The organism is Fibrobacter sp. UWCM, assembly GCF_900129735.1.
Lineage (GTDB): Bacteria > Fibrobacterota > Fibrobacteria > Fibrobacterales > Fibrobacteraceae > Fibrobacter.
The window spans coordinates 230686-288356 of record NZ_FQWR01000001.1 but is presented as its reverse complement, the minus strand read 5'-3'; the positions used below and the strand labels follow the sequence as shown (position 1 = coordinate 288356).

Annotated in this window: 43 protein-coding genes (2 of these 43 only partly in view); 30 read left to right on the top strand and 13 right to left on the bottom strand. The window is 56.1% G+C overall.

Annotated elements, in window-relative coordinates; genetic code table 11:
- The 4 genes from BUB22_RS01065 to BUB22_RS01050 form a co-directional block, all read left to right on the top strand.
- Positions 1-663 carry the final stretch of a family 43 glycosylhydrolase gene (locus tag BUB22_RS01065; protein ID WP_073113539.1) on the top strand. 1593 nt of this gene lie to the left of the window's left edge, so only the last 663 of its 2256 coding nucleotides appear in the window; the start codon falls outside the window, past its left edge; its stop codon occupies positions 661-663.
- Between the two features lie 281 nt (positions 664-944).
- Positions 945-3170: a carbohydrate-binding protein gene (locus tag BUB22_RS01060; protein WP_073113538.1), complete on the top strand. Its 2226-nt coding sequence runs from the start codon at positions 945-947 to the stop codon at positions 3168-3170.
- A 368-nt stretch (positions 3171-3538) separates the two neighbouring features.
- Positions 3539-5767 (top strand): carbohydrate-binding protein, encoded by a 2229-nt coding sequence (locus BUB22_RS01055; protein WP_254794581.1) that lies wholly within the window; start codon positions 3539-3541, stop codon positions 5765-5767.
- Positions 5768-5998: 231 nt separating this feature from the next.
- Positions 5999-8116, top strand: a complete 2118-nt coding sequence (locus BUB22_RS01050; RefSeq protein WP_073113536.1) for a carbohydrate-binding protein — start codon at positions 5999-6001, stop codon at positions 8114-8116.
- 165 nt (positions 8117-8281) lie between these two features.
- On the opposite strand, the gene BUB22_RS01045 is transcribed toward BUB22_RS01050, so the two are convergent.
- Positions 8282-9223: an aldolase catalytic domain-containing protein gene (locus BUB22_RS01045; RefSeq protein WP_073113535.1), complete on the bottom strand. Its 942-nt coding sequence runs from the start codon at positions 9221-9223 to the stop codon at positions 8282-8284.
- A 486-nt stretch (positions 9224-9709) separates the two neighbouring features.
- Between BUB22_RS01045 and BUB22_RS01040 the strand changes: the two genes are divergently transcribed.
- The gene (locus tag BUB22_RS01040; RefSeq protein WP_073113534.1) at positions 9710-11842 is read left to right on the top strand and encodes a glycoside hydrolase family 9 protein; all 2133 of its coding nucleotides are present in this window, start codon (positions 9710-9712) and stop codon (positions 11840-11842) included.
- Between the two features lie 134 nt (positions 11843-11976).
- Positions 11977-14133 carry a M6 family metalloprotease domain-containing protein gene (locus tag BUB22_RS01035; RefSeq protein WP_073113533.1) on the top strand — a complete coding sequence of 719 codons (2157 nt, stop codon included), beginning with the start codon at positions 11977-11979 and terminating at the stop codon, positions 14131-14133.
- A 53-nt stretch (positions 14134-14186) separates the two neighbouring features.
- Here the strand turns inward: BUB22_RS01035 and BUB22_RS01030 are convergent, their stop codons facing one another.
- Positions 14187-15548, bottom strand: coding sequence for an SGNH/GDSL hydrolase family protein (locus tag BUB22_RS01030; protein WP_139258647.1), 1362 nt, complete (start codon positions 15546-15548; stop codon positions 14187-14189).
- A 34-nt stretch (positions 15549-15582) separates the two neighbouring features.
- A complete protein-coding gene (locus BUB22_RS01025) occupies positions 15583-17259 on the bottom strand; it encodes a glycosyl hydrolase (RefSeq protein WP_073113532.1) in 1677 nt (558 codons plus the stop codon).
- Positions 17260-17428: 169 nt separating this feature from the next.
- Between BUB22_RS01025 and BUB22_RS01020 the strand changes: the two genes are divergently transcribed.
- Positions 17429-18277: a TIGR02147 family protein gene (locus BUB22_RS01020; protein ID WP_072809215.1), complete on the top strand. Its 849-nt coding sequence runs from the start codon at positions 17429-17431 to the stop codon at positions 18275-18277.
- Entirely contained in the window at positions 18274-19440 is a 1167-nt protein-coding gene (locus tag BUB22_RS01015) for a hypothetical protein (protein ID WP_073113531.1), read from the top strand. Before BUB22_RS01020 ends, BUB22_RS01015 begins: the two co-directional genes overlap by 4 nt.
- On the opposite strand, the gene BUB22_RS01010 is transcribed toward BUB22_RS01015, so the two are convergent.
- On the bottom strand, positions 19437-20288 hold the full coding sequence (locus BUB22_RS01010; protein WP_073113530.1) for a TIGR02147 family protein: 852 nt from the start codon (positions 20286-20288) through the stop codon (positions 19437-19439). The genes BUB22_RS01015 and BUB22_RS01010 overlap by 4 nt on opposite strands.
- Positions 20289-20472: 184 nt before the next feature.
- Here BUB22_RS01010 and BUB22_RS01005 point away from each other — a divergent pair, with 184 nt between their 5' ends.
- The 10 genes from BUB22_RS01005 (at position 20473) to BUB22_RS00960 (ending at position 33207) form a co-directional block, all read left to right on the top strand.
- A complete protein-coding gene (locus tag BUB22_RS01005; protein WP_139258646.1) occupies positions 20473-23043 on the top strand; it encodes an Ig-like domain-containing protein in 2571 nt (856 codons plus the stop codon).
- A gap of 329 nt (positions 23044-23372) precedes the next feature.
- Positions 23373-24815, top strand: coding sequence for an esterase (locus BUB22_RS01000; protein ID WP_073113528.1), 1443 nt, complete (start codon positions 23373-23375; stop codon positions 24813-24815).
- Positions 24816-24913: 98 nt separating this feature from the next.
- Entirely contained in the window at positions 24914-26338 is a 1425-nt protein-coding gene (locus tag BUB22_RS00995; protein WP_073113527.1) for an ATP-binding cassette domain-containing protein, read from the top strand.
- A 2-nt stretch (positions 26339-26340) separates the two neighbouring features.
- On the top strand, positions 26341-27465 hold the full coding sequence (locus tag BUB22_RS00990) for an Mrp/NBP35 family ATP-binding protein (RefSeq protein WP_073113526.1): 1125 nt from the start codon (positions 26341-26343) through the stop codon (positions 27463-27465).
- Positions 27462-27758 carry a DUF971 domain-containing protein gene (locus BUB22_RS00985; RefSeq protein WP_073113525.1) on the top strand — a complete coding sequence of 99 codons (297 nt, stop codon included), beginning with the start codon at positions 27462-27464 and terminating at the stop codon, positions 27756-27758. The genes BUB22_RS00990 and BUB22_RS00985 overlap by 4 nt, the downstream gene beginning before the upstream one ends.
- 54 nt (positions 27759-27812) lie before the next feature.
- Positions 27813-28661, top strand: a complete 849-nt coding sequence (locus tag BUB22_RS00980; protein WP_072809196.1) for a sigma-70 family RNA polymerase sigma factor — start codon at positions 27813-27815, stop codon at positions 28659-28661.
- Positions 28661-30376 carry a tetratricopeptide repeat protein gene (locus BUB22_RS00975; RefSeq protein WP_073113524.1) on the top strand — a complete coding sequence of 572 codons (1716 nt, stop codon included), beginning with the start codon at positions 28661-28663 and terminating at the stop codon, positions 30374-30376. The genes BUB22_RS00980 and BUB22_RS00975 overlap by 1 nt, the downstream gene beginning before the upstream one ends.
- Before the next feature lie 117 nt (positions 30377-30493).
- On the top strand, positions 30494-32413 hold the full coding sequence (locus tag BUB22_RS00970; RefSeq protein WP_073113523.1) for a tetratricopeptide repeat protein: 1920 nt from the start codon (positions 30494-30496) through the stop codon (positions 32411-32413).
- A gap of 8 nt (positions 32414-32421) precedes the next feature.
- The gene (locus BUB22_RS00965) at positions 32422-32853 is read left to right on the top strand and encodes a septal ring lytic transglycosylase RlpA family protein (RefSeq protein WP_072809189.1); all 432 of its coding nucleotides are present in this window, start codon (positions 32422-32424) and stop codon (positions 32851-32853) included.
- A 126-nt stretch (positions 32854-32979) separates the two neighbouring features.
- Entirely contained in the window at positions 32980-33207 is a 228-nt protein-coding gene (locus BUB22_RS00960; RefSeq protein ID WP_072809186.1) for a hypothetical protein, read from the top strand.
- Positions 33208-33261: 54 nt separating this feature from the next.
- On the opposite strand, the gene BUB22_RS00955 is transcribed toward BUB22_RS00960, so the two are convergent.
- Together BUB22_RS00955 and prfA are read right to left on the bottom strand one after the other, a co-directional pair.
- Entirely contained in the window at positions 33262-34248 is a 987-nt protein-coding gene (locus BUB22_RS00955) for a N5-glutamine methyltransferase family protein (RefSeq protein ID WP_175547201.1), read from the bottom strand.
- 43 nt (positions 34249-34291) lie between these two features.
- Entirely contained in the window at positions 34292-35359 is a 1068-nt protein-coding gene (gene prfA / locus BUB22_RS00950) for a peptide chain release factor 1 (protein ID WP_073113521.1), read from the bottom strand.
- A 62-nt stretch (positions 35360-35421) separates the two neighbouring features.
- Between prfA and BUB22_RS00945 the strand changes: the two genes are divergently transcribed.
- Both BUB22_RS00945 and tsaA read left to right on the top strand, forming a co-directional pair.
- Positions 35422-36129, top strand: coding sequence for a LamG domain-containing protein (locus BUB22_RS00945; protein ID WP_073113520.1), 708 nt, complete (start codon positions 35422-35424; stop codon positions 36127-36129).
- A gap of 12 nt (positions 36130-36141) precedes the next feature.
- Complete coding sequence (gene tsaA / locus BUB22_RS00940) at positions 36142-36951, top strand: tRNA (N6-threonylcarbamoyladenosine(37)-N6)-methyltransferase TrmO (RefSeq protein WP_073113519.1); 810 nt, start codon at positions 36142-36144, stop codon at positions 36949-36951.
- On the opposite strand, the gene BUB22_RS00935 is transcribed toward tsaA, so the two are convergent.
- A complete protein-coding gene (locus tag BUB22_RS00935; protein ID WP_073113518.1) occupies positions 36926-38710 on the bottom strand; it encodes an ATP-dependent nuclease in 1785 nt (594 codons plus the stop codon). The two genes, tsaA and BUB22_RS00935, sit on opposite strands and share 26 nt — an antisense overlap.
- Positions 38711-38861: 151 nt before the next feature.
- Between BUB22_RS00935 and BUB22_RS00930 the strand changes: the two genes are divergently transcribed.
- The 6 genes from BUB22_RS00930 (at position 38862) to galE (ending at position 46489) form a co-directional block, all read left to right on the top strand.
- Entirely contained in the window at positions 38862-40523 is a 1662-nt protein-coding gene (locus BUB22_RS00930; RefSeq protein ID WP_073113615.1) for a LamG-like jellyroll fold domain-containing protein, read from the top strand.
- A gap of 116 nt (positions 40524-40639) precedes the next feature.
- Positions 40640-42109: a glutamate--tRNA ligase gene (gltX, locus tag BUB22_RS00925; RefSeq protein WP_073113517.1), complete on the top strand. Its 1470-nt coding sequence runs from the start codon at positions 40640-40642 to the stop codon at positions 42107-42109.
- Positions 42110-42264: 155 nt separating this feature from the next.
- Positions 42265-43395, top strand: coding sequence for a BON domain-containing protein (locus BUB22_RS00920; RefSeq protein ID WP_139258645.1), 1131 nt, complete (start codon positions 42265-42267; stop codon positions 43393-43395).
- Between the two features lie 52 nt (positions 43396-43447).
- Positions 43448-44404, top strand: a complete 957-nt coding sequence (locus tag BUB22_RS00915) for a helix-turn-helix transcriptional regulator (protein ID WP_254794580.1) — start codon at positions 43448-43450, stop codon at positions 44402-44404.
- Between the two features lie 2 nt (positions 44405-44406).
- Positions 44407-45450, top strand: coding sequence for a tRNA preQ1(34) S-adenosylmethionine ribosyltransferase-isomerase QueA (gene queA, locus BUB22_RS00910; protein ID WP_073113516.1), 1044 nt, complete (start codon positions 44407-44409; stop codon positions 45448-45450).
- 61 nt (positions 45451-45511) lie between these two features.
- On the top strand, positions 45512-46489 hold the full coding sequence (gene galE / locus BUB22_RS00905) for a UDP-glucose 4-epimerase GalE (RefSeq protein ID WP_072809167.1): 978 nt from the start codon (positions 45512-45514) through the stop codon (positions 46487-46489).
- Between the two features lie 57 nt (positions 46490-46546).
- Here the strand turns inward: galE and BUB22_RS00900 are convergent, their stop codons facing one another.
- From BUB22_RS00900 to BUB22_RS00890, 3 genes are read right to left on the bottom strand one after another with little or no spacing between them, the layout of a single operon-like run.
- Entirely contained in the window at positions 46547-48010 is a 1464-nt protein-coding gene (locus BUB22_RS00900; protein ID WP_073113515.1) for a hypothetical protein, read from the bottom strand.
- A 1-nt stretch (position 48011) separates the two neighbouring features.
- Entirely contained in the window at positions 48012-49115 is a 1104-nt protein-coding gene (locus tag BUB22_RS00895) for a protein kinase domain-containing protein (RefSeq protein WP_254794579.1), read from the bottom strand.
- 57 nt (positions 49116-49172) lie between these two features.
- The gene (locus tag BUB22_RS00890; protein WP_073113514.1) at positions 49173-50006 is read right to left on the bottom strand and encodes an LOG family protein; all 834 of its coding nucleotides are present in this window, start codon (positions 50004-50006) and stop codon (positions 49173-49175) included.
- 111 nt (positions 50007-50117) lie between these two features.
- Here BUB22_RS00890 and BUB22_RS00885 point away from each other — a divergent pair, with 111 nt between their 5' ends.
- Positions 50118-50330, top strand: a complete 213-nt coding sequence (locus tag BUB22_RS00885; RefSeq protein ID WP_072809161.1) for a DUF6812 domain-containing protein — start codon at positions 50118-50120, stop codon at positions 50328-50330.
- A gap of 124 nt (positions 50331-50454) precedes the next feature.
- On the opposite strand, the gene BUB22_RS00880 is transcribed toward BUB22_RS00885, so the two are convergent.
- Together BUB22_RS00880 and BUB22_RS00875 are read right to left on the bottom strand one after the other, a co-directional pair.
- Positions 50455-51099 (bottom strand): hypothetical protein, encoded by a 645-nt coding sequence (locus BUB22_RS00880; RefSeq protein ID WP_073113513.1) that lies wholly within the window; start codon positions 51097-51099, stop codon positions 50455-50457.
- Positions 51100-51246: 147 nt separating this feature from the next.
- Positions 51247-53820: a TIGR03960 family B12-binding radical SAM protein gene (locus BUB22_RS00875; RefSeq protein ID WP_073113512.1), complete on the bottom strand. Its 2574-nt coding sequence runs from the start codon at positions 53818-53820 to the stop codon at positions 51247-51249.
- 99 nt (positions 53821-53919) lie between these two features.
- On the opposite strand from BUB22_RS00875, the gene BUB22_RS00870 reads away from it, so the two are divergent.
- The 3 genes from BUB22_RS00870 to truA all read left to right on the top strand — a co-directional run bounded on the left by BUB22_RS00870 (position 53920) and on the right by truA (position 57250).
- Complete coding sequence (locus BUB22_RS00870) at positions 53920-55293, top strand: GGDEF domain-containing protein (protein ID WP_072809154.1); 1374 nt, start codon at positions 53920-53922, stop codon at positions 55291-55293.
- Between the two features lie 271 nt (positions 55294-55564).
- Complete coding sequence (locus BUB22_RS00865; protein WP_072809152.1) at positions 55565-56497, top strand: hypothetical protein; 933 nt, start codon at positions 55565-55567, stop codon at positions 56495-56497.
- Complete coding sequence (gene truA / locus BUB22_RS00860; protein WP_072809150.1) at positions 56498-57250, top strand: tRNA pseudouridine(38-40) synthase TruA; 753 nt, start codon at positions 56498-56500, stop codon at positions 57248-57250.
- 57 nt (positions 57251-57307) lie between these two features.
- Here the strand turns inward: truA and BUB22_RS00855 are convergent, their stop codons facing one another.
- On the bottom strand, positions 57308-57671 hold the final stretch of the coding sequence (locus BUB22_RS00855) for a pyridoxine 5'-phosphate synthase (protein ID WP_072809148.1). Its footprint extends 368 nt past the window's final position; only the last 364 of its 732 coding nucleotides appear in the window; its start codon lies beyond the right edge, outside the window; the stop codon is at positions 57308-57310.

The following is a 57671-nucleotide window of genomic DNA, read 5'->3' as shown; positions in this document are numbered from 1 at the left end:
GACAACGATTCCGAGAACCACGGTTTCGAAAAGGCGAAGAGTGCTGCTGATTCCGCGAAGGTCAACTACCGCAAGGACGATGCTCCGTTTGTTGACCTTTACGCGAATGCGACCGGGATTATCGTGGGTTACAACCAGTCGGGTGAATGGCTCGAATACACGGTCGATGTCGCGAAGACGGGCGACTACACGTTCTTTGCCGCCGTTGCGACGGACAACCAGAATGCGGGCTTCGTGATGTCGGTCGATGGCAAGGACATTACGGATACTATCCTTGCCGCCAAGACTGATGTCGAGGGCAACTTCGATGACTATGCCAAGGTACAGAGGAACGTGACGCTCACTGCGGGTGAACATATCCTGCGTATGACGGTTACGGGCGACTGGTTCGATATCGACTACTTCACCTTCGTGGAAGGCAAGGATGCGACGGACCCGGAACCGATTGGCACCACCGCGATTTCGAATGGGATTAAGTTCCATGTGAGCAGTGCTGCTACTTACCAGGTGTTTGACCTTGCGGGTACGATGCTCGGCAAGGTGGAACTTGCCAGCGGTGCCTCTGCGGTCCAGGTACTCAAGGCTGCGGGCTACAGGCAGGGCGCCTACATGCTCAAGCAGGTGAACGGAAACAAGAAGTTTATGGCCCGCGTGACGAAATAAAACCGCTCAGTCTTTGTTAGTACAAACTCTCTCTTGTGTTTGAAAGGCTCCCGGCAGACTGCCGGGGGCCTTTTTTAAAGCACCGAAGGTGCGCACAACGAAACTATGTTTCGTGTGTTGGGAGGGTCTTAGGGAGGGCCAGTCCCATGGACGCCCTCCCTAGTCGCCTATGGACAAAACGTCAATGGTTTTTGTTAGAAAGGTTGTTAAAAATGCACGTGGGGATGGTAAATTTTATAATGGTTAGACTGCGGTGTCGCGGTTGAATATGGGATGTTAATATGAAGAAGATTTCCAAGGGAAAGCTTGGTTTGGCTCTTGCGTGCGGTCTCTTTGGTTCTGCACTTGCCGATAACCCGATTTCTACCTACCATTATCTGGCCGACCCCGGTGCCGCTGCCGACGATGAATACTTCTACATCATCACGGACTCCGATGACCCGGCTCCGTACAATTCCAATGGTTACAAGATTTACGCCCTCTATGCATTCCGCAGCAAGGATATGCAGAACTGGACTGACTACGGCATTATTTACGATGCCCGCAAGGTGAACGGCATTAACGACATTTGGGCTTCCGGCATCGCCGTGCACAATGGCACGTTCTACATCGTGTTCCCCGATGGCGGTGGCGGCGGTATCGGCTACATCAAGGCGCCTGCAATCGACGGCCCGTGGACAAATGCCGTGGGCCAGGGCAAGGATAAACTTGTCGGTGGCCGTGGCATCATCGGCTGTGACGGTGTCTCGTGGTGCTTTGACCCGGGTATCTTTATCGATGACGACGGTACGACCTACGTCACATGGGGCGGTGGCGAAAGCAACAGCCGCCCGAATACCGACAACTTTGATATTGTCAAGCTGAACGATGCGAAGGATGCTCCGGTGGGTAACGGCAGCCACGTGAAGGTAAACAACCTCCCGACCCGTAAGATGCTCGAAGCGTCCTACATCCACAAGCACAAGGGCAATTACTACTTCTCTTACAGTACCGGCTGGCAGCAGGGTGCGCCTACCATCGACTACGGTATGTCGAATAACGTCATGGGACCGTACACCTGGAAGGGAACCATTCTCGGCGACCCGAGTATGAACGGCCGCAGCATCAACGGCAACAACAACCACCACGGTATTGCCGAATTCAAGGGCCATTCTTACGTTGTCTATCATGACCGCCGTATTGCCAAGGGCCATAACGGACTTGAAATTATTCCGGCCGATGACGGTCAGCCGAAGCCGAACGAAGGTTACCACCGCAGCGTTTCTGTCGATGAAATGTTCTACAACGCCGATGGTACTATCAAGACGGTCACGGTGACGGACGAAGGCCCGAAGCAGATCGAGAACTTCGACCCGTACGACTGGTATCCGGCGCTCACGAGTTCCAAGCAGAAGGGCATCCGCAGCCGTTCCAACTTTGTGCAGGGCAAGAAGGCCGAACACGTGCTGATTCCGCTTTCCAGCAAGGAATCCTGGATCCGCGTAAGTGGCGTGGACTTCGGTACCGCGGCAACGGGCTTTACGGTCGAGGCTTCGAGTGCTGCTGACGGCAACAAGATTGAAATCCGCACGGGTTCTGCGACGGGTACGCTCGCAGGTACCTGCACGCTCAAGAATACCGGCAACAAGAATACCTATGCCGAAAACAAGTGCGAAGTCGATGGCCTCAAGGGCATCGTGAACCAGCTGTTCCTCGTGTTCAAGGGTAACCAGGATTCTACCATGTACGTGAAGGCATGGGGCTTCGAGGGCAGTGGCACCACGCCTCCGGAACCGCAGAAGCCGTTCGGTGGCAAGGCCTGGGCTATCCCCGGCAAGATCGAGATGGAAAACTTTGATGAACCGGGTACGGGCCGCGGTGCGGGAGTCGATTCCTACAACGAGAACGATGCCGAGAACCACGGTGATAGCGACTTGCGTGAAGGTACCGGTGTCGACCTGTACAAGAAGGCTACCGGCGTAATAGTGGGTTACAACCAGGCGGGCGAATGGCTCGAATACACCGTGAACGTGAAGGAAGCGGGTGATTACACCATGTTTGCTGCGGTCGCTTCTGCCAATAACACTTCCGGATTCCAGCTCTCTATCGATGGCGAGAACATTACCGATGCGATTGCCGTCCCGCAGGCAAGTTCCGGCGAAGAGAACTACGATGACTACAACAAGGTTTCTGCCAACGTGAAGCTCCCCGCGGGCGAACACATCCTCCGGTTTACCGTTACGGGCGACTGGATGGATATCGACTACATCAACTTCGTCGCGGGCAAGGATGCCGAAGATTCCGACCCGCTCGAAGGTACTACCGCGATCAAGACCGTCGCTCAGTTCAACTCGTTCGGGTCTTACACCTACCGCGTGTTCGACCTGAAGGGCAAACAGGTGGGTACGGTGAATCTCGATGGTGCACATGTGGGCGATGCGCTCCGTGCGGCCGGGTTCAGCAAGGGCATGTACATGCTCCGCTCCCTGCGCGGCGAAAAGAAGTTTATGGCCAGGGTGGCGGAATAAGCCCGAAAAAGGCCTAAAAGAGTCCCTAAACACCACACATCCAGACCGGCGCCTTTACGGCGTCATAAAAAGCACCCCAGGCGTGTCCCGGAGTGCTTTTTTTGCGTTTTTCGCGCCCGCCCTAGTCGCAAGCACCGCAGGTGCCCGTGCACTTAATCGCCGCCTCCCTAAGGCAATTACCCTGTTCTAGGCGATTATGTGCGCGTCGGGAGGGTCTTAGGGAGGGTGAGGCGTGCGAAACCCTCCCTAGTTGTTATTGATAAATAGTCAATGAGAAGTCTGCTCGTGGGGGGTAAAAATGCCGTTTTCGGAGGTAGATTATAGTCAAGAAAGGGCAATTTTGCCGTTTTAACATAGGGATGTGTAAAATGAAGAAGTCTTTTATGGGAAAATTTGGCCTCGCTGCCGTATGCGGCCTGGCTGCATCCGCTCTCGCGGACAACCCGATTTCCAGCTACCATTACCTCGCCGACCCGGGTGCCGCTGCCGATGACACCTACTTCTACGTCATTACCGACTCTGACGACCCGGCGGCAGCCAATGCCAACGGCTACAACATCAAGGCCCTCTACGGTTTCCGCACCAAGGACATGAAGAACTGGACCGACTTCGGCATTATCTACGATGCCCGCAAGGTTGACGGTATCGGCGATATCTGGGCATCCGGCATTGCAGTGAACCCCAACGATCACAGGCTTTACATCGTGTTCCCCGATGGCGGTGGTGGCGGCATTGGCCTCATCGGCGCCGACAGCATTGCCGGCCCCTGGACGAACCCTGTTTCGGGCAACAAGAAGCTCATCAACAACTGGGGTGGCGGTATTTCGGACTGCGACGGCATCGGCTGGTGCTTTGACCCGGCAATCTTCTTCGATGACGACGGTACGGGCTACTTCACGTTTGGTGGCGGCAGCAGCGATAGCCGCCCGGCAAATAACAACAACAACGACATTTTCAACATCTACAAGCTCAACAAGGACATGAAGGGCTTCGATGTGAGCTCCAAGACTCACCTGAAGATTGGTGGCCCGAAGGCGATGGAAGCTTCTTACATCCATAAGTACAAGGGCAACTATTACCTGTCTTACAGTACGGCAGACCTGCGTATTGCCTACGGCATGTCCAAGAACCCGATGGGTCCCTATGAATACAAGGGAATATTCATGGGTAACCCGAACATCAACGGGCAGAACATCAACGCGAACAACAACAACCACCATGGCATTGCCGAATTCAAGGGCCACTGGTACGTCGCCTACCATGACCGCCGCATTGCGAACGGTTACGATGGTCTGGAAAAGATTCCTGCCGATGACGGCCAGGCGAATCCGGTACCCGCATTCCACCGTAGCGTGAGCGTGGATGAGTTCTTCTACAACAACGACGGCACCATGAAGGAACTGACCTTCACGAAGGAAGGCCCGAAACAGATCGAGAACTTTGACCCGTACGATTGGTACCCGGCACTCACGAGTTCCAAGCAAAAGGGCATTCGCAGCCGTTCCAACTGGACTCCGGGCAAGGTTGCCGAACACCTGTTGCTCCCGCTTTCCACGAAGGAATCCTGGATTCGCGTGAGTGGCGTTGACTTCGGTACTGCCGCGACCGGTTTCGTGGTGCAGGCCGCAAGCACGGCTGATGGCGACAAGGTTGAAATCCATACGGGTTCTGCGACGGGTACGCTCGCCGGAACCTGCACGCTCAAGAATACCGGTAACAAGAATACCTTTGCCGAGAATTCCTGCGAAGTCACTGGCCTCAAGGGAATCGTGGAACAGGTGTTCCTCGTATTCAAGGGCAGCAGGGATTCTACCATGGCTATCAAGGCATGGGGCTTCGAAGGCAGCGGCACGACTCCGCCGGAACCGCAGAAGCCGTTCGGTGGCAAGGCCTGGGCGGTACCGGGCAAGATCGAGGCCGAAAACTTCGATGAACCGGGTACGGGTCGCGGTGGCGACATTGATTCCTACAACGAATCCGATTCCGAGAACCACGGCGATAGCGACCTCCGCGAAGGCACCGGTGTTGACCTCTACAAGAAGGCGACGGGTGTCATCGTGGGCTACAATACCGAAGGCGAATGGCTTGAATACACCATCAATGTGGCGAAGGAAGGCGACTACACGCTCTATGCCGCAGTTGCCGCTGCCGGTAGCACCTCGAGCTTCAAGTTCTCTCTCGACGGGACGGACATTACCGAAGAAATCACCGTGCCCGCGGCCACCGAAGGCGAAGAAAACTACGACGATTACAACAAGGTCAAGGCGAACATCAAGCTCCCCGCGGGCGAACATGTCCTGAGGCTCACGGTTGTCGGTTCCTGGTTCGATATCGACTACTTCAATATCCTCGAAGGCAAGGATGCTGAAGATACGGAACCGATTAGCACGGATGCCATCGAGACTTGTGTTGCGTTCAAGGCCGTACCGTACGAAACCTACCGCGTGTTTGATCTGAAGGGCGCTATGGTCGGTAAGATCCGTCTGGACGGTGCGACTGCTGGCGAGGCCCTCCGTGCGGCAGGCTTCAACCAGGGCGTGTACATGCTCCGTTCCCTGACCGGCAACAAGAAATTCATGGTGAATACGGCAAAGTAATACCATAAAAGAGTCCCTAAACACCACACATCCAGATTGATGCTTCTCAAGAGCGTCATGAAGTGCCCCGGAGCCCCGCTCCGGAGCTCTTTTCTTGTGTTTTTTTGTGAGATTCTATTGCCAAAACGTCAATGGAAAAAATGGCGCGATGTGCGTTTTTTTGAGCTTTTTCATCTAATTTTAGGTTATGGGACCGCAATCCTGCGGGTTTCTGTTTGGCAAAGGGATGTTATGAAAAGTTTGAATCAAAACAGCGTTGTTAAGGGGGCGTGGAAGACTGCGCTCGCGCTGGGTTGCGGTGCGTTGGTTTCGACCGCATTCGCATCGACGGTCAATGTCGATGTGACCGAAGAACACCAGGTCATTCGTGGCTTTGGCGGCATGGTGCATAACCAGTGGCAGGGCGGTGGCGGACTTTCCGAGGCCGATGCCAAGCTCGCATTCGGTACGGGCGATGGCCAGATTGGCCTCAATACGCTGCGTATTCCTGTGTATGCGAACTCCAGCGACTTCAACAAGGAAGTTCAGGCTGCCAAGTACGCCAAGAAGTATGCCGGCGATGACTTTATCTTGTATGCAACGCCGTGGACTTCTCCTTATGCGGGTGCAAACCAGCACATGTCTTCTTCGAACTACCAGAAGTACGTAGATCACCTGAACAACTTTAACGATTACATGAAGAACCAGGGTGTTCCCCTGTACGCCATCTCCATCAGTAACGAACCGGACTGGTGCGGTGAGTGGGCCTGCTGGAGCGCCGACGAAATCTACAACTTCACCAAGGGCTATGCCGACAAGATGCGCAAGAACGGTGCCAAGGTGATTTCGACAGAATCCTTCCGCTACGACAAGAACCTCTACAACAAGGTGCTGAACGACGCCAACGCCCTCAAGAACTGGGATATTCTCGGAGCGCACTTCTATGCAAGCGACAGAAACACCGGGGACAATTTCTTCCAGTATTCTTTGGCTGACCAGAAAGGCGTGGAACGCTGGATGACAGAACACTACACCGAAAGCCAGGGTAGCGGTAACTACTGGCGCACAATCACGAATACGGGTGACCAGGCAAACCAGAACAAGCGCGATACCGTGAACGCCATGGACGTGGCTTACGAAATCCATCGCGCGATGGTCGTGGGCAACTTCAATCAGTACACCTGGTGGTATATCCGCCGTTGCTACGGCCTCATCATGGAGAAGGACTTCGGCAACAAACTCCAGATTCCGAGCAACGAAATCGGCAAGGTCTCGAAGCGCGGCTACGTGATGAGCCAGTTCGCCCGCTTTATCCGTCCGGGTGCAATCCGCGTGGGTGCGACTGACAAGCCCGAATCGAACCTGTTTGCCAGTGCCTACAAGAGTTCCGAAGGCGACTCCGTCATCGTGGTGCTCGTGAACCGCGATTACAAGAATTCCAAGACCGTGACGGTTAACGTGAAGGGTGCCGATGTGGAATCCTTCCACGTGTACACGACGAGCCAGGCAAAGAATGCAAAGTATGAAGGCGAAGTTGAAGTGAAGAACGGCTCCGTGACTATCACCATGGATGCGGGTAGCTCGGAATTCAAGGACTGCATCGTGACGCTCGTGGGCGTGGGCACTCCTGCTGACCCCGTACCTCGTGAACCGTTTGGCGGCAAGGCGATTGATTTGCCGGGCAAGATTGAGGCCGAAAACTTCGACATCCCGGGGACCGGCAAGGAAAACAAGACCTACAACGAAAATGACTCCGAAGACCACGGCGAGACCAACTACCGCGAAGGCACGGGTGTCGATATCTACAAGAAGGCGACCGGCTACATCGTGGGTTACAACCAGGCTGGCGAATGGCTCGAATACACGGTGAACGTGAAGGAAGCGGGTGACTACACCTTCTTTGCTGCGGTTGCCTCTGCCAATGCGACCTCCGGTTTCAACATGACTCTCGATGGCAATGAACTCACGGGCGATATCTCTGTCCCGAAGAACGATGGCGAAGAGAACTACGACGACTACAACAAGGTGCAGAAGAACGTGACGCTCCCTGCGGGTGAACATATCCTCCGCTTTACGGTGGTCGGTGACTGGATGGACGTGGACTACTTCACCTTCGTGAAGGGCAAGGACGCTACAGACCCCGAACCGATTGGTGGCGATACCAGCACGACGTTTGTGAATGCGAAGTTCCAGATGTCGAACGAATCCATGGAATACCGCATCTTCGACATGGGCGGTAGCTACCTCGGAACGGTGCGTGCTGCCGGAATGCAGGAACTGCGTGCGGGCGCTGCGGACCTCGCCAAGCGTGGAGGCATGTTCATCGCGAAGTCCGCTGCCGGTGCTCTCCGCATCCGCGTGACTCAGTAAAGTATCTCAGTGAACACTGGGTTGGTTGAAAACAAAAGGACCTCGGCAATCGCCGAGGCCCTTTTTCTAATGGATAGAGCCTAGTCGTGGGACTTGCTTCGCAAGTCCACAACTCGTCGGCTCACCTATACGAAAGTGCGAGCACTTTCGTGCAGGATTCGCCTCCTAGTCGTTCATCATGTGGTTGTAGAACTTGGTGTAGTTGTCCTTGTCTTCGGTCTTGCGGATAGCGATGGCATCCTGCGGGTGGCGGTTGAGCATGCCCGTAATCATCTGCGGGATGATGTAGCCCCATTCATACTTTTCCTTGAGCGGCAAGAACAGTTCCTGGTAGGCGTCGAGCACCGGGCGCAGGTCGTACTTCGGATTCTTGAGGAAGCCGAGCAGGAGTTCTGTGGTGCAGTTGCCTGCGCCGCGGCCCATGCCCGAGACGGAACCGTCGAGGTAGTCCACGTGGTCGATGATGGCCTGGATCGTGTTGGAGAAAGCCAGCTGCTGGTTGTTGTGCCCGTGGAAGCCGAACTTCTTGTTCTTCACGATGCTCCTGTAGCGCGTGATTTCCTTGTCGATGTCTTCCTGGTAGAAGGCGCCGAAGCTGTCGACGAGGTACAGGATGTCGGCCTTGCATTCTTCGTTCACCTGGTGGAGCGCTTCGTCAAGTTCCGGACCGCGGTCGCGGCTCACGGCCATGATGTTAAGCGTCGTCTCGTAGCCCATGTCATGGAAGGCGTTCACCATGCTGATGCCCTTGTCGATGTTCTTCACGTAGCTGGCCACGCGGAACATCTGGTACGGGCTTTCGCTGGCGGGCTTCACGGCGTCCATGTTCACGCGGCCCACGTCGGCCATCACGGCCATCTTCATCTTGGATTCGATGCCGTCCTTCACCTTCCAGAGCAGGTCGTCGTCGCAGAACTTCCACGGGCCGTATTCCTTGGGGTCGAAAAGTTCGGGGGAGTTCTTGTAGCCCATTTCCATGTAGTCGATGCCGGCTGCGGAAAGGAGGGTGTAGAGGCGGCGGACGAATTCCAGGGAGAAGTCGTGCTTGTTGACGAGGCCGCCGTCGCGGATGGTGCAGTCGAGAACTTTGATGCTTTCGTAGTACATATTTAGGCGAATGACGAAAGGCGAAAGACGAAAGAAGTTATTCTGGCGGCTGACGCAATCGTCGTTGGTTAAGGTTGATTGGTTCGCAGGCAAAGATAGGTTCTGCGAGAGCGATGGTCAAGGGAAAAAGATAGCTTGTTTTAAAAACTGGTTTATTTTACGCAAATATAGCGTTAAATGTGAACTAAATGCCGAATTTTGCCCAAAAATCACATGTTGATTTACGGGCATTTACTTGCGTCTGGATAAAGATAAAGGTTGCTGAGGCACCGAAAGGGAGGATTGTCAGGGTTGCTCGGGGGTACACCCTTACCCAGAAAATATTCTTGGTTTGTAATCTACGCATTATCTGCGTTAATAAAAAAAGTGCGCAAAACCGGGAGACCCCATCCCCCGAATTTCATCCGCCTCCTGCTCCTGTGATTTTAATCGCCCTCTCCGATTTATCGTTTGGAGAATCCACCTTGAAAACTTATATTCCATATCATGAAGAGATCGAAGTTTATCCCCCTTTCCATGGCGGTTGCCTCCTCGGCGTTCGCTGCGAATTTCTACTACAACCAGGTCGGCTACGATGCGGGCATGCCCATCAGCATCATCGTCAAGAGCAATGCCCAGCTTGATGGTGCCGAATTCAGGCTGATGTCCGGCGGGAATGCCGTCCAGACGGGAACGCTTTCTGCGGGCACGAATCCGGACAACTGGACGAACAATGGCAAGTTCTATGTGGCGAATCTCGATAAGGGTGTCGCGGCTGGTACCTACACTCTGCAGGTAACCGAAAACGGCCAGCCCGCAACTTCTGGCGAATTCAAGGTGGAAGACAAAGCCCTTGCAAAACTGACGCTCGGTGCTGTGCTCGACTACTTCTATGATGACCGTGCGGTAAACTCGACCATTGTGGGTTGGGATTCCAAGCTTGCCGTGTATAACGGTGGCGGTAAGACCCGCGACGTGCATGGTGGTTGGTACGATGCGAGCGGTGACGTGAGCAAGTACTTCTCTCACCTTTCATACGCAAACTACCTGAACCCGCAGCAGATTCCGCTTACGGTGTGGGCACTCGCCTTTGCGGCGGAACGAATCCCGACGTTGCTGGGCCAGACGAGCACCAAGGCGAAGACCGAGGATGAGGCTGCCTACGGTGCGGATTTCCTGGTGCGTATGCTTGATGAACAGGGCTTCTTCTACATGACCGTGTTCGACAACTGGGGTTCCCCGACAGGCAAGCGTGAACTTTGTGCATTCTCGGGCTCCGACGGCATCAAGAGTGCAGACTACCAGACTGCTTTCCGCGAAGGCGGCGGTATGGCGATTGCGGGCCTTGCTCGCGTGTCGAAGCTAGGCGTGAAGGGCGACTACACTAGCGAACAGTACCTGGCCGCGGCCGAAAAGGCTTACGCTCATTTGTCCGAAAAGCAGGGAATCGGCAAGTCCTGTGAGTACTGCGATGACCACAAGGAAAACATTATTGACGATTACACTGCACTCCTTGCGGCAACGGAACTCTATGTGGCGACGGAGAAGGTGGATTACCTGAAGGATGCACGCGCCCGTGCGACAAACCTTATTGGACGCCTGAGCGATGATGGGTACTTCTGGAGCGACGATGCCAAGACTCGTCCGTTCTGGCATGCAAGCGATGCGGGTCTCCCGCTGGTGGCGCTTGTCCGCTATGCCGAAATCGAAAGTAAGATTACTGTGACGATGCAAGGAGGACTTATTGATTGGTACTGCGTGGACATGATTGGGGTTAGTTGCGACAATCCCCATGCGGTCGCGGCCTTGGAGGCCATCAAGACACATTACGACTGGCTTATCAGTATTACGAACAAGGTAGATAACCCGTTTGGCTATGCCCGCCAGACATACAAGACGCAGGGCGCTATCAAGGACGGCTTCTTTATCCCGCACGACAACGAGAGTAACTACTGGTGGCAGGGCGAAGATGCCCGCCTGGCAAGCCTTGCGGCTGCAACTGCATATACGTTCCATTCGATGAAATTGAACGACGCCGAGGCGATGGAAAAGTATTCGACCGACCAGCTCGACTGGATTCTGGGCAAGAACCCGTACGCCACGTGCATGATGTATGGTTTTGGCAAGAAGGTTCCCCAGAAATATGACGGCCAGTCTGAATACGACGCGACGCTCAAGGGCGGTATCGCGAACGGCATTACCGGCAAGAACAAGGATGGTTCCGGAATCGCCTGGACCGATGACGGTGTCGCCGCGGTGGGATTTGATTCGATGAAGGAATCGTGGCAGGTGTGGCGCTGGGATGAACAGTGGATTCCGCATACCACGTGGTTCCTGATGGCACTTGCCACCCGTTACGACGAAAAGCCGGAGTCGATTGAGCCGCCGGTAGCCATTCCGGGGAAAGCTACGGTCGCTACGCGTGCTATGGATGTGCGCCTGCAGGGCCGTGTGCTTGCGGTAAGTGCCGCCGGCGCAAAGGACGGCGTTACGGTGACGGTGCTCGGGCTCGATGGCGCGAAGGTCGCCTCGGGTACATTGAATGCGGGCCGCGCGACGCTGGGCCTTGAATCCGTGAAGAGCGGCGCTTACCTGGTGAAGGTTGACGGCTTCGGCGCAAGGAAGGTGCTTGTCCGCTAAAAACGGGGCTTTTTTGCACGAAACGGGGGCGATTTCGCCTCCGTTCTCTTTTTTTACACAGAAAAAAAAGTTTTCATGGTACTTTTGGCTACGTTCTGACATATATTATGTCATATAAGTGTATTGGGTGCCTTATGAACTTTTTTAAGTCTTTCCCCGTTTTTGCGGTTCTTGCGCTTTCTTTCTGTGGCGCTGCGCTTGCTGTGCCCGCTTATCCGGGAATCATTGAGTCGAAACAGCCCGATGGCTCGGTAGTTCATATCCGCATGGTGGGTAACGAGCATTTCCATTATACCGTTTCGGAAGATAGCGAACTTGTCGTACGTGACTCTCTCGGGTACTGGAACTATGCCGACGAACAGGGCAAGCCTACGGGAATGCGTTTCCATCATCGCGACAAGCGTGGCGACAAGGAACGCAAGTTCAACGAGAAGCGCGATTCGAAAAAAATCCTCAAGGAATTCCTGGAAAAGAAGAAGAACCATGAAAGGAGGCGCCCGCCACACAGGATCGACGCCCCTCAGGAAGGCGAGGCCGATACGTCTTCCCTAAATTCCGTTCCCTTTCGGGCGGCCCCCCTCCGTGCCGCCGTAGCGACCCCGACAGGCGATGTGGTGCAGATAGCGACGCGCCCGAAGTTTACGCAGAGCATGACCGCTGGCGAAATTCGCGGGCTCATAATCCTTGTGCAGTTTAGTGACGTGAAGTTCAAGTCTAGTGACCCGCAGGCCGACTTCAGCCGCTACATGAACGAGGAGGGCTATCACGAAAATGGAATGCATTGGAGCGTGCGTGATTACTATGTCGCAAATTCCATGGGCGCGTTCAAGCCCACGTTCGACGTGGCTGCTCCGGTAACGCTTTCGAATAGCCGTGCCTATTATGGTACACTCCAGATTACCTACGATGGTGCCAACTACTACGATTATCCGGATTCCGCATTTACCGAGGCCATTAAGCTCATCAAGCAGCGCGGGGATGTCGATTTTACCCTGTACGACAATGATGGCGACCAAAAGGTGGATTTCGTATACATGATCTATGCGGGTATCGGTGAGGCCGATACGGGTGTAGAGGACGCTATCTGGCCGCAGGCGGCCTACGTAAATCCGATTGCTGTTGCGGGAAATTGTAGTGGGTGGAGCAGGAACTGCTATTATGTTTCCCATTATGCGTGTTCCAACGAGATAAGCGGGAATGCTTACTCGCAGTATGGCCAGTCTACCAAGATCCTTGCGGGAATAGGCACGTTTGTCCATGAGTATGGCCATGTGCTCGGCTTGCCCGACTTCTACAACACGGAAGACATGAATGACCAGTCGACGCCGTTTATATGGTCGCTGATGGACATGGGCGAATACAATAGCTATGCCGAAAATGACCTTCTTGCGGGGACCGCTCCCCCGAGGCTCACCGCCTTTGAACGCTATTCGCTCGGGTGGCTTACCCCGCGCGTGCTCGAAAAGCAGAACGGCGAGATTACTTTGTACGGGATAGACCGGAACGATGCCATTCTTATCCCCTCTACGAACAAGAACGAATACTTTTTTCTTGACTATCGCGCAAAATATGATGAGATAACGCCGCTCCCGAGCAGCGGCCTGCTTGTCTGGCGCGTGAGCTACAACACCAACGCCTGGGACAACAACACGGTGAACGTGAGAGGCTCTTATCGCATGAACCTGATTCGCGCCGACAAGAATGATAGCCTGCAAACGGTAAGAAATGGCTGGTATTCATATCGTGCTCCTACGCTTGAAGATGAATACTTGAAGGGTGATCCGTTCCCGGGAATAAAGCGTGTCACGGAATTTGACGAGTTCGTGACGCTTGCGCGTGAAAATCTTGGCTTGCGCATCTACGACATTACCGAGACAGATTCTGCAGTCACCTTCAAGGTGAAGTGGGACGGCGTGGAAGGCTGGCCCTCGAGTTCGTCGTTGGCCGAAAGTTCTTCCAGTTCCAGCGAAATTGTCGAGTCCAGTTCCAGCGAATCTTCGAGCAGTTCCGCCATCGTGCTCGGCGTGAGTTCGTCTGAAGAAATTACGGGCGTCGTAGCGGGTGCATTTGCCCCGCAGGTGCACATGACGCTGGAAGGCCGTACGCTCCATATAGTTGCTGGTTTTGAAGGCGGGAAGGAAATCCGCGTGTTCGACGTGCAGGGGCATCAGCTTTATGCGGGCCGCTTTGCGGGTAATTCCACTGTGCTGCAGCTGGGTGACTTTGCCCGCGGGGCGCACGTGGTGCGGCTGACTGCCGGGAACCGCATTCTTGCAGTCAAGCGCCTGTAACAGGAAAGAGGCACCCCGTTCGGGATGCCTCTTTGTTTGGTTTAGGAATTTACTTACTTTACCTGTACTCTGCTTGTCTGGACTGCGTTCTTGCTCCGGATAATGGCAATGTATTGCCCCATCGGGAGTCTTTCGAACCGCTCGCTCCCCGTTGTGGAATTCCTCTGCGCGACTGTCTTGCCCGTCGCAGAAACCAGGATGATGCTTGCGGGTGCATCGCCTAGCCCCTCGATAACGATGCTCCGGCCTTGCGCGTAGATGCGGGGTGCCGAGAATCTAATTCCTTGTGCGATGCCTTGCGGTTCCGTGCTGTCGGGAGGTGTTGCGCAATCCTTGCAGGTGGTATCGCCCGCGGCGTACAGCGGGGCGAGCGCTTCGGCCCACAGGTGGTGCATCGCCTGCCCGCCTTTCTTGTCGCCGTTCGGGTGAACGCCGTCGCTCGCGAGCTGTTCCGGATGCTCCTTGAAGTAGGCGAAAAAGTCGGGACCCTTCGGGAGGTTGTTTTCTTCGGTCAGGTTGTCGACGGCCTCGAGGAATGCGGGGTTCACCTGCCAGCCCGCCTTGGAAGAATCTGTCGCGATGATGCGGGCGATAATCGGGGTGATTCCGTGCGCCTTCGCCGAATCGATAATCGTCTGCATGTTCTTCTTGTATGTGGCGAGGTTCCAGTCGCCGCCGCCCCAGGCATCGTTCGTGCCCATCTCGATGGCCCAGAACTTCACGTTGCCTGCGTACTCCAGGTATTCGCCCAAGTGCTCGACGACCTCGGAACTGTTGATGCAGCCGATGCCCCCGCGGAGCATGGCGGGCGTGTATTCCGGGAACTTCGCGTGAATGATTTGCGCCGTCGTAGAATCGGTATCCTGCTGCTTGATTCCCATCTGGCTGATGCTCGTGCCCATGAAGAACCACGTGTCGGTACCGTCCGCGCTCATGTCGAATGCCTCGATTTCGAGAATCTGGCCCACGTCGCCTTCGCTTGCGAACTTGAACCAGGACTTGCCTGCAAACTCGATTTCGACACCGCGTGCCATTACGGGGTTGTTCTCGATAGTGGCAGCCACTTCCCAGTCGCCGTCGTTGCCGTCGGTGGAATTTGCCGATGTCAGGATCTTGAAGTTCGAAAGGGCGACTCCGCTATGTCCGCAGCCGCTCGTGAAGTCGGTCGCCCAGGCGCAATCGCCGTAGGATTCCCAGTTGATTCGCAGTTTTGTGGGGCCTTCGCCCACGTTCAGCGCGATTTCCTTGGCGCTGCTGCTCTTCCAGTTCGTGAGGTAACCGTCTGTCAAGTAATCGGTCGTTGCCGCCCCCGTATGTGCCGGCAAACCGCCAGAAACCAGCTTGTTCGGGACTATGGCGTTTGCCAAACCAACCCAGAAAAACACAGTGGAGGCGACAACGACTTTTTTGTTCATGCATCCCATACACATATCCATTTTTTTTGTCCAGTTATTTCTTGAGGTAAACCGTATTCACGACGTGGCCCTGCACCTGCTTGCGGATGACGTAGCGGCCCTGCGGAAGCCCCTGCGTAGTGAGTCCCACGTAGTGGCCGTTCATGTCGAAGATGCCGACGGTCGTGGCCGTGCCGAGCAGGCGCGGAACTGTCGCGATGCGGGTCGTGCCGGAGTCGGGAGGCGTTACTGTCGTATCGGGGGTGACGTCCGCCGTGTAGTTGTCCCAGCCGGGCATGTCCTCGAGAGAAAGGATTCGCTCGTCGTCCATGTTGCTCTTCCACACGGCGTCCTTCGTCTGGCCGGGCCAGGTTCCGCTCCAGGTGCTATACCACGGCATCCACCAGCTCCATACCGCTTCGTCGGTATGCATGTTGTTCACGTCGGGGATAGGCCCGTTTTCGCTGAGCGCGAGAATCTTCGTGCCGTTCGATGCGCTTTTGAACTTGTCGAAGGAGCTCGCGTTGCTGGAGTGGTCATTTGCGCTGTTGTAGATGTCGATGGAAAGCACGTCGTAGTATTCGCTGCCCGGATTCCAGGAGGTGACGGTACTCCCTTCGGGGTTGAACACCCAGATCATGTTCTTCACGCCCTTGACCTTTACCATGCGGTCATAGACAAGGCGGTAGAGGGCCGCGAACTGGTCGCCCGAATTGATGCTCCACCAGAACCATTTGCCGCCCGCTTCGTGCAGGGGGCGGAAAATGCCCGCGACGCCTTCTTTCTGCAGTTCGAGGAAGTAGTCGGCGATGTGGTCGATGTCGGCGACGATTCCCTTGTAGGCGGCACTTTCGGTGTTCCATTCGGTAGTGCCGGCCTTGAATCCGGTCGCAAAATCGAATGTCGTGTATCCCTGGCCGTTATCGGCGCCCTGGATATAGAACGCGTCATCCTTGTCGAGCGGGTCTTTCCAGTGCCAGGTGAATGCGGGAATGCCGCCAGCCTTCCAGAGGCCCTTTGCAATGGAGATAGCCTTGTCGGTGTATTCCATGTTCCAGCTGCCGGAAGCGTTCGGGCCTGTCGCGAAAAGGAAGTCGAGGCCGACGAGTGCCGGGTACTTGCCCGTGCGCGTGTAGATGTATTTCACGTCGTCGTGGGTCTTGAAATCGGCGCCCAGTGTGTAGCCGCTCATGTCGCCGGTCATGATTCCGCTAATCGTCTTCTTGCCGAAGTTCTCGCGCAAGAAACTGTAGAGCTTCACGGCGCTTTCGGTCGCGTTCGGGGTGACCGGGGTCGCGGAAATCTTGAAGGGGGAGGATTCGTAGGGCTCCACGTCGATATAGTCCACGCTAATCCAGCCCCAGTACTTTTCGAGTGAGATGGTGTTCGTGCCCGCCTTGAGCGTGACGACGGTCGAGACGTCGGACCAGTTGGAGGTAGCCTCGAAGTCGACGGTACCCGAGGTGGCGCCGTTGACCACGATGTAGTTCGCCTTGAAATCGCCCGCCTTGTAGCGGATGGTCACCTGGTACTTGCCCGCCTTTTCTGCGGTGACTCCCGCGAAGGTGATGTTGCCTTCCTGCATGTCGGTGTAACCCGTGCCCGAAACACCCGAGGCGTTGACATTTTTGGCACCTCCGGAGAGCGTTGCCGATTCCGCCTCGTACTTGGTGGCAAATGCCGCCGTCGAGACGCACAGACCGAGAATTGCGAATTTAAGGCCGATATTCATTAGAACTCCTTGGTTATACTGAATATACCTTGTTTTGCGGGTTGCCGCCAGTAAAATGTCCACGGGTGTGGACAAAAAAGTCAACATTGTTGTGAAAAAATTTACAAATTGACCCGAAAAAATTGGAAATTTAATAGCGAGAAACTATATTTATACCGGCAGGCCCGCCATGTTTTCGAAAAACAAGATCAACATATACGACTATTCCGACTACCGCAAGTTTTTGCAGGAGTTCTACGAACTGGAAAAGTCGCTGGACCCGACGTTCAGCTACCGCGTGTTCGCCACTGCGGTCAACATGGATGCGAGCCTCCTGGTAAAGATTTTGCAGGGCAAGCGCCACGTTTCGCCCAAGTGCATCGAGACGTTCGTGCAGTTCTTCCGCTTCAAGGAAGCCAAGGCGGAGTATTTCCGCGAGATGGTCGCCTACGGGAAGGCGAAAACCGACGAGCAGGTGCGCAAGCATTTCGAGACGCTGCAGAAGATGCGCCCTGCCGCCTGCCGCGAGCTGGACGAGGCCCGCTACCGCTACTTTCAGCAGTGGTTCTACCCGATGATACGTTCGGCCCTCGACGTGTTCGACTACCGTGGCCCGCAGGATGCCGCAAAGCTTGGCGAGAGCAGCGTCCCGAAACTCACCGCCACGCAGGTACAGGCCGCAGTAGACGCGCTGTTGCAGCTCGGGCTCGCGCATACCCGCAAGGACGGCCGCGTGGTGCCTACCGAGGCCCACCTCAAGACGAAGGAACACTGGCTGAGCGCCTGCATCAGCGACTACCAGGCGAGCATTGCGGAACTTGCCCGCAAGTCCATCGCCGATACTCCCAAGGAAAAGCGCGATATCAGCACGCTCACGATGGCGCTCGACTCGAAACAGATTGAAAAAATCCGCGAAATCCTCGCCGAGACGCGAAAATCCATCGTAAATGTGGTCAATGCGATGCCTTCGCAAATTTGCGACAGCGTTTATCAGTTAAATTTCCAGTTGTTCCCGATGATGAAAAAGGAAGAACGATGAAAAGGGCTGTGGAGTGTTTAATATTGGGCGTGACCTTGCTTGCCGGTTGTTCCGACAGCGGCTCCGAGACTGCAGGCGCCACGAGCGAGACGACGAACGGGATTGCCGTCGCGGTGTATGATGTAAATCGCGATCCGATTCCTCAGGCGCGTGTTACCCTGTATTCGAAGGCAGATTTTGCAGTAGTCAATAGTGCCGTCGCCAACGATTCGGGACTAGCCCACTTCGATTCGCTCGCAGAAGAATGTTCCAGCGGGAACTGCTTTGTCGAAGGTATCGCCGGGGCAGATTCCGCACTCATGAACTGGAGCGAATTCAAGCCCGCCATTTCCGAGACCGAAATTGCAACGCAAATCGAGCTCGCCCCGTCGGCATCGCTCACACTGCGTACGGGAGCGACGACTGACGAAGAGGTCTTTGAATTCCTGCGCCTGGAATCTACCCCCTACATGGCCTCGCGCTCCGGAAGCGATTACGTATTCGCTCACGTCCCCGCAGGCATGTTCACCGTGGTCGCCGGAGATTCCGCTGTCGCCACGTTCTCTCTCGAAGCAGGAGCCGAAGCCGACACGCTCGTGAACGTTCCCGGAAAGACTCTCGAATTCGTCTTCGAGGATTTTGACGATGGCGACAGCCTGAACAACCTCGCGAAGACTTACAAGAACTACGGCTGGTACTATATCGCCTCGGGTACGGCAACCTGGATTAAGCCTGATTCTGTAGGCGGGTTCGGCGGTGCCATCGTGGACGGTGCCCGCGGGAAACATCTTTCCCTGCAGTTCGACCTGGGCGATTCCGGCTACGTGCTTCTCGGCACGCATCTCGGGCTCGACACGGGCTATTACGACCTGAGCGCGCTCACCGCCATCCGCATGAAGGTGCGCGGGGACTGCGATTTCAGTTTCGCGCTGGAACACTACAAGGATCTTGGCGACAATAACTTCCAGAAATCGCTCTGGCACGCGACTGCCGACACCGCCTGGAAGGAATTCGTGTTCAGGCCCGGCAGGGAAAAGCTAAATGCATCCGTGTACCAGGTGGAATGGAAAAATATCGCCCACGAAATCGGGTTCGTGAGCATCTTTGCCAGTAGCGGCAGTTTCCTCGAAATCGACGAGATCGTGTTCGAGGGAATAGATTCTGTAGAAGTGCCTGCTCCCTAGTCTTTGCCGCCGACAGGGAACAGCGCGAACTGCAGCTGGAAAACCTTGTCGCTGTTCTCGTCCTCTTCGGCAATAAGCGCAATCTCCTTGCGGAATGCATTGATGCGTTCCACGATGCGCTCGTAGCCTTCCTGGCTTATCCCGAGGGTGAGCCCTGAAATATGGCGTGTGCCCGGCGGGTCGCGGTCGATGGAATCGGCGGCGAGCTTCAGGCAATCCTGGTGGAACCCGCGGAGAGCGAGCTTTGACGTGCGGTCGCCCGTGGTAATCGCGTTCTCCGTCAGTACGTACTTGCCGTTCTTGCCCTTCTTGATGAGCATGCAGTCTTCGAGCAACTTGACGGAAGCCTTCGCCTCTTCGGCGGTGATGCGCGGGTGTACGCGCCTGGCGAGTGCCTCGTAATCTCCGTCAAAGCCGTACATGCCGATGAGGCTCCTTATGGTAAGGTGCCTCCAGTGGCTATAAACCATGTACTGCGCGTGCCCCAGCAGGTGCTGCTTTTCGGCGAATCGCACCACCTTGAGTACGGCCTGCATTTCTTCGAATGCGCCGTTGCGTTCTTCGGTAGTTTCTGCCTGGTTGAACTTGACGAGCGCTATGAAGAATTCCGTCTCGTGCTTGCCGAGCCTGAGCCCGCTTGCGACCTTGGGGATGCTCTGGCTCGAAAGGTTCTTGTCGCCGTTCATCACGCGGCTTATAAAGTCCTTGGCCTTGAAACCGATCTTGTCAGAAAACACGCGGAGCGAGAAGGCGGGGTTCGCCTCCTTCTTGGCATTGTAGTAATCTTTCAGAAATTCCCGGTAGTCCAGGTATTCGAAGATTTTCTTTGACGGTTTCTTTTCGCCCATGCCCTAAATGTAAGAAAAATGCGTGGAAGGGGGTGCTCCGGGGCAGTTTTCCCGTTGTCCGGGAACAACGCTAAATTGGGGGAGTAAAAGAAAACTGTGGGCAAAATCACTTTTTCAAGGTAGATTTTACCTAGTTCCCGCGAAAGTTGTGCAGATGTCTGCGTTGTCCGGGAAAGGGTGTATTATGATGAAAAGGATGTTTGGTACCGTGGCGTGCGGAGTGTGGGTTGCCGCCGCGGCAATAAGCCCCTCCGAGGTGGTGTCGCTTCCGGGCGACGCCGCCTACGGTGGTGGTGACAAGGTGGGTTCGCAGCTGGTGGCCGCGACCTACAATGCGGGCGAGGGTCCGGGTATCTGGATTGTGGCCGATGGCGGCTACAGGCTCTACCATAACGGTGCGCTCCTTGCCGAAGACAACCAGGCGGGCCGCGTGCGCTTTGTGCCGATGACCTTCCTTCCCGGCGAGAACGCGATTTCGGTCGTGGGCGTGAACGGTCAGGGTGCCCCCGGCGTAATGGTGCAGATTGATGACCTCGACAAGTCCTACTATTCCGGCAGCGGCTGGAAGGCAAAGCCGACTGTCGGCAACAACTCCTGGAAAAACAAGGGCCGCGACCTTAGCCAGTGGGGTGGTGCGACAACCCTGAACTATGCGAGCAACAAGCTCCCGAGCGGGGCTGCCCTTACGGGATTTGCCGCGAACACGCAGGCCAAGTGGATTTGGAGCGGCGCGGAAACCGACCCGACGGCCGTCCTGCTTTTCACATTCAACGTGAAGGCCGAAGGCTTCGGCGCCAATACCACCGGCGGCGATGCGGGTAACATCGTCATCGCGAGCGATACCGCCACTATTCGTAAGCATATGCAGAGTAACGATGCGGTGACAATCCTTGTGCCCGAAGGTACTTACGACTTCAGAAAGTTCGTAGATGCGGCCACATCTGCCGCCAATTCGGGATGGACTTGGTGCAAGTCTTCCTGTGGCAACACTGTCAATTCCAACAACACCTTTTACCGTATCAGCTTTACGCAGAACAGCTGTTCCGGCCTTAGCGAACAGACCACGATGGTGTCTGCGGGTGAAATCAAGAGTTGGAGCAACTGGATTACGACCAAGGGCAACAAAAGCCTCGTGGGTATGGGCCGTGGCGCAAATATGCGCGGTGTTTCGTGGTCAAACCGTTCTTACGAAGGTGCCAAGAACAACATTTATCGCAACTTGGCCCTTTACGATGTGAACCCGCACCTTATCGAGGGGGGCGATGGTCTCGAAGTGAGCGGCAGCGGCGGCAAGGAAGTTGAAAATATGTGGTTCGACCACATCAGCTACAAGTGGATTAGCGACGGCATGGACTTGGAATATGTCAAGGGCATCACCGTTTCGTATCTAGACTATGATGGCAGCAACGAGTACAACTGCTACTATTACGATCCGTATATGCACCTGGTCGAAACGGCGCAGCTGACTTTTGCAAATGTCTATTGGCACAATTCTTTCGGACGCGTTCCCAAGGTGACGAGCGAGGCGGATGGTTCCTACGCCTCGATGGTCCACATCTACAATTCCTATGTGGATTACAACCACTGGCATGTGATTGATGCCTCCGGGAAAAGCGACAAGAAGACGCAAGTCCTTTACGAAAACAACTATGTGAAAAATCCGCAAATTCAGGTGGCCGGAAAGGATGCCTATTCCTTGATCAAGTTCAAGAATACGACGGTCACCGGAGCAAAGAGCTCCACCCCCTATAACAACAATGGAACATCTCAGGCGTCGGCGTTCAACGACAATGTCTTTACTCCTTCTTATTCTTACGAACTACGCAGCAATTCAAGCCTTCCTACCGACCTCCCGAAACTTGTGGGCGTGGGTGGCCGCTACGGCAAGATGCCCGAATACAACCAGGCTTTCGGACTGAGCAACAAGGCGGCGACGGTCTCGATGACCGCCCCTGCGTCGGGTGCGAAGTTCGAAGTGGGTGCGACGGTGACCTTGAAGGCCGATGCAAAGGACAACGACGGTTCCGTAAAGAGCGTCGCCTTCTATGTGGGCAATACTTTGGTCGGCTCTGCAACTGCCGCACCCTACCAGGTGAATGCAAGCGGGCTTGAACCGGGAGTGTATTCCGCAGTTGCAGTCGTGACGGACAATTCTGGCCTTTCGCAGATGTCCGCGTTCGTGACCTTCTCTGTCGAAGGGACTGCCTACCCTGAGGTTGTAAAGTGCGGTGGGGGTTCCAGCAGCCAGAGCATCAATCTGGGCGAACCGATTGTAGATTTCTGCTACACCTGGAGCGGAGCCGAGACGGTCGTGCCCGAGGGCTTCCCGACGGGCGTTACGACCAGCATCGATAAAATAAACCGCAAGATATCCATCAGCGGGACACCTGCAGAAGCGGGTGAGTTCGCCTTCACCGTCACGGCCACCAACAACGATTCGACCTTTGTCAAGAGCGGCCGCATCGTGGTGACCGACCCGAACGCTCCCGCGTCGTCTTCGAGTGCCGAACCGGAATCATCTTCGGGCGAAATCGTGGAATCGAGCAGTGGAACGACCCTGATTGCGCAACGTATGAACTGGGCGACCGAGGCCGAGACCGCCTTCTACCGCATCTTCGACATGCAGGGGCGCCCGCTGTTTGCTGGCGACAGGATGCCGGCGCACATGCCCGCCACCCGCGCCATCGTCGTGGAATACACCCGTGCGGGCCGTCTAATTCGTCGCTATTCCGCTGCGTCTCAAACCCTGCAATAAACGTTTGATGCCAGATTTGCCAATGACCAATGATTAACGACCATTGACTAATAAGTTCTCCTCCTAACACCAGGGAACCGCCTTTCGGGGCGGTTCTTTTTGCTTATTTTGTCCCCAAAAAGCTTTTTTTGCCCTCAATAAGCATTTTATACCCTCAAAAAACATTTTATACCCGAATAAACCAATAACCAATAACTAATGACCAATGGCCGCTTTGTAAACGTTTGGTTGTGGACTTATTGTCCACGGAATCTGAATTTCCATGTGAGCGATGTCACTTGGAATAGGGTAGTTTTGGTACCAGGTGTTACTCTAAAGGAGTGTTTGGTATGAAACATACTCTATGGACAGGTGTGTCCTTCGGCGTCGCCATGGCTATTTCTGCCGTTGCGGCAAATGCATTTACCCTTACAGGCAAGGTGAAAGACGAAAGCGGGGCGGCTGTCCAGGACGCTGACGTTACCCTTGTCCAGAAGAAACTCAGTACAAAGACGGATGCCGATGGCGTGTTCTCCTTCCACAAGGAAGATCCGCAGGCGCTGACAATGGCGAACTCCGGCATGGTTGGCTCCCTGTCCGTGAATAACGGCGTGCTTTCGTACTCGCAGAGTTCAAGCGCTCCGGTGCAGGTGCAGATTTTCGACATGGTGGGCAACCGCCTGCTCAACGAAACCCTGTACGGTACGGGTTCTGTCGACATGAAGGCTTCCGTGAAGGCTCACGGCACGTATTTCGCCCGCGTCCGCGTGGGTTCCGCCCAGCAGAATTTCAAGTTCACCGCCGATGGAAGTTTTAATGCCTCCTTTGGTGACAAGACTTCCGCAAAGGCTCTCCTCAAGATTGACAACTCCGATATCTTGCGCATCGTCAAGGATGGTTTCGACACGCTCAGCGTGAAACTCTACAACCTTGATACCAACCTCACGCTCACGCTCAAGAAGAAGGCCGCTCAGTCGCAGTATGCCTACGGTTGGGGCCTCAAGAACGATCCGGTGCCCACGCGTGGTTGCGGCAAGACCTGGAACCGCGTGAAGAACGGCAGTTACGAATTCCAGTGGAGCAAGGGCAAGCGTACCATCCGTATCGACATCCCCGACAATTACGACAACAAGAAGCCGTACAAGCTCATTTTCGGCATGCACTGCATGGGCGGCTGGGCCGGTGGTGTGCAGCAGGAAGGCTACTATGGCCTCAAGCCGCTTGATACCCAGAAGACTGCCATCTATGTCGCTCCCGAAGGCAACGGAAACCAGGCCCCGTGGGGTCAGGATGACTACCTCCTGTTCGATGAACTTTTGGCCGATTTGCAGAGCAATCTTTGCATTGACTCTAGCCGCGTGTTCTCTACGGGCTTCAGCTACGGTTCCATGTTCAGTAACGGCCTTTCCTGGAACCACCAGGATGTGCTCCGTGCAGTTGCCGTGTACGAGACTGCAGAACGCAACATCTGGCTCCCGCAGCGCAAGAAGATGGGCATCGGCTGGATGGGCGTGCTCGGCCTGCAAGATGACCTTTGCCGCCCTGAAATGGGTCGCGCCGCTCGTGACATCATCCTGGAACTCAACTCCGAAAACGGCAAGGCCAAGAATGAAAAGGCCCAGGAATACGGCGGCAGTGGTCCGCACGTCTGCTACGATTACACGACAGTTGAAGAACGCTTCCCGGTCCGCTGGTGCACGCAGAACGGCGGCCACATCTGGGACCACAAGGATCCTGGCCAGAACAAGTCCTGGGTTCCGCAGGCCACATGGGAATTCTTCAGCAAGTTCTAGAAAGTTCACACATCCACACTCCAATAACCTTCCTGGCTTTACGGCCGGGGAGGTTTTTTGATTAACCCTCTCTTGTCTCATTTTCTATCTTTATATACATGGAATTCAAACGTTTTGAGGCCCTTATCGAGATGTTCCCGCAGGTGCAGATTTTCAGCACCGAAGGCGAGGACTTGGATAGGGTCATTACTCACTTTTTGAACCAGCGGAAGAATGTTTCCACGATGTCGGAAGCGATGCAGCGGAAAATCCAGCATGCGCTCGCTCCGTTTTTCCAGCAGCGATTCATCAGCCTGCACGACGATGAAGCCCCGCTGGTGCGTCACCTGCTGTTGAAGAAAAAGTTTTTCTTGCAGACGGACCGCTACATTGATGACATGGCATGGCCGGAGACGGACCCGGACAAGCTGGAAGAAGCCTTGAAGATTGCTGACCTTTCCGAGGAATTTCTCAACCGCAAACTGCTTAGCCTCTCGAACGGGGAACTGCGCCGTGTGTTGCTTGCCCGCATGTGGATGGAGAAGCCCGAGTGGGTTTACTTCAATGATTTGTTCGGAGGGCTAGATCCGGAGTACCGCAGGCACCTTGCCGCAAGCGTGGTGGAACTCTGCAGGCGCCCGGGCCTGAAAGTCGCCGTGCGCCTTGCCCGCGAAGATGAACTGCTCCCGGAAATCCCTGCGTTCGTTTACGCCAACAAGACGTTCACGCAGTATGAAGGCGAGTTGCCTTCCGAAGTCGCGAAGCCGAAATTTACGAAGGCGGAACTGAAGGATTACGAAATCGTCATCTTGAACGGGGTGAAGGGAGATCCCCGCCTCCGCGGGGATGACAATAATGGAATCCGCGGGGATGACAATAATGGAAAAATCCTCTTTGACCTGAAGAATGTCAACGTGCAGTTCGGTGACACGACTGTGCTCAAGAACCTCAACTGGACGGTGCGCAAGGGTGAACATTGGGCGGTGATGGGCGAGAACGGTGCCGGCAAGAGCACGCTCCTCGGGATGCTCACCGCAGATCACCCGCAAATCTACAAGAACGATATTACTTTGTTAGGAATGCGCCCGGGGCACGGATTGAACATTTGGGACCACAAGGCGAAACTCGGGTTTTTCTCGCCGGAGCTCGCGCTCCAGTACCGCGAGGATTTGAACCTGCAAGAGGTGCTGTGCACGGGCTTTACCGCGAATTTATGCAAGGCGGAAAACACCACCTGGGAAGAGCGTGCGAAGGCGAAGGAGTGGCTTACTTACCTGGGCTTTGACGATGTGGAGGCGCGCTACCGCAATCTCTCTCCCATCGACAAACGCGTAATCCTCATGGCGCGTGCCGCAATCCGCCCGCCCGAGGTATTGCTGCTCGACGAACCCACGCAGGGCCTCAAGGGCGAGTACCGCGAAAAGATTTTTAACTTGTTGCAGCTGCTTTCGAAGGAGACGACCATCATTCTGGTGAGCCACTACGAAGAGGAATGGCCCCCCTGCATGACGCACCTCCTCCGCATGCCCAAATTCTCGGGGTGATTATGCAATTGAACGAACAGAACATACTGAATGCCTTGCAGGCGGTCCAGGACCCTGACCTGCACAAGAATGTCGTGGAACTGAACTTTGTCCAGAACCTGAAGATAGAGGGCGACAGGGTGAGTTTCGACCTGCGGCTCACGACGCCCGCATGCCCCATCCGCGACAAGTTCAAGGACCAGTGCATCGCCATCGTGAAAAGCCTCGGTGCAAGCGAGGTGAATGTGACGTTTACCGCGCAGGGCCGCGTGGGCGAGGGCAATACCGCAGCGCAGGCACCGAAGGTGTCCTACATCAATGAGGTCGCACACGTAGTCGCGGTAGCGAGTGGAAAGGGCGGCGTCGGCAAGTCTACGGTAACGGCGAACCTCGCGATGGCCTTGAGCCTCTCGGGTGCCCGCGTGGGTATCCTCGACGCCGACATTTATGGCCCCTCCATGGGCCTCATGTTCGGCATCGACCGCGCTCCCGAGGTGTTCGACGACAACACGATTGCGCCGGTCGAGGCGAAGGGCGGAATCAGCATTGTAAGCATGTGCATGTTCGCGGACAGCGACAAGGCGACCATCTGGCGCGGCCCGATGGTCTCGCAGATGATCCAGCACTTTATCCACCACGTGCGGTGGGGCAAGCTCGATTACCTGCTGGTGGATTTCCCTCCCGGAACGGGCGACATACAGCTCACCCTCACGCAGAACTGCCCGATGGCGGGTGCCGTGGTGGTGACTACCCCGCAGGAGGTGGCGCTCGCCGACTGCCGCAAGGGGCTCGCGATGTTCGACAGCGTGGGCGTACCCGTGGTGGGCGTCGTCGAGAACATGAGCTATTTTATTTGCGACCAGTGCGGCAAGCACCACAACATATTCCGCCAGGGTGGCGGTGACCGCATTGCGAAAAGCTGGGGCGTACCGCTCATCGCGAAGGTGCCTCTTGAACCTGCGGTTGCCGATTGCGGCGACGAGGGAACTCCGGCCGTGCTCCGGTACCCGAACTCCGAATCGGCGAAGGCATTCTTGCAGGCGGCCGATGCGACGGTCCGGACTCTATCAATGTTTGCCGCCGAAGGTGACAAGGTGCTCAAGAATTTCAATTACGAGTTCGCGGAACTGCCGGAGGAAGAAGTATGATCCAGCCCAAGAAGATTTTCAGGACAAGGGACGGCAAGCTCGGGTTCGAGTGGAACGACGGTACGCGAGGTGCGTGCTCGGTACGTGAACTTCGCCTGGCTTGCCCGTGTGCCCTCTGTGTCGATGAACATACCGGCGAAAAACTGCTTGACGATTCCGCCGTTCCTGCCGATATAAAGTTAGAGAGGGTACAATCCATCGGTCGCTATGCTGCGGGGCTAACCTTCAGTGATGGTCACAACTCGGGAATTTACCCTTACGACAAGTTGAAAGAATTGACGAAAAAGGCGTAAAAAACCATATTTGTTTGACCGAAAGGTTATGGAAGATAGATAGGTGCAAAGTTTATGAGTGATTTTAACGAAGCGCTTTATTTTCGCGACTTGAATCGCTACCCGACCCTCTCCCCGCAGGAGGAGATGGCCTTGTTGACGATTATCCGGTCGGACGAGAGTGAAGAAATCCGCAAGTCGGCCCTCCAGCGGCTCATTCGCGGCAATCTCCGCTTCGTGGTCAGCGTCGCCCGCAAGTACCAGGGCCGCGGCCTCGCCCTTCTCGATCTCATCAACGAAGGCAACCTCGGTCTTTTCAAGGCGGCCAAGCGTTTCGACATGGAAAAGGACGTGAAGTTCATTTCCTATGCCGTGTGGTGGATCCGTCAGTCTATCCAGAAGGCCCTGTTTGAACAGGTGGGCTCGGTCCGCATCCCGCCCAACAAGCTTGCCCTGGTCAACCGCTTCAAGCGAGCGCTCATGCTCAACGGCGGCGACTACGACAAGACTATCTCCATGGAAGAATTTGCCCCGTTCGAAAAGGACATCGTCGAGGTCATGGAAAAGATCGTCGATATCTCGCTCGACGCCCCGATCGGTGACGATGTCGGTGGCGGCAGCGCTGACTCGGTGAGCACGCTTATGGACGTGCTCGGTACCGACGGCAACCAGGACGACGACATGGAGAAGGAAGAGCGCAAGAAGCTCATCCAGGAAACGCTCGCCTCGCTCCCGCGTCGCGAAGAAGAAATTTTGCGCATGTTCTACGGTCTCGACACCGTGGAAGATACGACCCTCAAGGATATTGGCGAAGACCTGCGCCTAAGCCGCGAACGCGTCCGCCAGATCAAGAACAAGACCTTGCGTCGCTTGCAGAAGAGCAAGGAACACAAAGAAAAACTCGCTGACTTCCTGGAGCTTTAATGTCTCGATCATCGGCATCGGCCCGTAAGGCCGCGTACTGGTTCCTGGCAGTTTGCTGCGGAGCCCTCCTTGCACTTGGCGGCTTTAGACTGTACGATGAATTCGGCCCGACGAGGGTTTCTGTCGAGGCGGTGCCGTTCGGGCTCCCGGCCGGCACGTCGGTCGTGCGTGGCGATACCCCCGATTTCGATGCGGGACTGTCTGCGCTCCCGGTGCAGACCCAGGCCGAACTGCGCCGTGCGGTGGAACTTTCCCGCAGCGGCAACTACCAGGCGGCTGTCGAAATTTTCGAAGCGATTGTCATGATCTACCCGGACGTCCTGAAAGTCCAGTGGGAGGAACTTAATACTTTGTTCGAAATGGATTCGCTGTCTGACCGCGACGAGTTCCGCATGAAGCAGTTTGCCGACATGCTCCAGAACAGGTTCTTGAATACGGGCGTGGCGAGGTATATCGAGAGTAGGCTCGCCTACCGCATGTCGAACCCGACACTTGCGCAACAGCTCGCGCAGGTCGCGGTCGAGAAGGCCCCTGCACTTTACGATGCGCGTCTGTGGCTGGCCCGCCTCCTCCTTCAGGAAGGCAGGCTCGCGCAGGCTTCCGTGGAGGGCCGCACGGCGATAAGCCTCTCTGTGGGTGCGGACCCGCGAGCCTACGAGATTATGGCGAAACTCTATCACGACCAGGGCCTGCTGGACAGTTGCTCCGCCCTCGTGGAATATGCGCTCGCGCAGTTCCCGGTCGATATGGAACTACACCTGCTGCAGGGCTACCTCGCCGAATACCGCGGGCATTTCGATGCCGCCGACAAGATATACCAGCGCATGCTCGCGTTCAATCCGGATTTCCGCAAGGCTTCCGAGGCGCAGGCGACCCTCGGTGAAAAGTCCCCGCCGGGTGCAGGCGCTTCCGTGAACCTCACTCCGCGCGACCGCGCCCAGATGGCGGTAGATATCCTGATGCCGCTCGTGGATCGCTACCCCGAGAATCTCCCGCTGCGCGAGGCGCTCGGGCTTGCCTACCTGAAGGGGCGCGAGTTCGACCGTGCCCGCATCCAGTTTCAGGAAATCCTCAAGGCAGATCCCGAATATCCGGATATTCGCCTGCGCATCCAGGAAGCGAACGTCACGAAACCCGCCCCTGTTTCTGCGGCAGACGGGCTTGCCGCAAACCTGAACCGCGCCCTCGACAGCATCAAGGGTGCAAACCTCCCCACGAAGGAGCACGACTTCACGACGATGCTCGGGCATTACCTTGTCCGCTATGGCGCTACCCCGGGCGAATTCTTCAAGAAATATGCCATCGGGAATTTCAGACCCATCCGTACCAACGTGTGGCAGGAATCGTTCTACGAGGCGCCCTACAAGCATACGTACACCATCGTGTTCGACTCGCTGAATCATTTCCGCGAGGTGCACGTGGTGGTGTTTGATTCTTCTGCAAAGTCGAACCACATGGGAATGGCGCCCGAAGTCTTTACGCGCCTCCTGAAGCAGAACTCGCGTATTTCCGGCATCGGGAGCAGCACCGGCGAAACTGATTGCGGCGATAGCACCGTCCTGGATGCCGCCGTGTGGGAAACGCAGGACAACTTCGAGATTCTCGCCCGCGTGGTGGGCAAGCCCGCCGAAGTCCGCATGGTCCGTTTCGACAAGACGGCGCTCCCGCCCGGCCTCAAGCTTTGCGACTACATCCCGTACCTTAAGGAATTCTAGAATGTGTAATGTGGAATGTGTGATGTGTGATGGTTAATTACACATCCCACATCTTACATCCCACATTTCTTAATTAGGGTCTGTTTCCCGCTCCCTACTTTTTGTATCTTTATTCCCATGTTCCGCACCCGCTACATGGCGTATGCCCTGCTTGCTTTAGCAGCCTTCCTGTTCGAGGGCTGCACCTGCTGTGCGTACCTGAACCATATGTTCAATGCGGAACGCCTGTACGACGAGGCGGGCAAGATGCGCACAGCGCGTCTCGACAGCGTGCCCGATGCGGAGGCTTCGTCGCCTTCCAGCGAGGAACGCCAGAAGTACGACAAGGTTATCGAGAAGGGCTCACGCGTGCTCGAACGCTTCCCCAAGAACAAGAAGCGTACCGCCGAGGCAGTGTTCCTTATCGGCGAATCCTTCCGGCACAAGGGCGAATGGGGCAAGGCGATTATCAAGTACGATGAGTTCGAACGCTATTTTGCCGACCACGACTCCATGCGTACCGTGGAATACCAGCGCGCCTACTGCCTTTACAGGAATCTTGAATACAACATCAGCCGCTTTGCGCTCGAGCCCGTAATTTCGGACAAGAACCACCCGTACTATTTTCAGGGCCTGAACCTGCTTTCCCTGCTGGACGAGCAGTCCGAACACCCGGACCAGGCCATCGAGGCTCTCGAGGCCGTGCTTGCCGATACTGCGGGAACGCCCTTCATGAAGGGCAAGGCGCATTTCCGGCTGGCGGGGCTCTACTACAAGAAAGAAAACTGGGACAAGGCCCGCGAGCATTACAAGGCAAAGGAAATCGAGCTCCTGAACGTGCGCGAACGCCAGACCGCGGGCGAGCAGGCGGCGGAATGCCTCATCAACAAGCAGGAGTTTTTGAAGGGCGCCGACGAGTACAAGGAACTCTACAAGAATCCCGAGTACGAATCCAAGAAGGCGGAATACCTGGTGCGCATAGGCGAGGCTACCTTGATGGGAGGGCGTTACCCGGATGCGTTCGTGATTTTCCAGAAGGTGAACACGGAATACCCGCGTTCTACATTTGCTTCGCGCAGTTACTACAACCTGGGCGACTACGAGCAGAACAAGACTCTCGACTACGAGAAGGCGATTGTCTACTACGACTCGAGCTTTGTTTCCAGGAGCATCTCGGAATGGGCGAAGAAAAGCCGTGAACGCAGGGATGCCTTGCGGAGGCTTATTGCCCTGCGCGGGCAGAGCGACGATATGAAGAAGGATTCCATTCCGAACATGGACCGCTTCTTCGGTACGGAATTCCAGATTGCGGAACTGTTCCTTTTCAAGCTTTCGGAAGTGGACAGCGCGATTGCGCGCCTCACGAACATTATTGAGAGCACGGACGATTCCGCGAAGGTGTTGCGAGCATCGTATGCGAGGGCGTTTATCTACGACGAGTTCAAGGGCGACGCCGATACGGCCGAGGAACTCTACAAGGAAGTTATCGAGAAGTTCCCGAACACCGAGTACGCGAAGCAGGCGCAGGTGAACCTAGGTATGAAGGTGACGGTGAAGACTCCCGACGACGAGGCGCGCGAGATGTACATGCGTGCGGAAAGCCTGTGGACGATTGCCTCGGAAATGCCACTTGACCAGATGGAACTTGTGGATACCGCGTATGCGACTGCTTTCTATGTGTTCGATAGCCTGTACCAGCAGTATCCCGAGACGGAGGCCGGCATACAGGCGCTCTACATGAAGGCAATCTATTTCCAGATGAACCCTGAACGCCTGGACAGTGCTGCGGCGGTTTACAGGGTACTGCGCGACAAGCATGGCCGTACCCGCTGGGGCCAGCAGGCGGCGAGCGTGCTGAATACGCGGCTCAAGCTTTCCGAGATGGACTTGGAACGCCTGCGCAAGCGCGTCGCCCAGAGCCTTGAGCATATTGACCAGCTTTCGGCGCAGTATTACGAGTCACTTGCGAAGAAGCCCGAAGAGAAGAAGGCCGAAGTCAAGAGCAAGGAAGACGAGGTTCTTGAGAATACGTACAACAGCATGTACGATTTCGAGTAGGGGCTTACGTGCGTTTTTTTAGCCTGTTGGTTTGCCTTGCGGTTTTGCTTTCGGGTTGTGCTGCCGGTAACGCGAAGATTGCTTCGCGCAAGGGCTACGTGCGGTTCCCGGAAAAACAGTATGCCTCGGGCGAGAAGGCTGAAATTGGCCTCAAGATTAAGGGCGAGGCAAGTTACTACGGACCCGGATTCCATGGCAAGCAGACTGCGAGTGGCGAGATTTTTGACCAGGATGACTATACGTGTGCGCACAAGAGCCTGCCTTTCGGCACGAAGCTCAAGGTGGTGCGTGTCGATAACGGCAGTAGCGTCGTGGTGCGCGTGAACGACCGCGGGCCATACGTGGACGGGCGTATTCTTGATCTGAGTGTCGCCGCCGGCAAGAAAATCGGGCTCGACAAGGTCGGGCATGCCGAGGTTGTCGCGACCGTCATTGAATAATTTTTTTGAAAAAATTTAGTGAAATGCCGAAAATGTCATATTATGACATTCTATGATTCTATATTTTACTGCACAGAGAAGCACTTGAACGTTTGTGTGCTTCTCTTTGAGAAAAAGAGGTAAAATATGGATAGAAAGTACAGGTTTAACAACATGGCGCGTGCTTACAGGCTTCCCGAGAAGAACCTGTGGGATTCCGGCTTTTCCGTGTTCAAGCGCCGTATCGGCGAGCAGTTGCAGATGAACGGCATCGACGGTTCCCTCGCTGACGACGAGACCCTGCTCCCGTTCTACCGTATGGGAGAGAGCGAAACCTACGTGCTTTCTGCCTTCGGTTGCCCTGTTGGGGTGTAACCGCCGTCATCCTCGCCGCGCAGCGGTGGGGATCCATGCGGTTTATACCTGTGCTTATTTAGCCTTGTAGCTGACGAAACGGACGTTCCCGCAGAAGTCCTTGTGGCTTCCGGTAAATTCAAGCCAGGGGTAGTTGTCGGCTTCCGCCTCGAGCATGGGGGCCTGTTCCGAACCGATTTCCAGGAAAATCGGGGCGCCCGCGCTCATTCTGCCTTCGGTCTGCTGGAGCATCTTGCGCACGAGCGTGAGTCCGTCGGGTCCACCGTATAGGGCGAGTTCCGGGTCGAACTTGTCTACCTCGGGCTGGAGTTTTCCCTTTTCGCCATCGGGTATGTAGGGAAGGTTCGCGATAAGGCAGTCAATTTTAGGCGAGGTCGCTGATAAGGTTGGTGAGCCTGCCGAACCAGCCGAAGCGCCGACAACCTTCGCCACGATGTCGCCCGTTACGGCGTCCAGCAGGTCGCCCTGCGCGAATTGCAGGGAGCCCGCAGTTTTTTCGCCCGGAGCGTTGCTATCGCCGGCGGCTGCGGAACTTGTCGTGGCGGCGTTGGTATCGAGCCCGTTTGCAGCAGCATTCTCGCGGGCAAGCGCGAGCGCGTCGTTAGAAATATCTGTCGCGAGGACCTTCGCGCCCTCGATCTCCTTCGCGCAGGCAATCGCGATTGCTCCCGTGCCCGTACCCACTTCGACGATGAACGGGGCCGTAACGCCTTCCAGCGATTTCTTCGCCATGTCGACGAGTTCCTCGGTTTCCGGGCGCGGGACCAGCGCACGCGTGTCGCACTTGATGATGTGCCCGCGGAAGCTCGTGTCGCCTATGATGTGCTGCAGCGGTTCGCGGTTCGCGCGGCGCGCTACCAGCGGGCGGAGCGTGTCGAGTTCGGCTGCGGTCAGGGGCTTCTCGAAGTTCAGGTACAGGTCCATGCGGTTTTTCATGCCGAGGCCGTAGCTGATGATGTATTCCGCATCGAGGCGCGCGTCGGGCACGCCCTTCTTCTCGAAGAAAACTTTGGTGCGGTTCAGAATTTCTAGTACGGTCATCTGCGGCATTTTCTTGTCATGCCCGCGAAGGCGGGCATCTCCTTTAAGCGTTGAACTTCCCGAGTTTCTCCTGCGCGTTTGCCATCTGGAGCCCGTTGATGATTTCATCCAGGTCGCCGGTGATGACCTTGTCCAGGTTGTACAGGGTAAGGCCGATGCGGTGGTCGGTCACGCGGTTCTGCGGGAAGTTGTAGGTGCGGATTTTCGCGCTGCGGTCGCCCGTACCCACGAGGGCCTTGCGGCTTGCCGCCTCTTCCTGTTCCTTCTTCGCGATGACCGCGTCAAGAATCTTGGAACGCAGCATTTCCATGGCATGCAAGCGGTTCTGCAGCTGGCTACGTTCGGTCTGGCAGCTCACCACCACGCCCGTCGGGATGTGGGTGAGTCGCACGGCGGAGTCCGTCTTGTTAATGTACTGGCCGCCCGCACCCGAAGAACGGTAGGTGTCCATGTGGATGTCGGCTTCGCGGATTTCCACGTCGACTTCCTCGGCTTCCGGGAGGATGGCGACGGTCGCGGCGGAGGTATGCACGCGGCCCTGCGTCTCGGTTTCGGGCACGCGCTGCACGCGGTGCACGCCGCTCTCGAACTTGAGCGTTCCGTACACGCTGTCGCCCTCGATAAACACGCGGATTTCCTTGTAGCCGCCCACGGTGCCTTCGCTCGCATCCTGGATGGTCATCTTCCAGCCCATGCGGCTGCAGTAGCCCTGGTACATGCGGAACAGGTCGCCCGCGAAGAGCGCCGATTCGTCGCCACCGGTACCGCCGCGGATTTCAAGCGTCGCGTTGCGGTAGTCCCACGGGTCCTTCGGCACCATCAGTATCTGCAGTTCGTCGGTCACGCCCGGCAACTTCTTCTCGATTTCCGAAATCTCGGCCTTGGCCATCGCGACCATCTCGGGATCCGGGTCTCCGAGTGCCGCCTTGTATTCGGCGAGGTCGTTTACCAGTTGCAGGTATTCCTTCGCCTTCTGTACGGCCTTCTCGATACCCTTGTACTGCTTGTGAATCTTGTTGTAACGGGCCTGGTCGGCGAGAACGTCCGGGTTCCCGAGTTCCGATTCCAGTTCCTCGTACTTTTCAATAAGTTTTTGAGCCTTGTCTTTCATCGGATGCAAATTTAGATATTTTACTAGATTTATCGTAGCGTATATAAGCAAAAGGAGACGCTATGAAATATGGAAAGATGATGTCGGGGGTGTTGCTGCTGTGGTCGCTTGCGATGATGGCCTGTTCGGACGATTCTTCTACGGGGCCGTCTCTGGAAGAAATCCTGGCCGAATATTCCGTCGCCTATGAATTTGACGATCCGGCGAATGTGGGCAAGGACTTCTTCGGGAAGAACAATGCTGTCTTGGATGAAGACATGCCTGCCGTAAAGGTGGAGGACGAATGCCTTGTGCTCGACGGAAAATCGGGCCTGCGTGTCCCCCTGAGCGACAGCTTCAAGAGTCCCTACTTTGTTGTTGAAGTCCGCTTTATGGCGACCGACACCTTGCCGCTTTCCAATATCTTTTCTGCCGACCCTCCCGGTGCTGGAGTAGCTGGCTGGATGATTCGTCTGGACGGCTCGGAACTGAGGTTCCATATCCGTGGCGCAGGTGACTGGGAAATCTTCTCCGCGGGGAAAATTTCCCTGAACGAATGGCATACGGTACGTGTGGAATTTACCAAGGCGGATATGGGCGAATCGACTGTTATGGGATATGACTTGAAAGTAACCCTGGACGGGGAGGAACGCGTTTCGAAGGTTCTCAATTCGGATGCCTCCAACTTGAAGTTCGATTTGGGAATCGGTTATGACCCGCATCATCAGTCGAGGTACGACGACCGCTTCTTTATCGGTAAAATCGACTACATCCGCTACGGGAATAGGTAATAGTTCTCCTGCATGCAAGTCAGCCCGATAGGCACATTCTACGGCGATGCCGTGTACAAGTACGACGCTCCTCGGCAGGGGCGTCTGTTTGCAGGGCATCCGGGCCGCATTGAACTGAATGCGGGGCAGAATTTCGAGATGGCGCTCCGCGACCTGGAAGGGTTCGAACGCATCTGGGTCATATTCCAGTTCCACGAGAACGAGGGATGGCGACCGACGACGCGCCCGCCGGTGCCGCCCAAGGGAAAGGACCGCGTAGGCACCTTTGCGAGCCGTAGCCCTTACCGTCCGAACCCTATCGGGCTCAGTTGCGTACGCCTTTTGAAAATTGATGACCTTACTTTGTATGTAGACGAAGCGGATTTGCTGAACGGCACTCCGGTGCTCGACATCAAGCCGTATATCCCGATGGCGGATGCCTTCCCGGATGCGAAGGCTGGCTGGGTCGAGGAACAGGAAGGCGACCTGTGGACGGTACTTGCCGACGCCCCCTTCGATGCACAGAAGCGCTGGATTGCGGAACGCAGCGATTTTGATCTGGAAAGTTTTGCACGGGTGCAACTTTCCCGCGGGAATTTTTCGAAGGGTGTTTTCGACAGCACTCGCCGGCGCTTGACCGTTGACGAATCCGCACATACGGGAGTGCTGGCCTACCGCACTTTCCGCATCCACTTTACCTACGACGATACGGCGCGCGTTGTTTGCCTGCAACGCGTGTCAAGCGGCTATACTGCCGAAGAGTTGCAAGAAGGCTCCGAAGACAAGTACGGCGACAAGCTACTTCACCGCGAATTCATTAAACTTCCCGACTTCCGTCGATAATCCACTGGCAGAGCGCCTCAATGCCCTCGTAGTCGGGGAGGTTCTTGACGAAGTTCTGCCCCTTGCAGCGCTCGATGAAGTTGCTCCATGCGGTCTCGTTCTTGGCCTCGAGCCCGAGATGTTCTTCGATGGCGCCCTTCGTCCATACCCATATTCCCTGCTGGCGCAGCTTCATGTGGATGCTCTTGATGGGCGTTTCCGCCTCGGGCATGGCGGCCATCATGGCGTATGCCTTCGATGCGGAGATATTGCTGTGCTTGTTCACGGGGCGCCCGTTCACGAGCCGCAGGTGGTTGTGGAACGCGAGTTCGCGGAACAGGTTCGTGCAGAACCTTATGTCGGGGTCGTTCGGCTCCAGGAATCCGTCGCGGGTGGCCGTAGTGAAGGCGTAGTCCAGGTCCACGATGGCGCGCACGGGCATGTCCATCGCCGAAAGCACCTGCATGCTCTTGCGGGTATTGCTCACGCCTCCCTGGCGCACGAGTGCACACTTGATGAGGGCGAAACTTTGCCCCGTCAGGCGTTCGAAGAGTGCGGGCAGCACGCGCCATTCCGTCTTGCCTTCGGTCAAAAGCACGTAGTCGGCGAAAAGCAGTTCGTTGCTGTTGCTGAGGCTGAACAGCATCTGCAGCTGGCTCGGCGCATCCTGGATAACCTGGTGCACGGCATCTTCCATTCGCTTGCGCATGTAGGTGCCGCGTTCCTTGTTCTTGCGGATGAGTAGCGAGGTGCTCACGTCTTCGCTCGTGACCATCTGCGCGGAATGTGTCGCGTATATCACCTGGTAGCCCTCGTTCGAGAGGTTCTTGAGGGCGACGCGTATGAGTTCTACCGCCTGCGGGTGCAGATACAGCTCCGGCGAGTCGATGAGCAGCATGGTACGGCTCAGGTAATGGTTGTTGTGGTGCTTCTTGATTTCGGCGAGGTAGCGCACGAGAGCCATCTGTATGGCGCGTTGGCTCCCCGCTCCCATGCGGTTTATATCGCGCTCGAAACCGTCGTCCTCGTCGATCACCTTGAGGGTCGCGTTCTTGAGGAAGGTTTCCAGCGTGGGTATGGGAATGTCGAGTTCCACGCGCACGCTCGGGAACAGCGGCTTCAGCTTCTCGTTCACGTCGCGGTCGAAGCTCTGGATTTCGGCGGCCTGGTTTTCGCCGCCCGGGCTCAGCATGTCGCTGAACTTGCTCAGGATGTCGTTGAATTCCCCGCCGAAGCGCCTTTCGAGCGGCTTGAATATTTCGTGCAAAAGCTTGGTGAACGCCTGGTTGCCCTCGAAATCCCAGATGGCGATGGGCTCGGGGAAAAGCCTGCGGAATGCGTGCCGGAAGGCGTCGGAACAGCGGACCCAGTCCTTGCGGCGTTCCGTCTTGCGGTTCGTGGGCACAAATGCCCACAGTTCCACGTTCTCGGGAACTTCGCCGGGAACGCGTTGCACCTTCTTTACGCGCATGGAGCCGTTGTTCAGGAACGGGGTAATTTCGGCGGCCTTCTCTTCGCCGAGGCGGTTGAGCACCGTTTCGGAAATTCCCTCGAAGAGGCCTTCCACTTCTACGGGCTGGTTCGGGTCGTCGAAGAACGAGATGTCGAGCGAAAACTTTGACAGGAGCCAGCGGATGCCCATCAATATATTCGTCTTGCCCGCGTTGTTGTAGCCGATAAGCGCGGTAATCCCGCTGAGCGGGAACGTCTGCCGCTGGATGGAACGCAGGTTCGAAATAGTAATCTCTGAAAGTCTGAGGGGCTGTGGCTGGGCTTGCATACCCTCAATATATATCAAGAATCGGCGAAAAGTTGCGTTTTTAACAAAAAAACACGTTTTTTTCACAAAAAAGCCGTTGTCTGCGGGCAACGGCAAGTTTTGGGGAATCGTGCGCAGGAGCCAAATTGGAATTATATTTATATTGGTGAAGATGAGAAACGGACAATGGATTGCGCACTGTCGTCTTTGGTGTGCCCTCGCGTGTGCGGCGGCGCTCCTTTCGGCGTGTTCGAACGACGATGTTGCGGGCAACAGCGCCGAGACGGGTTCCCCGGAACTCGCGGGTATCTTGATGTTGGACGACGGCAAGCCGGCCGCATATGCGCGTGTACAGTGCGTGCCGGGCAACTACAACATCATTGCCGCAAGCGAGGCTGAACAGGTCCTGCCTTCCGCGTTCGAAACCGAAACGGATGAAAACGGAAACTATGAATTTGACTCCATCCCGTCGGGTAATTTTTCTCTCGAGGCTTTCCACCAGGAATCGGGCCAGATGCTCCTGTTGCAGAACTTGAGCGCCGAAGAGGATGAGCCCCTTGCTGTAAATGACACTTTGCAAGGTCCGGGTACGGTCAAGCTTCTCGTATCGGACGAGTTCCGCGAAAACCAGGGTGGCGAGGCCATCGTCATCGGGACGACAATTCGCAGAAGGGTTTCTGTGCAGAACGGGAAAATCGTGGTCGATAGCCTCCCGGCAGATACGTTCGATCTTCTCATTTACATGGACAATTTGTTCCCGGTAGGTTTTGAAGATATTGCGGTACAACCAAACAAAACGACAGTTTGGGGCGATTCGGTGACGTACACATTGAAAGCTCCGCTCGCACTCCCCGAAGGAATCGATTCGCTCGGCACCGTCGTGAGCGATTTCCCGTTGGCTATCCGCTTGACAGAAAATGAAATTGTTTTCGATTCCGCGGAGGTGGTGAACGGCCGCTGGGAAGCCGTGCGCGTTTCGCAGGACGGGAACCGCAGCAAGAAACTCCCCATTACGCAGACTTACTTTGACGCTTCTGCCAAGGAGGCCGTGTTCTGGGTGAGTGTCGATTCGCTGAATGTCTCAGATTCCCTGGAACTCCATTTTGACAACACGATGGACCCCGCTTACGCGAAGGATGTGTTCCCCACGAACCGCAGCTATTCTTTGGTGTGGCATTTCGATAGCGGCCTTGCACCTGTGGACGATGGAGCGGAAAAGGGCTACTTCGAAGGTCTGCCGACAGGGGCCGTGGCTGCCGACGGTGTTGTGGGCAGGGGAGTGGAACTTGATGAAGGCGATGTTATTGTCGCCGAGAATTCTGCTATCGCAGATACTTCGCACAAGGTAAACCTCGTTTTTGACGTGAAAGGTTATTTCTGCTTCTCGACATGGGTAGAACTTGATGCGCTCGACAAGGAACAGACCATCTTCGAGAAGCCAAAGGAATATGCGCTGCTCTATGTTCCCGAAAAGGGTTTTGTTGTGGAAATATATCATGTGACGGATCCTGCGGATAGCGCCGATACCGCAAGCTACAAGGTTTCCTGGACTTCGGGTGCGGACGGAATCAAGGCGGGCGAGTGGACTTATGTGGCGTTCAGCAGTCGCGCGCAGGAACAGATTGTGTTCTACGTGAACGACGCAAAGGTTTCTGGTTCACCGGAAAAAACGGACTGGGACGGTTCTCGCGATTCCCTGACCGATTTCCAGGTGGGCGGTTTTACGGGCAAACTCGACGAACTCATGGTGGGCGGCTGCTTCCGCGACGATACCTGGACGCGCCTCACCTACTTGAACCAGTCAATGAACTGGCCTGCTTTGCAACCGCGCTGATTTGGCTGCGGAACGCATGGGGCATTGCAAACTCCGCTCCATAAATTGCTATTTTTTGACACGGAAAACTCCTGCGCGGTGTTGCGCAGGGTATTTGAATTTTTTAAGAGGAAAATATGAGCGAAAATTCTGCTACCCGTCCTGTCCGCGTGCGTTTTGCCCCGAGCCCCACGGGCTACCTGCATGTGGGCGGCGCCCGCACCGCTATTTACAACTACTTCTTTGCAAAGCATATGGGTGGCACGTTCTACCTGCGTATCGAGGATACCGACCGCAAGCGCTATAACGAGACTGCGCTGCACGACCTGATGCGCGACCTCAAGTGGTTGGGCCTGCAGTGGGATGAGGGCCCGGGTTGCGAAGGTGACTGCGGTCCGTACTTCCAGAGCGAACGCCTGGACATTTACCACCGCGAAATCAAGAAACTTTTGGATGCGGGTTGCGCCTACTATTGCTTCTGCACCGAGGAACGCCTGCAGGAAGTCCGCGCCGAACAGGAAAAATCTCATGTGCCGGTTACGGGTTACGACCGCCACTGCCGTAACATTACCCGCGAAGAGGCCGAGGCCCGCATTGCCGCTGGCGAAAAGGCTGTCATTCGCTTCAAGGTGCCGGAAACTGGCGTCACCGAGTTCGACGACATGATTCGCGGCCACATCAGCTACCAGAACGAACTTCTGGACGACCTCGTGCTCATCAAGCGCGACGGTTACCCGACGTACCACTTTGCAAGCGTGGTGGACGACCACCTGATGGGTACGACCCATGTGCTCCGCGGCGATGAATGGATCAGTTCCACGCCGAAGCACGAACTCTTGTATAAGGCATTCGGCTGGCAGCCGCCCGTATGGTGCCACCTGCCGGTGATTCTCGACAAGAACGGCGGTAAGCTTTCTAAGCGCAAGGGTGCCGCTTCCGTGGGTGATTTCCGCGACCTCGGTTACCTGCCGGAAACTCTCGTGAACTATCTCGCGCTCCTCGGCTGGAACCCGGGCGATGACCGCGAAGTCATGACCATCAAGGAAATGGTGGAAAGCTTCACGCTGGAACGCATCAACCCGAAGTCCGCAAGCTTCGACGAAAAGAAGTTGCAGTGGATGAACGGCCAGCACATCCACCTGTGCGACGACGCATTCCTCAAGGGAATCATGAAGGAAGGCCTTGCCGCCAAGGGTATTGACCTTTCCAACGAACCCGAAACTCGTCTCGACGAAATTGTGAAGCAGCTGAAGCCGCGTGCCCACTTTGTGCAGGATTTGGCCGACATGGCCGTGTACTTCTTTGTTGCTCCGACCACCTACGACGAAAAGGGGGCGAAGAAGCACTTTGGCGAAGGCTCCAAGGAAGTGGCGACGCTTGTGCGCGACATGCTTGCCTCCATCGAAGATTTCAAGACTCCGGTAATCGAGAAGGGTTTCTACGACCTCGCCGAACGTTGCGGCCACAAGGTAGGTGAACTCGTCGGTGCACCGCGCCTTGCTGTTTCTGGCGTTACTGCTGGCCCTGGCCTCTGGGAAATGTTCGAAATCATCGGCAAGGAAGAAGTGCTCCGCCGCATTGACGTCGCCCTCCCGCTCATGAAGTAGAGTCCTCTTTCGTCTTTCCTCTTTCGTCTTTCGTCTAAACAATGCGCAATCTCTTTCCCCATAGGATTATATCCCAGCAGTTGTTCTGCTGCCGTTGCCGCAAGGTAATGGAGCATGGGGTATTTGCGCGCGAGCCGTATTCTACCTACGGGGGCATGAAACCCCGCATCCCGTTGCTTTGTGTGTGCGGACAGTGCCAGTCGGCGTTTGTCGCCTTCTCGAACGAGTTCGCTTTTTCGCACCCCGCCGATGCGGGCGACTACACGAAGGTCTATGGGAATAGCCGCATTGCGGCGGGTAACTGGCTGTACTTCAGGGGCGCACCCAAGCCGGGCATTGTCAAGAGCATTTTCCAGACAGCCGACAAGGAGGTCGTCGTCATGAATTACGATGGCGGCCCCGACAAGAAGATAGAACTCGAACGTGTCCACGAGATAGATGAAAAGTCGCCGGAAGGTTACCGCCTGTTGCCGGCCCAGAGTGCGCAGACGCTTTTGGGCGATCACGTTTTCCACGCCATACGCAACCAGTTCGGTGTCGCTGTGGGGCTCGTGACGGACGGTAGCAAGGACAAACTCGCTGTGCTGCTCGAGGATGCCTCGGTGCTGTTCATTACGCTGCCCGAAAATGCACAGAATATTCCGAACGACAGGTTGTCCGAAATTGTGCAGAACAGGTTGCGCCAGCTTTTCCCGGACGACATGCGCCGCGTGTCGGTAACGGTGGGGCAGGGAATCGTCTATCTGGATGGCCTCGTACGCAGTTTCCAGGTAAAGCGTACGTTGCAGGCCTGCATCAACAGCATGCCGCGCATACGCGGGTGTGTCGACTTTACGAAAATCATTCCGGAACCGGGCATTACGGATGCTCACATCGAAAACAGGGTGTACACGCTCCTGGAATCGTTCGGGCGCAACGTGTTTAACTACAGCGTGGATGTGTCGCAGGGCAAGGTGCGTGTTTCGCTGTTCTGTTTTGAAAGTACGCGCCCGAAGGATTTGGAAAACCGCATTGCCGAAATTCCAGGCGTTCAGGACCTCGCTTTTTCCATGGTCGCTGTACCGGAGTCGAATTTGCAAAATAGCGATATCTGCGAAGACATGGAAAGGGCTTATTCCCTGAATCCGCGATTCCAGGGCGCGAAAATCAAGGTCTCGTACGTAGATGACCACTACCTGCTCGAGGGGCGCGTGCACTCGTCGATACAGAAACAGTTTGCGTTTGTCAATGCGATGAAGAAGGCTTTTTCGACATCTGTCGAGAATAGGCTTAGGGTTGTAGAATAATTAGAAAGGAGTACTCATGACATCAGGATCAGGATACGAAAAAATTAACCGGGTGAAAGCCAAGCTGAGAAACCCGATGTCGATTAAGCAACTGGCAGAAGCGCTTAATTGCAGCGAGCGTACCATGTTCCGCCACATCGAGATTATCATGGCGGAAAACTGTGGCCTGCACAAGATAAAGGCGGAAGGCGAAACCCGCTATGTGATCCAGACCGAAGAGGCTGCGAATTTCAACCAGGACATTGTCAAGAAACTTGAAAAACTCAAGAAGACTTTCTCGGAATCTAATCCGGCCGATGTCAAGAACCGCAAGGTAGTCGACAAGATTATCGATATGCTCTCGACGACCGACCCGGATGAATTCAAGGCCGAGGCGGTTACGCTTGACCCGAACTACATTCTCGATTACGGCCCGTTCTGCGACAACCATATCGTGGATAGCATGGTGAACAAGGTGCTGAAGGCCATTCGCGATGGGTTCAAGATCCGCATCAACTACAAGTATTCTGCACGTGCGGAGGAATCTGACGAAATCGTGGTGAGCCCGGTGAAGGTCATTATGCGCATGGACACGCTGTACCTGATTGCAGCCGACGATACGTATGAGGAAACGCAGGTTTTCAAGAACTACATGTTCGAAAACATCGTGAGCCTGAATGTTACGAACGAGAGCGTGCGGCCGATGCATTTTGACCCGGCCATTCATTACCAGTATGCGTTCGGCAAGTACACCGATACGAGCAAGCCGCAGGATGTCTCGCTCCTGATTGGCCCGGAATCCAAGTGGCTCCAGACGCAGTTCGCGAAGTCGAGTTTCCATCCGCAGGCAAGCCTCCGCATGGACAAGAACAAGAACATGATTGTGGACCTGAAAATCCGCATTACGCCGGATTTCAAGACGTGGCTCCTGGGCGTTTCCCCGAACGTGAAAATCCTTAAGCCGGAATCGCTCAAGGCTGATGTTGTCAAGATGCTCAAGGATGCGCTGGCATCCATGCAGGCAAAGTAAAGATGGAACATAACCTTTCGGACTATACCTTCGAATTTCCGAAGGAACTGATTGCTACCCGCACGGCGGGTAAGGGCAAAACACGTATTCTGCATTGCCCCAAGGATGGCGGCGAGCGCCGCATCATGAAGGCTCCCGAAATTGTGGAACTGTTCCACCCCGGCGACTGCCTGGTGGTGAACAACACGAAGGTGATTCCCGCGCGCCTTTACGGTCACACGCTGCACGGCGGAGAGGTGGAAACCCTCCTTGTGCAGTCGCTCATCCCGGCAGAGAACGGCGACGCCCGCTACGAGGCGCAGGTCCGCCCGGGCAAGGCCTTCAAGATCGGGCGCGAACTCGAGATTGCCGGCGTGAAGGCGACGGTCGAGGAAATTCACGAGGACGGCGCCCGCGTGCTCCGCTTCGCGACGACCCCCGTGGAACTCGAGGCCGTGATGAACCGCGAGGGGCACGTGCCGCTGCCGCCGTACATAAACCGCCCCGATGATGAGGACGACAAGAAGGCCTACCAGACTATTTTCGCGAAGTATTCGGGTGCCGTTGCCGCCCCTACGGCAAGCCTGCACTTTAGCGAGCAGATGCTTGCTGACCTCAAGGCGAAAGGCGTGTACGTTGCCGAGGTCACCTTGCACGTAGGGCCGGGCACGTTCCAGAACATCTCGGTCGAGGACTTCACCCAGCACAAGATGCACGGCGAACATTATGAACTCACGAAGGAAAACGCCGAGATAATCAACAAGGCGAAACGCGAAGGCGGGCGCATCGTTACCGTGGGTACCACGAGCACGCGCGTCGTGGAAACGATTGCCGATGCGAACGGGATTGTGAAGGCCCAGTCGGGCGTGACGCACGCATTCTTTTACCCGGGTTACCGCTACAAGATTGTGGACGGGCTCCTCACGAACTTCCACTGGCCCAAGAGTTCGCTCATCTTGCTGGTGTCCGCCTTCTACGGGCGCGAAAACACGCTGGAAGCCTACAGGATGGCTGTCGAGAACAAGATGAAATTGTTCAGCTACGGCGACGGAATGCTAATTTTATAACCGAAGGCGAAGTCCTGCTTTGCCGAGTCCGCGCGAGCGGTCAATTAGAAAAGGAAAAGACATGAAGATTGCAGTTATCGGCGGTGCCGGCTACATTGGATCCCACACGACGCGTGAACTTCTTGACCGCGGGCACGAAGTCTGCGTTTTTGACAACCTCAGCAGCGGTCTCGAGCAGAACCTGTTCCCCGAGGCGGGTTTTGTGAAGGGCGACATCCTGCACCCCGAAGAGATTGGCAAGTTCCTGAACGATTTCAAGCCCGAAGGCCTCGTGCACCTGGCCGCCTTCAAGGCCGCCGGCGAGTCGATGATCAACCCCGAAAAGTACAGCGTGAACAACATCACGGGTTCCATCAACATCCTGAACGCCGCCTCCGCTGCCGGCGTGAAGTACTTCGTGTTCTCGAGTTCCGCGGCCACCTACGGCGCCCCGAAGTATCAGCCGGTCGACGAAAAGCACCCGACCGAGCCCGAGAACTACTACGGCTACACGAAACTCGCCATCGAAGGGTTCCTCAAGTGGTACGATAAGCTACGCGGAATCAAGTTTGCGGCTCTCCGCTATTTTAACGCCGCGGGCTACGACGTGAAGGGCCGCCTCTGCGGACTCGAGAAGAACCCGGCGAACCTCATTCCGGTGGTGATGGAAGCGATTCTCGGCAAGCGCAAGGAACTGCTCGTGTTCGGTAACGACTACGATACGCCCGATGGCACGGGCGTGCGCGACTACATCCACGTGAACGACCTCGCGATTGGTCACGGGATGGCGTTCGACTACCTGCAGAAGAACAACAAGAGCCTCATCGTGAACCTCGGCGTGCAGCAGGGGAGTTCCGTGCTCGACGTCATCCACATGGCAGAGAAGGTGAGCGGACGCAAGTGCCCGTACCGCATCGTGGAGCGCCGCCCGGGCGACCCGGCATCGCTTGTGGCTAACCCTGCGAAGGCCCTGGAGATTCTTGGCTGGAAGGCGCAGTACAGCGATCTGGAGACGCTCCTTTCCACGACCTGGAAGGCCTACCTCGCCAACGAGAAATAGGCCCTCTTGTCGGCCCCGCGAAAATAAAGACATCCCTGGCTAGGCCGGGGATTTCTTTTAGACACCCGCTTTTTCCAGCATCCGCTTTGCCTGCTTGGCAAGCAGGTCTTCGGCGTTCATCTCGACAACCTTCTGCAGGCGCTTTATGCCTTCTTCAGGTTCAATTCCGCGGTTTACGCGTATCTCGCCGATGGTAAACAGCGCACGCCTTGCAATCTTCGCGTCTTTCTCGAGCTTGAGCCCTTTTTCGAGCAGTTCGAGAGCCGCTTCGTAGCACATGCGCGACCTTGCCGTATCGCCCCATTCCAGCCACTGCGTGCTCGGGACGTCGATAAACAGGTTCGGGCTTACCATGCGTTCTGCGAGTTTCTTCAGGCCTTCGGTATCGAGCGGATGCTCCTGCAGCATGCCCGTCATTGCCTGGCACAGGTTGATTTTTGCCGCATCGTAGTGGCCCTTCTGCGCCTCGCTGAACCCGGTATCCATCTGCATGCGCGTCTTGACGCGGCGCTCTGCGGTAATGTTCCTCTGGGCAGTCTGCTTCATGCGGGTCTCGAGGGCATCCTTGCGCAGTTCCGAGAAACTCTTCCTGCGCTTGGGCATCTTGATTCCGGCAAGCGCGCCCAGGCCGAATGCGGGGAACGAAGCGATCGCCGTCGCGGTGGAAATGCTCGGGTTTACGAACACGTTCACGATGACGTCGAGCATGAACCCCATAACGGCTATCCCGCGCACGATTGCGGGCACGTCGTCCTTGTTGTGGTCGAACGCCGTGGCGCCCAGCATAAAGGCGAGCGCGATACTTGCGCCCATGTAGCGTTCCGCGTTCGCGTGGCTAAAGAGGCTCATGTCGGTAAACACTCCGACAATCGGGCCGCCGGTGACGGCAAGCAACAGGAAGAACCCTGCGGTAATGGGCACGCCCCAGCGCTCGCACAGTCTCACGTACGCAAACAGGAAGAGTATTGCAAAAAGCAGGTAGCTCGCAAAACTCGGGAACAACAGCCAGCTTGTGGTAAGGCGCTCGAGTTCGCCGTCCTTGGGCACATACGCCATGTTGTACCGCAGGAACTTGTCGGTGTAGTTCTTGATGTACTTGTAGCATTCGCGCTCGAATTCCCTTTCGGTGGGGTATTTCCCGTGCTCGCGGGTGTACTGCTCCTTCCCGCCGCCGATTTCCCACCATTCGCGGAACTCCGTCCTCATGGCCTTCTTGCGCTCGTCGATATCGAAACCCTTGCCCGCAGAGATAATCCTGTCGCGGTACTGCACGAATTCCTGCATCTTGGTCTTTTCGTCGTCACTGAGCCCTACGGTCCTGAACTGCGCGGCGCCTTCCTCGGCCCACCATTTCTCGAACGATTTCTCGATGTTGCTCTCGAGTTCTTTTTGGCTTATCATGGGCGAAAGCGCCGTGACGGCATTGAACACGCCGATGCCGAGCACCACTGCGAATGCGATGTAGTGGTGTACCCTGAGTCTCTTGATAAACTTCTTGCAATCCCTGACAAACTTGTCCATATTACCGTTTCCCGTATTCACCAAGTTGATTCCACAAAAAGTCGGTATTCACGTCGCGGTAGCCCTGCGCGTTCACGCGTTCGCGGAGCTTGTGGGCTATGTCGAAAAGGTTCGGGCAGTTCTGCATGCGCTCGAAACTGTCGAAGAGCGTGAGGCTGTCTATCCATTGCGCAAGTTCGGGGAACCTGCTGTCATTGAAACGGTTCTCGCGCCCGGTCTTCAGGTATTCGAGGTAGCGGTCCGTAATCTTGTGGCCGTCCTCGATAAAGATGTCCATCGCCTTCGGGAACAGCTTGTAGCCCGTAAGGAACTCGTGCACGATGATTCCGAAGCTGAAGTAGTCTACGGAGTAGGAGAGGTTCTCTCCCATTATGGCCTGCTCGGGCGCGCTGTAGCACGGGGTGAGCTGCCCGCCGTATTCGTTCACCGTCTCGCGGAGTTTCGCCTGCGCGTAGCCGAAGTCGCAGATGAGAATCTTGTGGTTGTTCTTGTGCAGCGGGTTCTGGCACAGCAGCAGGTTCTTCGGCTTCAGGTCCTTGTGCACCACCTGGTAGTAGTGCAGCTGGCTAATCGTATTCGCGAGGTAGGCAATCTGGGCGACGCGCTTCAATATCTCGTCGTCGGTAAGATTCGTGTCGAACAGGCGGTCGAGCGAACAGCCCTTGATGAATTCCATCTTCAGGTAGGGGTGCCTTCCGGCGATGCCCCCGCCAAAGCTCTGCACCACACCCTCGATGTTTGTCGCGCGTATCAGGTTGTTGATGCGGATTTCGTCCTGGAATGCGCTCAGGAGCATGTTCAGGCGGTGGAGCCTGTTCTTGCCCGGCGTGGCCCAGAACTTGCATATCTTTACCACGATTTCGCGCTCGCCGTAACGGCGCTCGTCGTTCGGGTGCTGTATCCAGAAGTTAGCGCGGTACAGGTTGTTCGTGCCCTCGAGCGTGAGCGGCTCAAGGAGCTCGATTTTTTCCATCGCGCCGTTGTGTAGGAACTCCGGATTCTGGTCGAACCACCTCTGGTATTCCTGCATCGTGTACTGCGGGCGCAGCGCAAGATTGCGGGAAATACGGTCGAGCGATTCAGCGAGAAAGTTCCGGAGCATCATAATCAAGCCTTCCTGTTTGGCGCCCAAATATAGGTTTTTACCGGGACGCGGGCCGGACTATTTCTTCTTGATTTCGCGGTTCCAGGTGAGGAGTGTCCATTCCTCTTCCTGCTTGTCGAGCACGCCCGTAATATAGTCGTAAGCTTCGTCCACGGTGTCGCAGAACTTGAAGAGCTTGAGGTCTTCCGGGTTGATCATTCCGGTCTCGGCGAAGTACTCCCAGTTCACCGCCTTCTTCCAGAACTTGGAATCGAAAATCACGACCGGCAGCTGCTGCGCGTACTTGTCGGTTTGGATAAGCGTGAGCATCTCGAACATCTCGTCGAGCGTGCCGAAACCGCCGGGGAACACCACGAGCGCGCGGGCCTTCTTTAGGAACCAGTACTTGCGGATAAAGAAGTAGCGGAACTGCAGGTTCAGGGCGTCGTCGAGGTAGGGGTTCGGGTGCTGTTCGAACGGGAGCTTGATGTTGAGCCCGATGGAGGGCGTGCCCACGTCGGTCGCGCCGCGGTTGCCCGCTTCCATGATGCCGGGGCCGCCACCCGTCATGATGGCGTAGCCCTGGTGGCGCTTGTTTGCCCACTTGCCGAGTTTCTGCCCGAGTTCGCGGGCGGCATTGTACGATTCAGCCACCTTCTCGAGCTTGGCGAGGCGGGCGAGTTCCTTCTTGTCCTTGCAACCCTTGCGGCGCTTCTTGATTTCGTCGGGTGGCAGCGTGCGTGCCGAGCCAAAGAAGACGATGGAGTTCTTGATTTCTTCCTGTTCAAAGACTTGCTGGGGCTCGTAAAATTCCGAAAGGATGCGGAGCGGGCGGCCTGCGTCGCTCTCCATGAATTCCTTGTTCAAGTATGCCATCTGGCCCGGTGCGGGGGGGAGTTTCTTCTTAACCATAAAAAGGGTCCTTTTTGCTGTTTTACTATAATATATGTTGCAAAATACGAAATTGAACCAAATTTTTTTAGAAATTTCACTTATTTCCCGAAAAAACTTTATATTTAGGGTATGCTAGTAAAGATTTGGACCGACAGCTTTATTATCACGGGCGAGATCGACACGCTCCGTGACGAACGCCTTACCGACTATATCCGCGAGAACAAGGACTTTATCGCGGTAACCCAGGTGAAGGTCAGCGACAGGAACGACAAGGACCTGTTCCGCACGCACTTCCTCAACGTGAGCACGAGCCACATCGAGATTATCCTACCCGCAGAGTAGCGGTCCTCATTACCTCCGTTATCCCCGCGTAATATTGTCGTCATCCCCGCGTAGGCGGGGATCCCTCCTAAAAAAAGAAGCCGCCCCAATCGGAGCGGCTTGAATTGTATCTATCCGGCCTGGATTACATGAAGAACCAGGTGGCGACAAAGCGGGTCTTGAAGGCCAAGTCGATGCGGCTGTATTCCCAATTCGGATCTTCCCAGGAGGAGTACATAAAGGAAAGCCCTGCCTTGGCAGTCAAGTAGAAGTTTGCCACGGGATTCACGCGGAAACCGGCGAGGAGGTTCACGTCGAAGCGGTTGTTGTCTTCGCCCAAGTGGTTGAAGATGAGTTCGCCACCGAGGGAAACGGGGAGGAGCATCTGGGCTGCGACAAAGTCGAAACCTGCACCGAGGCTGATTTGGGTATAATCGTCTTGGCCGTCCTGTTCGCCGCCGTTAGCCTTGCTTTCACCAGAGGTTTCGCCGTGGTGGAACATGCCCAAGATGGCGTAGAGTTCCATGTTCGGGGCGAGCTTGAAGTTCAGGAAGAACGTCGGAAGGCCTGCGCCGAAGGTTTCCTGGATGTCAAGACCGAGACCCATGAAGCCTGCACCGGACTGGGCGGGGGCTGCGGCAGGTGCGCTGCTTTCAGATGCGGCAGGTGCCGGAGCGGGGGCGGCGGCCGCCGGGGCTTCGTCTTCTTCGTATTCGTCTTCGTCGTCCTGAGCGTAGCTGTAGCTGCAGAGTGCCATAGCCGTGAGGGCTGCGAGGAAAATCTTTTTCATTACCATACTCCTTGTGGAAATTTGATTTGCTACTTGAAATATAAACTATATCCAGGTTCTTGTCTATACAATTCATAAGGTCAATAGCCAATAGTCATTGGTCAATGGCCTTTTTTTTACTATTGACTAGTGGCCAACTACTAATGACTAGAGTTCCATGCTGACTTTCGCAATCAGGAACCGCCTGGAAACCTCGTCGAGCTTGGCGGGGTCGATTTCGAACCCGAGGAGGCCCGCGTAGATTACGAACGGGCTCGCCGTACAGCCCTGGTCGTTGCACTTTACCTTCACGAAGAGAGCTCCGTTTACAGTGTCGATGCCGAGCACGTGCTCGTTCAGGTCGATTTCCTGCCCGCGGTGGTTCTTCACGACGGGGAGCGCCTTCGCGTTGAACCGCTCCATCAGGTCGGCGGGGATGCTTTCGGGCGTGTGGCGGTAAACCATCGCCTTCGGGAAGTGCTTGCTGAGCTTTTCCTTCAGCGGCTCGATGTTCACGATTTCCATGCCCCGCGGGAACGGCGCGCTCAGTTGTTCCATGAGGCGGGGGAGGTTCTCGGGCGATATGTCGAGCTTCTGCAGTAAGTCCACGCTGATGATTTCGCAGTACGTCTCGAGGCCCAGCGGGAGCGCGCCCATGTTCGAGATGCGCGGTTTGGGACTGAAGCCTTCGCTGAACTTTACGGGGATGCCCGCACACAGGAACGTGCGCTCGAAGAAGCTGAGCATGTTCTGGTGCGGCAAAAAGCGGCTGAGGCCTGTCTTCTTGAAGGTAATCTTGTAGCTGAAACTTTCCGTCTTTTTCGGGCGGCGTTCCGCGACGAGCTTCTTGATTTCTTCGGGAGTGCGGCTCGGTGCCTTGTGGCGTACGGGGTCGTCGGCGAGCCTGATTTCGTCGCCGAACCCGGGAATGCCGCACTTCTGGCAGTCGCCCCACTTGCAGTTGGGGACGGGCGCGCTGTTCGGGTCGAACGCCTTCTCCCACTCGCGGCGCAGGTACTGCTTGGTGGTACCCGCATGGATGAAGTCCCACGGGAACACCTCGCTCTTTTCGCGCTCGCGGTATACCCAGCTGGTGTCGTAGCCCATCTTTTGCCAGACGGCTTCCCACTTGGCAAAGTCGAACCGGTAGCTGTCGCTCTCAAAGATGATTCCCTGCTTGTAGGCCTCGTAGATGACGGGCCCGAGGCTACGGTCGCCACGGCTGTAGATGGCCTCGAGGAAGCTCGTTTCCCAGCTGGCCCAGTTGATTTTCACGTTCGGGTGCTTGAAGAACTTTTCGCGCACGAAGCGGATATGCTTGAGCGCGGTTTCCTTGTCCATGTAGGGCGCCCACTGGAGCGCGGTAAAGGATTTCGGGATGAGGATGCCGATGCTGACCGCAATCTGGATGCCGCGGTTGTACTTGCGCCCGATTTTCACGAGATTGAAGATGAGGTCGCAGAATGCCTGCATGTCGTCCAGGTTCTCGGTCGGGAACCCAATCATTGTGTACAACTTAATCTTGTTGAACCCGCTGCTGAACGCGTGCTCGGCGGCATCGTACATGTCCTGGTCGCTGATGGTCTTGTTGATCATCTTGCGGATGCGCTCGGAGCCCGTCTCGGGAGCGAACGTGGCGCTGCGGCCACCCTTGAGGGCTGCAATCTTGCCGGCGAGCGTCTGCCCGAAACTGTTCACGCGGATGCTCGGGAGGCTCACGTCCACCGTATCGAAGAACGGGTCGTCGATGATGCTGTCGGTGAGGGCCTCCACCGGCTTGTAGTCGGCGGTAGAAAGGCTCAAAAGCCCGAGTTCGCGTTCGCCGGTGGCGCGGATGCCCGCCTTCGCGATGTCGAGGACATCGTCCGGATTGAGTTCGCGGCACGGGCGGTACCAGATGCCCGCCTGGCAAAAACGGCAACCCTGCGCACAGCCGCGCATGACTTCCACGCTGAAGCGGTTGTGTACCAGCTGCATGTTTGCGATGAGGTTTTTGACCGGGTAGTCTTTCGGGTCCATTACCGGGATGAACAGGCGGCGAACCCCGTTCGTGGTGGCGTAGGCGCCGGCGGCAGGTTCCGCCGGCACAATCGCGCCGAATTCGTTCGTGACCACCGGGCGCAAGCTCGGCACGTAAACGCCGTCAATCTTTGATAAATTCTCGAGTATTTCGGCGCGACTGAGGCCCGCCTTGCGGCCCTCGCCTACGCACCGCAGAAAGTCAATCATGACTTTCTCCCCGTCGCCAATCATGAACGCGTCGAAGAAGTCGGCGACGGGCTCGGGGTTCGCCATCGAGGGCCCGCCGGCAACCACGATGGGGTCATCTTCCTTGCGGTCCTTCTGCCACGCGGGAATGCGGGCGAGTTCCAGCACGTAGGGCACGTTCGTGAAGTTCAGCTCCGTCTGGAGCGTCATGCCCACCACTTCGAATTCGCGTACCGGCGTGTAGGTCGCGTAGCTGTACAGCGGAATATCGTACTTCGCCATCTCGCGGGCCATGTCGTCCCACGGCGCGAACGAGACTTCGCAAAGCAGGTCGCTCTCGCGGTTTATCACGTGGTACAGGATGCGGATGCCGTTGTTGCTCATCCCGATTTCGTAGGTGTCCGGGAATACGAACGCCATGCGGCAGAGCATCTGGCTGTGGTCCTTTACCACGCTGTTCGCCTCGCCGCCCATGTAACGGGCTGGACTTTCTACGGCGGGTAACGCTAAGGCGATTTTTTCGAGGATGGTCATAGTGTCAAATTTAGAAAAAGGAACCTTAAAAGCACGTTTTTTTATAAAATTTTCGTTTACTTGAGAACGAAAACATATTTCTTTTGATAAATTTATGGTATGAGCTTCTTTTCTTATTTCCTTTGCCTTGTATTTTTTGTCGGCGGTGTCGTCGCGGCCTATTTCGTACCCGAAAAGACTCTGGCCCTGCACCTGAAATTTGTATTGATTGGAGCCTGGGGCGCGGTTCTCGGCCTCCTGTACTACAGCCATTGCAAGCGCAAGTTCACCGAAGCCGAAGCGAACTTTACCGAAGCCCTCAATGAGACCCGCAACGCATCCCCGAAAACCGAGTATGTGCCCGTTGTCCCGTCCCTGAGCGATGAACCGCAGCCTTTCGAAGGCCCGAGCGTAAAGAAGAAGCCTTTCGACAGCATTCTCCCTCCCGAAGCGATTCCGGCAGCCGAGGCCCTCAAGCAGGTGGATGCCGTACAGCACGCCTTCCCGCTCGATGCCTGGAACACGTTCTGCAAGCGTATCCTCAAGAACAGGCCGTTCCCCGATGTGGTGGAGGCTCTCGAGAAGTCGCTCCCCGAACTGTTCCCGGGTGGCGCAGGCATCCTCTACATGTACGGCGGCGTGCAGACCGAACTCCACAAGATTCTCTCGTTCGGCGATTACGTTATCAGTGATGACGTGATTATGCCGGGCGAATGCGCGAGCTACAACGTGGGCGATGTCGTGGTGAGCGACTATACCTCCGGTGAATTTACGGGCGGATGCACCCACCTGCACCACCACCCGCAGGGTGTTTCCTTCTGCGCCCCGATTGAAGGCCTCGAGGAGCATTTCGGCATCCTCTCGGTCCAGGTGGACAAGTTCCCCGAGGGCGATTCTCTTGAATTCTGGAAGGCGAAGGTGAGCATTGTCGCCGCGACCTTCGGGCTTTACGTGGCAAACCAGAACCTCAACTTGCGGTTCCAGCAGCACAGCATCCGCGACAACCTTACGGGGCTGTTCAACAGGCGCTACATGGAAGAATCCCTGCGCCGCGAAGTGGCTGCCGCAAACCGCCATGCGACCCCGATAGGGATAATCATGATTTACCCCGATGCGGCCGAAGCCATCAAGACCGAGAAGGGCAACCATGCCCTCGAGCAGCTGCTCTGGGAACTGGGCCAGCGCCTGCCCGGGTTCATCCGCACCGAAGATATCCCCTGCAGGTTCGACGGTAACGTGCTGTGCGTGATTCTGCCCGGCGCCGATTGCAAGATTACGCTTGAACGCGCAGAACGCATCCGTAACGAGATTTCTCAGTTGCAGATTTCCTACGGCGACGGAATCCTCGCGACCAAGCTGAGCCTTGGCGTGTCCGTGATGCCCGACCACGCGATTGACGAGGGAACCCTCATCTACAACGCGCAGGTGGCCCTCAAGGCGGCACTCGAGAACGGCGGCGACAGGGCTGTGTCGTTCGGCGCTCTCCGCACGTAGTTTCCCGCAAAAAACAAGGACTATAAACCAAAACACCCCGACCGAAGCCGGGGTGTTCTTTGGGGTTAGGAGGAGAACAAAGAGTTCTTGTACTATAAGATAGTAAAAAAAATAGGTCGTGGACATTAAATTTGTGTTTTTTCCAAAAAAGTGTAGAGAACTTCACACCACCCGCAAAAAAGCGGGGCGAAGCGTCCCGTTTTTCAAAAAGGGGCGATTTCGCCGTTTTGCCTGGAAATAATCGGCCTTCATTTTCTAAATTATATGCCGTATGAAGAAGTTTATTGCTCCAGTTGTCTTGTTTATCGTGGCAGCAGGGCTTGGCGCCTATTTGCTCCTTGATTTTTCCGCGGTTAAGTCGTCTTTTGATGCGGAATCCTACCTGGAAGCCCGCAGCAGGATAGATTCCCTGCAGGTAGCCCTGTTCGAGGCTCAGGGAAACCCCGATTTACAGCTTAGTATACGCACCGAACTGGAACAGTCCTGGGAATCCCTGGGCGATATGAGGACTGCACCCGTGCCCGTCGCTGCGGAAAACCCGCTGGGAGTTTCCAGCGAGACCATGCTCTGGATTGCGGGGGGCGTCGCTGCGATTATCCTTTGCATTATCTTGCTTTTCGCCGTCCTTGCGCACAGGAAGAAGGTCCTCACCATGAAGATGGAGGCCATCAAGGCTGCGGAAGAACAGCGTTTCAAGGAACCGAAGGGAGGGCTCGACGACGAGACGATTGCGCGCCCCCGCCCGCAGAAGCGTTCCATCATAGACGAAGTGTCCGAGTTCGCCGAGCGCGAAAAGCAGCAGGAACTGCCCAAGATGGCTTTCGAGGACGAGAACGGCGTGCCCGAGAACAAGATTATGACGACCGACCTCGATGCGCCGCGCCCGCAGCTCAGGCCTACGGCGAAGGAACGCATCACCTCGGCCATGCAGTCGCTTTCCGACGTGCTCCGCTCCCCGCGCGGCGTGACCCGTGACCGCACCATGAAGATTCGTGCGCAGAGCCACAACATGACGGGCGACCCGACCCTGCAGGCGAAATCGCCCCTCAAGACCAGCAGGTTCGATCGCGAACTCACCGAGAAGACGAAGATCATGCAGATGTCCCGCCGCGGGTTCCCTGCTTCCGCAATCGCATCGCAGTTGAAGATTCCGCAAGATCAGGTCGAGGCCGTTATCAAGGAATCCCTAGAATCGGGGAACTAGATGCGTTACCGCTTCCGCTGTGAATACCTGGGAAGCGCCTTCTACGGTTGGCAAGAACAGAACTGCGCGGGCAAGACGCGCTTTGTTACGGTGCAGTCCACTCTCGAGGAAGCCCTGACTACGGCTCTCCGCGCGCCTATCCGCGTGGTGGGTTCCGGGCGTACGGATACGGGCGTGCATGCCCGCGGGCAGTGCGTCCACTTCGATTTCGACGGCGAACTGGACCCGGTACGTACGGTCCGCTCCGTAAACGGCCTCACCAAGAGACTCATCCGCATACGTGACCTCGAAGCGTGCCCGAGCGAGTTCCATTCCCGCTACGACGCGCTTTCGCGTTACTACCAGTACACCATCTTTACGCGGCCCGTAGCCCTGATGCGCGACTTTGGCTGGGAATGCGGCAGCGTTGACCTTAACTTGGATGTAATGGAATGCGAGGCGAAGGCCTTCCTGGGCGAACATGACTTTATCGATTTCTGCATTCCCCGTAACGACGGCAAGTCCACTCTCTGCACGCTGACGGAATTTCGCCTGGAACGCCTGAACGACTGGAGCTGCATGTTCCACATCAGGGGCAACCGATTTTTGCACCGGCAGGTCCGCGCGATGGTCGGAACGTTATTTGATATCGGCCGCGGGCGTTACCCGCTGGGTACGGTGGAAAAGATATTCGCCAAGGATTTCAAGGGCGAACGTACCTGGGCTCCTCCCCAGGGGCTTGTGCTCCAGGATGTAGAATACAGCGATTACTGAGTTCTTGTTGTTGGTCGTATAACCAATGACCAATGACTAATGACTAATGACTAGTCACTATTGACGCCTGAGCAGGTCGAGCATTTCCTTCACGGCGCGTTCAAGGCCCACGAGGACTGCCCTCGCCACGATGCTGTGGCCGATGTTGAGTTCCTCGATGCCCTCGATGGCTGCAATGGCTTCCACGTTCCTGTAGTTGAGACCGTGACCTGCATTGACGCGCAGGCCGTACTTCTTTGCAAGGACGGTCATGTCCTGGATGGCGGAAATTTCGCGGTTGACTTCCTGGATGCTGCCGAGGTCGCAAGCCGAGGCGTATCTTGCGGTGCTGAATTCCACGAAGTCGGCACCGACCTTCTTCGATGCCTTCACCTGCTCGGTTTCGGGGTCGATGAAGATGCATGTCGCGATGTCGTTGTTC

Coding starts and splice junctions, on each gene's coding strand:
- BUB22_RS01060 (WP_073113538.1), top strand. CDS start 945: ATGAAGAAGATTTCCAAGGGAAAGCTTGGTTTGGCTCTTGCGTGCGGT.
- BUB22_RS01055 (WP_254794581.1), top strand. CDS start 3,539: ATGAAGAAGTCTTTTATGGGAAAATTTGGCCTCGCTGCCGTATGCGGC.
- BUB22_RS01050 (WP_073113536.1), top strand. CDS start 5,999: ATGAAAAGTTTGAATCAAAACAGCGTTGTTAAGGGGGCGTGGAAGACT.
- BUB22_RS01045 (WP_073113535.1), bottom strand. CDS start 9,223: ATGTACTACGAAAGCATCAAAGTTCTCGACTGCACCATCCGCGACGGC.
- BUB22_RS01040 (WP_073113534.1), top strand. CDS start 9,710: ATGAAGAGATCGAAGTTTATCCCCCTTTCCATGGCGGTTGCCTCCTCG.
- BUB22_RS01035 (WP_073113533.1), top strand. CDS start 11,977: ATGAACTTTTTTAAGTCTTTCCCCGTTTTTGCGGTTCTTGCGCTTTCT.
- BUB22_RS01030 (WP_139258647.1), bottom strand. CDS start 15,548: ATGAACAAAAAAGTCGTTGTCGCCTCCACTGTGTTTTTCTGGGTTGGT.
- BUB22_RS01025 (WP_073113532.1), bottom strand. CDS start 17,259: ATGAATATCGGCCTTAAATTCGCAATTCTCGGTCTGTGCGTCTCGACG.
- BUB22_RS01020 (WP_072809215.1), top strand. CDS start 17,429: ATGTTTTCGAAAAACAAGATCAACATATACGACTATTCCGACTACCGC.
- BUB22_RS01015 (WP_073113531.1), top strand. CDS start 18,274: ATGAAAAGGGCTGTGGAGTGTTTAATATTGGGCGTGACCTTGCTTGCC.
- BUB22_RS01010 (WP_073113530.1), bottom strand. CDS start 20,288: ATGGGCGAAAAGAAACCGTCAAAGAAAATCTTCGAATACCTGGACTAC.
- BUB22_RS01005 (WP_139258646.1), top strand. CDS start 20,473: ATGATGAAAAGGATGTTTGGTACCGTGGCGTGCGGAGTGTGGGTTGCC.
- BUB22_RS01000 (WP_073113528.1), top strand. CDS start 23,373: ATGAAACATACTCTATGGACAGGTGTGTCCTTCGGCGTCGCCATGGCT.
- BUB22_RS00995 (WP_073113527.1), top strand. CDS start 24,914: ATGGAATTCAAACGTTTTGAGGCCCTTATCGAGATGTTCCCGCAGGTG.
- BUB22_RS00990 (WP_073113526.1), top strand. CDS start 26,341: ATGCAATTGAACGAACAGAACATACTGAATGCCTTGCAGGCGGTCCAG.
- BUB22_RS00985 (WP_073113525.1), top strand. CDS start 27,462: ATGATCCAGCCCAAGAAGATTTTCAGGACAAGGGACGGCAAGCTCGGG.
- BUB22_RS00980 (WP_072809196.1), top strand. CDS start 27,813: ATGAGTGATTTTAACGAAGCGCTTTATTTTCGCGACTTGAATCGCTAC.
- BUB22_RS00975 (WP_073113524.1), top strand. CDS start 28,661: ATGTCTCGATCATCGGCATCGGCCCGTAAGGCCGCGTACTGGTTCCTG.
- BUB22_RS00970 (WP_073113523.1), top strand. CDS start 30,494: ATGTTCCGCACCCGCTACATGGCGTATGCCCTGCTTGCTTTAGCAGCC.
- BUB22_RS00960 (WP_072809186.1), top strand. CDS start 32,980: ATGGATAGAAAGTACAGGTTTAACAACATGGCGCGTGCTTACAGGCTT.
- BUB22_RS00955 (WP_175547201.1), bottom strand. CDS start 34,248: ATGACCGTACTAGAAATTCTGAACCGCACCAAAGTTTTCTTCGAGAAG.
- prfA (WP_073113521.1), bottom strand. CDS start 35,359: ATGAAAGACAAGGCTCAAAAACTTATTGAAAAGTACGAGGAACTGGAA.
- BUB22_RS00945 (WP_073113520.1), top strand. CDS start 35,422: ATGAAATATGGAAAGATGATGTCGGGGGTGTTGCTGCTGTGGTCGCTT.
- tsaA (WP_073113519.1), top strand. CDS start 36,142: ATGCAAGTCAGCCCGATAGGCACATTCTACGGCGATGCCGTGTACAAG.
- BUB22_RS00935 (WP_073113518.1), bottom strand. CDS start 38,710: ATGCAAGCCCAGCCACAGCCCCTCAGACTTTCAGAGATTACTATTTCG.
- BUB22_RS00930 (WP_073113615.1), top strand. CDS start 38,862: ATGAGAAACGGACAATGGATTGCGCACTGTCGTCTTTGGTGTGCCCTC.
- gltX (WP_073113517.1), top strand. CDS start 40,640: ATGAGCGAAAATTCTGCTACCCGTCCTGTCCGCGTGCGTTTTGCCCCG.
- BUB22_RS00920 (WP_139258645.1), top strand. CDS start 42,265: ATGAAACCCCGCATCCCGTTGCTTTGTGTGTGCGGACAGTGCCAGTCG.
- queA (WP_073113516.1), top strand. CDS start 44,407: ATGGAACATAACCTTTCGGACTATACCTTCGAATTTCCGAAGGAACTG.
- galE (WP_072809167.1), top strand. CDS start 45,512: ATGAAGATTGCAGTTATCGGCGGTGCCGGCTACATTGGATCCCACACG.
- BUB22_RS00900 (WP_073113515.1), bottom strand. CDS start 48,010: ATGGACAAGTTTGTCAGGGATTGCAAGAAGTTTATCAAGAGACTCAGG.
- BUB22_RS00895 (WP_254794579.1), bottom strand. CDS start 49,115: ATGATGCTCCGGAACTTTCTCGCTGAATCGCTCGACCGTATTTCCCGC.
- BUB22_RS00890 (WP_073113514.1), bottom strand. CDS start 50,006: ATGGTTAAGAAGAAACTCCCCCCCGCACCGGGCCAGATGGCATACTTG.
- BUB22_RS00885 (WP_072809161.1), top strand. CDS start 50,118: ATGCTAGTAAAGATTTGGACCGACAGCTTTATTATCACGGGCGAGATC.
- BUB22_RS00880 (WP_073113513.1), bottom strand. CDS start 51,099: ATGAAAAAGATTTTCCTCGCAGCCCTCACGGCTATGGCACTCTGCAGC.
- BUB22_RS00875 (WP_073113512.1), bottom strand. CDS start 53,820: ATGACCATCCTCGAAAAAATCGCCTTAGCGTTACCCGCCGTAGAAAGT.
- BUB22_RS00870 (WP_072809154.1), top strand. CDS start 53,920: ATGAGCTTCTTTTCTTATTTCCTTTGCCTTGTATTTTTTGTCGGCGGT.
- BUB22_RS00865 (WP_072809152.1), top strand. CDS start 55,565: ATGAAGAAGTTTATTGCTCCAGTTGTCTTGTTTATCGTGGCAGCAGGG.
- truA (WP_072809150.1), top strand. CDS start 56,498: ATGCGTTACCGCTTCCGCTGTGAATACCTGGGAAGCGCCTTCTACGGT.